The sequence below is a fragment of the Mucilaginibacter sp. P25 genome, from assembly GCF_050859465.1.
GTDB lineage: Bacteria > Bacteroidota > Bacteroidia > Sphingobacteriales > Sphingobacteriaceae > Mucilaginibacter > Mucilaginibacter gossypii.
The window spans coordinates 4,998,006-5,055,676 of record NZ_CP193937.1 but is presented as its reverse complement, the minus strand read 5'-3'; the positions used below and the strand labels follow the sequence as shown (position 1 = coordinate 5,055,676).

Below are 57,671 nucleotides of genomic sequence, written 5' to 3'. Positions count from 1 at the left end.
ACCGCGGTTTATGCCGAGCAAACCCAAATGCAGATCTCCCATAACAATGCACAGCAAAACACCATCAGCAAGCTAAATACTATGGCCGATGTGGAGAATGCATATAAAGAGGCTGAAAGGATTTATAAGTTAGACAAACATTTATATGATCAGAAAGCCATCGGCCTGCAGGAATATCAATCAGCCAAAAATACTTATGATTACCAGGTGAACCGTTACAAATTGGCTAAACAGATTCTTAGGCAGGATACAGCGTTGGTTAAGCAACAGGCTTCACAATCACAGGAACAATACGCCCACATGAAAACTACGCTTGAACTGATGCGAAAAAAGTGGCCGGTTTAGTATTGGTGGCGCCTACCGATGGCCAGTTAACCTCAATGGATGCCGAAGTAGGTCAGAGCAAAAATAAGGGCGAGCATTTGGGGCAGATAGACGTACAATCGGGCTTTAAAGTTAGGGTTGATATTGATGAGCACTATCTGTCGCGTATTTACACAGGCCTGAAAGGTGATTTTCAGTTTGCCGATCAAACATATAATCTGGTTATAAAAAAGGTATATACCCAGGTTAAAACAACAGGTAGTTTCCAGGTGGATATGCAATTTGTTGGTAAAGTACCTACAGGGATCCGTAAAGGCCAAACACTGCAGGTGAGGTTGGCACTGAGCGATCAGATGCAGGCGGTATTGGTGCCTAAAGGCGGTTTCTTCCAGCAAACAGGCGGCAATTGGATCTTTAAGGTAAGTGAAGATGGTTCAAAAGCATACAGGGTAAACATCCAGCTTGGACGCCAGAGCCCTGATTATTTCGTGGTAACAGAAGGCTTAAATCCTGGCGATAAGGTTATTACCTCAAGTTATGAAACCTATGGTGATATTCAGGAGCTTGTGCTAAAAAAATAACGTAACCAAGCTGCAACGCCTGGCACTGTTTAAGCGTCATTATAATATATAACAGAGATAATTAATAAATTTAAATAAACAAAAAATCAAATCATATCGCCATAAAGGCGGGATGAACAACGGAGGCACCAATGATAAAAATTTCTAATCTTGAGAAATTCTACCGTACCGAAGAGGTAGAGACCATCGCATTAAACAAGCTGTCGATGGAAGTGGCTACAGGCGAGTTTGTAGCCATTATGGGCCCATCGGGCTGCGGTAAATCAACCCTGCTTAATATTTTAGGAATGCTTGATGACCCGGATGCCGGCAGCTATGTTTTTAATGAAATTGAAGTAGCGCATTTTAATGAGCGTAAACGCGCCGATCTGCGTAAACACAACATTGGCTTCGTTTTCCAGAGCTTTAACCTTATTGATGAGCTTACCGTATTTGAAAACGTTGAATTGCCATTGATCTACACCGGCGTAGCTGCTTCAGAGCGTGTTAAAAGGGTGGAAGAGGTGTTAGACAAAATGCAGATCATGCACCGTCGTAACCACTATCCGCAGCAGTTATCAGGTGGTCAGCAACAGCGTGTAGCTATTGCACGCGCAGTTGTTAATAAACCAAAACTGATCCTTGCGGATGAGCCTACCGGTAACCTGGATAGCAGCAATGGTAATGATGTGATGGAACTACTTACCGACTTAAATGAACAGGGAACTACCATTATCATGGTTACCCACTCTGAACATGACGCCCGGTACAGTCACCGTATTATACGTCTGCTTGACGGACAAACGGTTATGGAAAATATCATGGTATAGTTTGTTGAGTTCATAGTTGATAGTTTTATAGCTCGTGGTAAGAAAAGAACTTCCGGCTTAAACCTAACGACTTTTGACTTAGACCAACGCTCCCGAAATCAGTTTATAGATAAGTTAATAATTGCCTCTGCTGCTCTTCTCCCGCATTTGCGGAGAAGGGCATGTTAGAGAATTTTTGTTGTTTAGAGCTATTCCTATGTTTAAAAAACTACCTGAAAATCGCACGGCGAAACTGAGTTAACACCAAGGTTTAACGCCTTAGATATCATCGGCCTTACCGTTATTATAGCTTTTTTTATCATCAGTTGCCAGGCAGTAAAGGCTACGTTGACTAATCCGGTGAAGAGTTTACGATCTGAATAATTATCATTAAGCCATAGGTTGCGCTTCATTAGGTCATTTTGAATGGCTAATTGTGCAAGCGACAGGCAATGACTTAATGACCCAATGACTTTAACGAACTAAAGATATGTTTAAGAACTATTTAAAAATCGCATGGCGGAGTTTGATTAAAAACAAACTTTATTCGGCCATTAACATTGGAGGTTTGGGTGTAGGTATGGCAGTGAGCTTTATGTTGCTGTTATATGTTTATAATGAATTTACTTATGACGGATTTCATGAAAATAAGGATAGGCTGTATAAGGTAATGCGTAACCAGCCTTCAAATGGCGAAATAAACACAGGGGATGCCACGCCCGTACAGATTGCTGCCGCGCTGCAAAAAGACTATCCAGAGGTTGAGTATGCAGCCCGTGCAAACTGGTCATATGATCAACTGTTTAATTACAACAACAAACCGTTAAAAGTTAATACCATTGCTGCCGACGAGTCATTTCTGAATATGTTTACACTTGATTTTGTGAAGGGTAACAAAAAAGATGCTTTCAGGGATATGTCGTCAGTTATCATGTCCGAATCGGCAGTACAGGCCGTTTTTGGCGATATCGATCCTATAGGTAAAACTGTTAAGTTAAATGGTTCGCGGCTGGTAAAAGTGAGTGGTGTTTACAAAGATCTGCCCCGGAATTCTACGTTCAGGTTTAATGCACTAATTCCATGGAAACTTTATGAAGCTGATAATGGTTGGGTGAAAACATCCGGCTGGGGTAATTATTCGTTCAAAACTTATGTTATGCTTAAGCCCGGCGTTAATGTAGATAAGCTTAATCTGGAAATCAAAAACTTAATTGGTCGCTATGACGATCATAATAAAGAAAATCAGCTGTTTTTGTTTCCATTTGCTAAATGGCACCTGCACAGCGAGTTCAAAAATGGAGTGAATACAGGTGGCGCAATCGAATACGTGCGTTTATTCCTGTTTCTGGCAATAGGTATTTTGCTTATTGCCTGTATCAACTTTATGAACCTTTCTACTGCGCGGTCTGAGCGCCGCTCCCGTGAAGTTGGGATCCGTAAAGTTGTGGGTGCGCGGAGAATAGCCATTGTCCAGCAGTTTTTAGGCGAATCAATCCTCACCGCTATAATTTCGCTTGTTGTTGCACTGGTAATAATAGCATCAACGCTAGGTTATTTTAACGAAATCATACATAAGCAACTGACAATTCCTTATAACAATGCGTGGGCATGGGGTGCCGCTATATTAGTAACGCTGATAACTGGTTTATTGTCAGGTAGTTACCCGGCTTTGTTTTTATCGTCGTTTAAACCGGTAAAAGTTTTAAAGGGCGCTAACAAAACGGGTAGAAAAACGCTGCACTCAAGACAGGTATTGGTTATTGTACAATTTGTATTTGCTACGTGTCTTATACTTTCAAGTATCCTGATTTATAAACAGATCAACTACATTAAAGAACGCCCGGTAGGTTATTCACAAAACGGACTTATCGAGATCTCATTAGATGGCAATTTATATAAAGAATATGAAAACTTCAGAACGGATGTAATTAACGCGGGAGCCGCTGTTGATGCTGCAGAAACATCGGGCAGTATAGCCAGTAACGGCAGCAGCAGTTGGGGCATCAACTGGCCCGGACAGCTACCTGGCGAGGATAAAATACCTATCGACCAGATTGTTACTTCATTTCATTTTATTTCAACTTATAAGCTTGAATTGATAAAAGGGCGCGATTATATACCAGGTCGCATGGCCGACTCATTGTCGCTCATTATGAACGAATCGGCTGTTAAACTAATGCGCTTAAAAGACCCACTTGGGCAGATAGTGAAATGGCAGGGCCGTAATTGCACCGTGGTTGGTATTGTTAAAGATTTTGTTTGGGGATCGCCATATGAACCTGTGAAGCCTGCCATTATTGGTTTTGATAAAGGTTGGGCAGGTCAGCTTGGTATTCGTTTAAATCCGAATGCTCCTGTATCAAAAAGCCTTGCTACAATTGGCGACATTTACAAAAAATATAACCCCGAATATCCATTTGAATACAAGTTTGTTGACGAAAACTTCAGCGGCAAATTTGAGAATGAAAAGCTGTTGGGTACGTTGTCGAGTTCGTTTACGGTGTTGGCTATTATCATATCTTGCCTCGGCTTGTTTGGCTTAGCTTCGTTTTCGGCAGAGCAGCGTAAAAAAGAGATCAGTATCCGTAAAGTATTAGGCGCAAGCATCAGTAGTTTGTGGTTCAACCTGTCGAAAGAGTTTTTAATACTCGTGGTTATTTCATTTATTATTGGTTCGGCCCTTAGCTGGTACAACATGAGTAAATGGTTGCAGCATTATACCTACCGTACAGATATGAGCGCCTGGGTATTTATTGTCACTATAGGGATTAGTATGGTAGTTTGCCTGCTCACGGTAAGCTGGCAGGCTATCAAAGCGGCGTTGAGCAATCCGGTTAAGAGCCTAAAAAATGAATAAATCTGCATTGGGTCACTGAGTCATTAAGCATTGAATGCTGACTAATGACTTAATAATATAAAGTCTAAAGTAAAGAATAACTTTTGATTCTCTACTTTAGACTTCTGACTTAAGCAAACGTTCACATTCGCACTGTAAGTGTTCCATTACCGAACGGTTTTATATTGATTGTATTTTGTTAATTGATTGATATTTAATTAATTGTGTAATTGGTATAGGTTTTAATATTATAGTGGTATAAACCATTTGCCATGTTACGTAATTACATCAAAATAGCCTGGAGAAACCTCATCAAACACAAGGTTTTTTCGTTTATCAATATCTTCGGTTTAGCTGCGGGTATTGCTGCTTTTTGGCTCATTAGCCTTTATGTGGTTGATGAATGGAGTTACGATCGTTATAACCTTAAAGCTGACCGGATTTTTCGTGTTGTTCAACATGGTACATGGAATGGCGGTAAATTCAATCTCGCAGTTACTTCGCCGCCGTATGCCCCCGCTTTAAAAAACGACTATGCCGAAGTAGAGGACGCTATTCGCATTGATGCCGAAGGCGGTGGCAGGATCACTTATGGCGAAAAGCAGATTAACGAGGGCGCGATGTTGTTTACAGATAAAGGCTTCTTTAATCTTTTTACCCATCACTTTTTATCCGGTGATCCCAACACTGCTTTAACCAAGCCGCAAAGCATTGTACTTACTAAAATCCTTGCCGAAAAACTATTCGGTAACGCTGCGGATGCCCTGGATAAAACAATACTCATCGAAAATAACCCAAGTACAGTTACCGGTGTAATTGATGATGTACCCGCAAATTCACATTTCGGTTTCAGTGCCCTTCGCTCATTACCTGAGGGATATACCGATGGCTGGGCTAATTCGCATATCTACACTTATGTATTGCTGAAAAGTCATGATGATTTTAAAAAGGTACAGGCTGGCTCTGATGCATTTTTTAATAAATATTTGAAGGGAGCGCTTGGTGCTATGCAATACAGTATGGAACTGCAGCCACTTACATCTATCCATCTTAACTCCAATCTTGATTATGAGTTGGGCAGCAACGGTAATATCACTTACGTATACGTATTTAGTATTGTTGCATTGCTGGTATTGGCTATAGCCGTTATTAATTATGTAAACCTTACCACAGCACGTTCCTCAATCAGGATCAGGGAGATAGGGGTACGTAAAGTAATCGGCTCCAGTAAAAAACAACTGATCATCATGTTTTTTGCCGAATCTGTTTTGTTTACTTTGATTGCAGCTGTAATAGCATCTGTAATGGTGCAGTTCTTATTACCTTATTTCAATCAGCTTTCGGGAAAAAACCTTGTAGTAATGCAGTTTGGTTTAAGCAAAACCGTTGCTATATTCAGTTTATTTGCGCTTGCTACCGGTATTTTAAGCGGTTTATATCCTGCATTGTTTCTGTCTGGCTTCCGTACCATTGCTGCTATGAAGGGGCAAATGGGCAGCCAGGCTGCTACTATCATGTTCAGGAAATCATTGGTAGTATTTCAGTTTGTTATCACCATTGTTATGATAGCCGGTTCATGCATCATTTACAGGCAACTGCATTATGTAATGAACAAAGACCTTGGCTTTAATAAAGCCCAAACGCTTACTTTCCATATCAACGATAAATCTGCCCGTGCAAAAATAGCCGCTATTAAAAGTCAGCTGTTGCAAAATCCGGCTGTTGAGGCCGTAGGTATTGCAGGCAATCCTATTGGTAATAATGATATTGGTTCAAGCAATTTCAATATCGGCGCCGACGGAAAGGCCAATTCTGAATCAAAAATGGTGGAGAACCTTATAATTGATGATGACTTTATACCAACCTTGCAGGTGAAGCTGGCTAAAGGGCGCAATTTTTCATCGGAGATGAGTACCGACAGACTTGAATCCATTATTGTAAACCAAACGCTTGTTAATGAAATGGGCTGGAAGGATGCCATCGGCCGCTCTGTAAGGGTTGGAGTAGATGATAAGGGTAATGTGATCAGCCGAAAAATAATTGGAGTAGTTAAAGATTTTAACACCTATTCGTTACAGCATAAAGTTGTACCTATGATGTTGTACCTGCCCTTTACTGCCAACGACGAGGATAATATGTATATCCGAATTGGCAAAAATAATATCCCTGCTACACTCGACTATATAAGTAAAGTTTACAACCGGTTTGATATCGAAAACAAGGTTGAGTTCCATTTCCTTGATCAGAATTTCGCTAAACAATACCAATCCGAACAAAAGCAGGGCAACATCCTGCTCATATTCACCATATTGGCTATCAGTATAGCTTGCCTTGGCTTGTTTGGCCTTGTCACTTTTACTGCCGAGCAACGCGTAAAAGAAATTGGCATCAGGAAAGTTTTGGGAGCAAGTGTAACCTCTATAGTTACACTGTTGTCAAAAGATTTAATGAAGCTGGTGCTAATAGCCACGCTAATAGCATCGCCGCTGGCCTGGTATGGCATGAGCAAATGGCTACAAAGTTTCGCTTACCGGGTTGATATTAACTGGTGGATCTTCGCGGTAGCGGGTATTCTGGCTGTGATCATCGCTTTCATAACAGTAAGTGTACAATCGGTAAGGGCAGCAAATGCTAATCCAGCTAAAAGCCTTAAAAACGAATAAACCTCACCCAGCCCTCTCCAAAGGAGAGGGCTTAAAGTGTGGATTATGATATAAAATAATTAATTAAAATTCCTCCCCTTGGGGAGGTTAGGAGGGGTTTATGTTTAAAAATTACTTAAAAACAGCTTTCCGTACCCTGCGTAAAAACGTGGGGTTTACGGTTATTAATATATTGGGGCTGGCCCTTGGGCTGGCCACCTGTCTTATGATTGTGCTATACGTGGCTGATGAGTTGAGTTATGATCGGTTTAACGAGAAAGCCAGCCGTACGTATCGGGTTAATGAAGATCTTAAATTTGGCAACAATAATGTACTTTATGCCGTTGCAATGCCGCCGTTAGCTCAGGCATTAAAAACAGATCTCCCTGAAGTGGATGAAGCAACCAGGCTTAAAGCAGCGGGAGGGTTTCATGTTAAAAAAGGTAATGAAAGCATCCTTGAGTACGGTACCGTTTTTGCCGACCCATCGGTTTTTAACGTGTTTACGTTGCCCATGATCAATGGTAACCCGGCTACGGCTTTGAAGGAGCCAAATACAGTAGTAATCACCGAAACTACAGCTAAAAAATACTTTAACAGCACCAATGTTGTTGGTAAAACGCTCGCCATTGATAACAACCAATTATTGAAAATTACCGGGGTTATCAAAGATTTGCCAAAGCAATCGCATTTTCATTTTGATTTTTTTATGTCGATGGCGAGTTGGCCTGACAGCCGCTCTCCGGAATGGTTGAGGAGTGATTATAACACTTACGTGGTGTTGAAACCTGGTACAGATTACAAGTTTTTTGAGAAAAAATTGACTGCTCTTCTGAAAAAATACAGCGAAAGCCAAATGCAAACAGCGCTGCACGTAAATATTGCCGATTTTGAAAAAAGCGGCAGTTATTTCAGGCTTAACCTAACTCCGGTAACCGATATACATTTGCACTCAAACCGTACCGGTGAGTTGGGCAGCAACAGTTCGGCGCAATATGTTTATATATTTTCGGCCATCGCCATATTTATATTACTCATAGCGGGCATCAACTTTATGAACCTTTCAACAGCACGTTCAGCCAGCAGGGCAAGGGAGGTTGGTGTACGCAAGGTTTTAGGTTCCCCGCGTAAATATTTAATAGCCCAGTTTTTAACTGAATCTGTGTTGGTGACTTTGGCAGCGGCAGTTATAGCTTTTTTACTGTGTTACTTTTATTGCCGTTGTTTAATCAGGTATCGGGCAAAGAGTTGGTTGTTGGTGCGCAAACCTTAGCCTGGTTGCTTCCTGCTTTACTATTAATTGTACTGGTTGTAGGTTTCGCTGCCGGATCGTATCCCGCTTTTTTCCTTTCGGCATTTCAGCCCATTAATGTGCTAAGCGGTAAACTGGCCGGCGGTTTTAAAGGTAGCATGCTTAGGAGTGTATTGGTGGTATTCCAGTTTTCTATTTCGATATTCCTCATCATTGGTACCATCGTTATTTATAATCAACTCAATTATATTCAAACCAAAAACCTGGGATATAATCGTAATCAGGTGCTTGTTATCAATAATGCATTTGAGTTAGGCAGTCATGCCAAAACCTTCAAAAATGAGGTGAAGCAGTTACAAGATGTGGTTAACGCAACGTTGACAGGTTATTTGCCAACAGGTAAAAACAGGGGAACGTCTATCTTTTATAAAGAGGCTGCGGGCGATCAGAAAACAGCCTTGTTTCCGCAAAGCTGGCGGGTTGATGCCGATTACATTAGCACCCTGGGCATGAAGATCTCTGCCGGGCGAGATTTTTCTACAAGTATGCCAACTGATTCTACCGGATTGGTTATCAACGAAACCGCGGCCAAATTTTTAGGCTTTAGCAATCCTGTTAATAAAACCCTGTACCGCAATATGGATGGCACCCGTGATCATGTAAAAGCTTATCACATCATAGGCGTGGTTAAGGATTTTAATTTCAATTCGCTGAGAGAAAATATCAGTCCTATGATTTTTTTAATGGACGAAGACAGTGGAAATCTGAGTATCAGGGTAAACACAACCAATTTGCCTGCGCTTATCGACCAGATAAAAACCAAGTGGCAGGGCATGACCCAAAGCCAGTTCAGCTACTCGTTTATGGATCAGGATTTTGATGCCAATTATCGCGCCGAGCAACGTACGGGCACCATATCTATCATATTTACCGTGCTGGCTATTTCTATTGCCAGCCTTGGTTTGTTTGGCTTAGCTGCGTATGCCGCCGAGCAACGTACCAAAGAAATCGGGATCCGTAAAGTACTTGGTGCAAGTGTATCCGCCATAGTGAATACCTTATCCAGAGATTTTATAAAGCTGGTATTGATCTCCATAGCCATTACAACCCCTTTAGCCTGGTATTTAATGAACAAATGGCTGCAGGATTTCGCTTACCGCATCAGTATACAATGGTGGGTGCTGGTGCTGGCAGGTGCAGGCGCCATGTTAATAGCTATTGTAACAGTAAGTTTCCAATCTATAAAAGCAGCATTGGCAAACCCGGTTAACAGCCTTAAAAATGAGTAGGCAGTAGGCCGTTTGCAGTGGCAGTTAGCAGTTACGTAACAGGAGGATACCAATGAACTAATGAACAATTGAACCAATGAACCATGTTTAGAAATTACCTTAAAACTGCATTTCGCACATTGAAAAAAATGTGGGATTCACCGCGATTAATGTATTTGGTTTGGCCCTTGGGCTGGCCACATGTTTACTCATTATATTTTATGTGGTTGATGAGCTGAGCTATGACAAGTTCAATGTTAAGGCCGACAGGATCTATCGCGCCAATATGCAGATTAAATTTGGCGGTATCGATCAAAGCTATGCTTCGTCGCCGTCGCCGTTGGCTGCTGTATTTCAAAACGATTATCCCGAGGTTGAACGTGCCTGCCGTTTGTTGCAACGCGGCGGTTATAACGTAAAAAAAGGCAACCAAACCATTCACGAAAACAGTATGGTGTTGGCCGATTCAACGCTATTTGATGTATTTACCCTGCCTATGATAGCCGGCGATCCCAAAAAGGCGCTGGTTGAACCAAATACCGTGGTTATCACTGAAAGTACGGCCAAACGTTATTTTAACAATACGCAGGTAATGGGTAAAACCTTTACGTTTGATGAAAAGCTGCTTTATAAGGTTACCGGCGTAATAAAAGACCTGCCCAGGCAATCGCATTTTCGGTATGATTTTTTCCTGTCGATGGCATCAAATGCCGAAAGCAAAGATGCGGCATGGTTCAGCAATAATTTCAATACCTATGTGCTGCTAAAACCAGGTGTGGATGCCAAAAAGTTTGAAGCCAAGTTTCCTGCGTTAATGCACAAATATGCGGGTCCGCAATTGCAAAGTATCTTACATCTCACTTTTGATTCGTTTGAAGGTTCAGGCAACAAATACCAATTGAGCCTTATGCCATTGAAGGATATCCATCTTAAATCAAACTTGGTGTCGGAGCTTGACCATAACGGGAATATCCAGTATGTGTACATTTTTGGCGCGGTGGCGATTTTTATCTTACTGATAGCCTGTGTAAACTTCATGAACCTTTCAACCGCCCGTTCTGCAAACCGGGCCCGGGAGGTAGGGGTACGCAAGGTACTTGGTTCAAGGCGTCAGTCGCTCATTGCCCAGTTCCTTTCAGAGTCTATCATGGTAACGTTTATCGCTACGGTGATAGCCATGCTGACGGCCTATTTTCTGTTGCCGGTATTCAATAATATTGCGAGTAAAACCATGGAGCTTAATATGGGTTCATTGATTTGGCTGATTCCCGCTTTGCTGGTTATGGTTTTGGCGATCGGCTTCCTGGCTGGTTCGTATCCTGCATTTTTTCTTTCCGCATTTCAGCCAATTGATGTTTTAAAAGGAAAGCTTTCCTCTGGCTTTAAGGGTGGCATGTTAAGGAGTTCATTGGTGGTGTTCCAGTTTTTTATATCGATAGTGCTCATCATTGGTACGCTGGTGATCTATAATCAGCTTAAATATATTCAGAATAAAGACCTTGGTTATAACCGCAGCCAGGTATTGGTGATTCATGGCGTGTATGACCTTGGCGACAAGAGCAAGGTGTTAAGAGATGAGGTAAAGCAATTGCCCGGCGTAATGGGGGTAACCATGACAGGCTTTTTGCCAACTTCTGATTACCGGAACAGCAGCAGTGTTTTCCAGGAACGCGGGCTCGACCCCAAAAAGCAGTGCTTGCACAAACCTGGGTAGTTGACGACAACTACTTGCCAACTCTGGGTATCAAATTGACCAAAGGGCGTAATTTCTCAAGCCAGATGCCAACCGATTCGGCAGCTATGATTGTTAACGAAACTGCTGCCAAACTCATGGGCGTACGCGATCCGCTTAATAAGCCTATGTATTTGCCTATGGATAATATGGCCAAAACTTTTAAAGAATACCATATAGTAGGTGTTATTAAGGATTTTAATTTCGCTTCGCTACGTAATAATGTAAGCCCGGTGATATTGATGTATGGGCAGGATACCGGCGCCTTGAGTGTAAAAGTAAATACCGCTAATATCACCACACTTATGGCCATGATCAGCGACAAATGGAAATCTATAAAACCGGGTAAGGAGTTTGAATATTCGTTTATGGATGACGATTTTGATTCATCGTACCGTGCGGAACAGCGGATGGGCACCATATTCATCATATTTACAAGTTTAACAATTGTGATAGCCTGTTTAGGTTTGTTTGGCCTTGCGGCATATGCTGCCGAACAGCGCACTAAGGAGATAGGCATCCGTAAAGTACTTGGCGCTAATGTAGGCGCTATAGTAGGTATGCTGTCAAAAGATTTTATCAAACTGGTAATGATAGCAATAGTAATAGCCATTCCGGTTGCCTGGGTCACCATGCAGCAATGGTTGCAGGGCTTTGCCTACCGGCAAAACATACAATGGTGGGTGGTAGTATTGGCTGCTGTTTTGGCCGTGTTGATCGCTTTTGTAACCATCAGCTTTCAATCAATCAAGGCGGCACTGGCCAACCCGGTTAGGAGTTTGAAAAATGAATAAAATTAGTTGGCAGATAGCAGCAGGTTACAGTAGCAGATACAGTCCAGCAGGCAGATAAAAGTAAGCGATAAGTACCAATGAACTAATGAACAAGTGAACTAATGATACGAAACTATTTAAAAACAGCGTGGCGGAACCTTTATCGTAATAAAGCATTTTCGCTGATCCATATCCTGGGGTTAACCATGGGGATAACCGTTTGCCTGATGATATTCTTGTATATCATGAATGAGTTTAGTGTGGATAATTTTCATAAGCAGGGCAAAAACATTTACAGGGTGATGCGTGGTTTTGATAAAGCGAAAGCACCTACCTCATACTTGTCAGGACCTTATGCGCCTGCTATGCTGAATGATTTTCCGCAGGATGTAAAAATGGCTGTACGCGTTTCGCCGCAAAATAATTTGATCTCTTTTGGTGAAAAATCATTCAACGAGAAGAAAGTTTATGCAGTTGATTCCAATTTTTTCAGCCTGTTTACCTTCCCGTTGCTTAGGGGGATGCGGCTTCGGCACTGAATAATCCGGGTAGCGTAGTACTCACTGAAACCACAGCAAAAAAATATTTTGGCAGCGTTGAAAATGCGATGGGTAAAGTGGTGAAGATGGATAAACGTTTGCAGTTAAAAGTAACGGGTGTTGCAAAAGACGTACCTTCAAACTCTCACCTTGATTTTGATTTAGTAGTACCGATTGCCAACTATACCCGCGATCCCGGTTTTAATGTTTGGATTAACAATGGCTTGTTTGTTTACCTGCTGCTGAATGAACATAGTAGCCCAGCTGCATTGGAAAGCCATTTTCCGCAGTTTATGGAAAAGTACATGGGCGAAGATATGAAGCGCTTCGGTACTAAATTTAACCTAAGCCTGAGACCCTTCAAAGATATTTATTTTGAAAATGCGTCATCGTTTGATAACGTAAAGCATGGCGATAAAACCGTGGTATTTATCTTTATTTCGATAGCTGTGCTCATCATGATCATTGCCTGTATCAATTTTATGAATCTGGCCACCATCCGTGCGGTTGAACGCTCAAGAGAGGTTGGCATGCGCAAGGTTTTAGGCGCATTACGGAACCATTTGGTATGGCAGTTTATTGGCGAGTCGTTGTTGCTGGCGCTTATTTCTTGTATGCTTTCCATTGGGTTATTGTTACTATTAATGCCTGCATACAACAGTCTGCTGGGTTATCAGCTTACCGTTTCCTGGAACAGTGCACCGATTTACCTTTTCCTTCTGGGTGTTATCTTATTTGTGGGTTTCCTTGCTGGGAGTTATCCAGCGATATTTATGTCGGCCTTTTCGCCTATCGAAGCTTTGAAGGGCAAGCTGAAGCTTGGGAAGGGTGGTGCATTCTTTAGGCAATCACTAGTGGTGTTCCAGTTCAGTATTTCGGTATTGCTCATTATTGGCACTATCGTGATCGTTAACCAGATGCGGTATGTGAAAAACAAATCATTAGGTTATGACAAAGAGCAAACGGTTATTGTGAAGATTGATAATAATGACATCTATGATCACAGGCAAACATTTAAACACCAGCTGCAAAATTCGGACTATGTGAAGTCGGTATCCCTGATGTCGGGCGAGCCGGGCGGCTTTTTCGATATGCAGGGTTTTGAGGTTGAAGGTCAGCATCAAACATTTAAATCACGAACTGAATATGCCGATTTTGAATATGTAAAAACATTTGGGCTTAAGATTATTGCCGGCAGGGATTTCTCACCACAGTTTGCTACTGATACCACTAACTCGGTACTGATTAACCGTACAGCTGCAAAGGATCTCGGCTTTACCCCGCAGCAAGCTATCGGCAAATGGGTTAAGAATACTGTGCGGGACAACAACCGCCGTATTATCATCGGTGTGGTGGAGGATTTTAACTTCCTTTCGCTCAAAGAAAATATGGATGCCCTCATTATATCGCCAAGTGAAGACAGGCGTGTAGCTGTCATCAAACTGAAACCCGGAAATATCCAGGCTGGTTTAACAGCTATCAAAAATACTTATGCCGAGGTGGCGCCCGTTTATCCGTTTGAGTACAGTTTCCTTGATCAGCAGTTTGATACTACCTATCGCAACGATATCAGGCAGCAGACCATGTTAAGTATATTTTCAGGGTTGGCAATCTTTATAGCCTGTTTGGGCTTGTTCGGTTTAGCCTCATTTACCGCGGCGAAACGTACTAAGGAGATCGGGGTCCGTAAAGTATTGGGTTCATCGGTACAAAATATCCTTATCCTGATATCAAAAGATCTGCTGAAACCGGTGTTATTAGCTACAGTGATTGCTATCCCGCTGGGTTATTACAGCATGGATAAATGGCTGCAAAGTTTCGCTTACAAAACACCTTTGCATTGGTGGATCTTTGCTTTGGCGGCTTTGCTTACATTTGTTATAGCAGTGGCTACCATTAGCTTTCAATCGTTAAAGGCGGCACTTGCAAATCCTATCCGGAGTTTGAGAAGCGAATGAGATCAGTTTGCAGATAGCAGTGTCAATTTGCAGTAGCAGTTGAAGAAATAGAATATACCCTGAGCCCGTGTCCCCACGGGCTTTTTTATGATGTTCTGAATTATTAGGTAGCCTGAATTTATTTTCAGCACCATGCAACGTATTTGCTAAACTCCTGGTCTTATTATATATAAACCAAAGATCATTATTATGAAAAAGTATTTACTTGTGTTATTTGTTGCCTGTTCAGGTAGCGCTTTTGCACAAAATAATCAGAAAACACCATACCTCACCAAATCATTATCAGGACAGGCCGTGAAAAATGTATTTGTTAATACTTCGGGAGGCAGTATTACCGTTAGTGGCGCATCGGGCGAAGAACCGAGAGTTGAGGTTTTTATACAAGGTAATAATGGTAATAATGACCTTCCTAAAGAAGAGATCAAAAAGCGTCTTGACGAAAATTATGACCTGAGCATTGATGTTAACGGCGGGGAGCTGCATGCCAAAGCTAAAAGCAAGCACGATGGCAACTGGGATTGGAAGAAATCATTAAGTATTTCGTTCCGTGTGTATGTACCCGGTAGTGTGGAAACTAATCTAAATACCAGCGGAGGCAGTATTCACCTTGATAACCTAACAGGTACACAACAGTTTGAAACCAGTGGTGGCAGCTTGCACCTGGATAAAATTACCGGCACTATCAAAGGCCGTACATCAGGCGGCAGTATCCACGTGAGCGATTCAAAAGAAGACATTGACCTACAAACATCAGGTGGCAGTATTGAAGCCCGCAATTGTATGGGCCATATCAGGCTGGAAACATCTGGCGGTTCGTTGCATCTCGATGGTTTAAAGGGAGATATCAAAGCTACCACCAGCGGCGGCAGTATCAGCGGCAATAAAATTGATGGCGATTTCATTACAGGCACATCAGGCGGCAGTATTAACCTTACTGATCTTTCTTGCAGCCTTGATGCATCCACAAGTGCCGGCAGCTTTCATGCGCAATTTGTAAGCGTTGGTAAATCTGTTAAAATTGATGTAAGCTCGGGCCATATCGATCTGCAGTTACCATCAAAACAAGGCCTTAACCTCGATTTGCGCGCCAACAAAATAGAAAGTAACCTTGCAGATAACTTCTCTGGTAACAAGGATAAAGAAAGGGTAGAAGGCAAACTTAACGGCGGCGGATCCCTCGTTGAAGTACGTGGCAATGGGCGAGTTAATCTTACCGTCAATTAATATCAGTGTAAGGAATATTACAAAGGCCTGTTGCTCAAATAGTGACAGGCCTTTTGTGTTGCCTGGGGTGTATCATAACCGAACACATGGTGTTACGTCTTCGTACAGTTTTTATATGAAATAAATCGTAATTAATTGATATTTAGATATTTGATTTATTGGTATGGCTTTTAAACCTATATTAAGGTTAATCGTACGCCCATGTTCAAAAACTACATCAAAACCGCCTGGCGAAACTTAAGGCGGAACAAAATATTCTCCTTTATTAATGTGTTTGGCCTTTCTGTGGGCTTAGCTTGCTGTATGCTTATTTGTGCTTATGTATATAGTGAATTAAATTATGATCAATATCCGGCTCAAGCCAAACAAATGTACCGCGTTGGTTTACGCTCCATTGAAAATAACGGTGTGAGCGAATACCCGATGGTTGATATAGCGGTAGGACAGGGAATTAAAAATATGTTTCCCGAGGTGCTTGAAACCACAAGACTTACCGGTCGTGGTCCGGTTTTTATAAAATATAATGACAGGCAATTTAAAGAAGAGCATGTACAAATGATAGATGCCAATTTCCTGCAGCTCTTTTCGATACCTTTGATTGATGGTGATGATAAAGCCTGTTTTACAGAGCCTAACAGTATGGTGGTTACCAGGGCCATGGCTAACAAATATTTTGGTAATCAGGAAGCCGTTGGTAAATCAGTTGCCATTGATGGTAAACCTTACAAGGTAACAGGTGTAATTGACAAAGTACCTGATGATTCGCACTTTCATGGTGATGCGTTTTTGAACCTGGCACCCTTTGTTGAAAATGCAAAGCAAACATGGAGCAATATTGGCTTTTTTACCTACGTTGTTTTGGATAAAAACGCCAATCCTAAAAAGCTGGAAGCTTCTTTTCCCGAAATGGTAAGGAAATTTGTTGTACCCGAAATTGCACATGATATGGGTACCAGCGTAGTCGCAGCAAGCAAATCGGTTAACACCTTCCTGTTTTACCTGCAGCCATTAAGCGACATTCACCTGCACTCGGCAACCAAATATGAACTTGAGCCCAATGGCGATATTCACTATGTATATATATTCGGCGCATTAGCTGTTTTTATATTGATATTGGCCTGCATCAATTTTACTAACCTATCAACGGCAAGTTCGGCCAAACGCTCAAAAGAAGTGGGGATCCGTAAGGTGCTTGGCTCTGAAAAAAGCGGACTGGTTTCCCAGTTCCTCACCGAATCGGTTATGCTAACCTTTGGGGCTTTATTATTGGCATTAGGTATTGTATATCTGCTGTTACCGCTGTTCAATAATTTGGCAGGAAAACATATCGAACTTAGGTTTTTCCTGAGCCCTATGGCTTTGCTTATCGAACTGTTTACAGCTTTTGGGGTTGGAATTCTTGCAGGTATTTATCCGGCATTCTTCTTGTCCTCGTTCCAGATCATCGCTGTGTTAAAAGGCAACAGCGCTACCACAGCAGAAGGAAAAGGGATTTTACGCAGCGGATTAATCATTTTCCAGTTTGCGGTATCTACAGCACTTATTATATCAACTTTTGTAGTGTACCAGCAATTACACTATATGCAGAACAAAAAGTTGGGTTATGATAAAGACCAGGTATTGGTAATTAATGATGCCTATACCTTAGGCCATAATGTAGATGCTTTCAAAAATCAACTTCTGCGCAACCCGCAGGTGTTGAATGCTACTATATCCAGCAGTGTGCCAGGTATGTTAGCCGGTGTTGATGGTACCCAAATTGCTGCTAAAGAATTTGATGACAAGGGTGGTCAGGCCGAGATCCATACCAATATTTACCATGTGGATGAAAGTTATGTGCCTACTTTAGGTTTACAGGTTATCAACGGGCGCAATTTTTATCAATCCTTCCCCGCCGATTCGATGTCGGTTGTGGTTAACGAAGCTTTAGTAAAAGGTTTGGGATGGGGTAATACTAATCCGATAGGTAAAACTATAGTACGTTCAGCCCGTACCCAATACAAAGTTGTAGGTGTGGTTAAAGATTTTCACTATGCTTCGGCCAGGCAAAAAATAGCGCCATTGATGCTGTTATCGGGGCATAGTACAGGGACATTAATTTTAAAGGTTAAAACTGCCGATGTAAAATCGGTTATTGCCGGCATCAAAACCGAATGGGATAGTTTCAGGCCGGAAGCGCCTTTCAGCTACTCGTTTCTTGACGAACAATACGCTTCGCTTTATGCTTCCGAGCAGCAAACAGGTAAAATATTCACCGTGTTTTCATGCATCGCCCTCATTATAGCAAGTCTGGGCTTGTTCGGTTTAGCCGCGTTTATGATCAGGTTAAGGGTTAAAGAAATTGGCATCCGCAAGGTATTAGGCGCATCAACCAGTAGTATTACAGTGATGTTATCAAAGGAGTTTTTGAGATTGATTGTCATAGCGTCCGTCATATCGTTCCCGGTAACATGGTTTGCCATGAACAAGTGGCTGCAGGATTTTGCGTATCGCATCAGCATCCAATGGTGGGTATTTTTATTGGCAGGAACTATAGCGCTGGTAGTCGCCGCCATAACTATAAGCTTTCAATCGGTTAAAGCGGCTTTGGCTAACCCGGTTAAAAGTTTACGCTCTGAATAAAGCGTGTCATTGGGTTATTTGCTTCGCGTCATTAGGTCATTGAAACGCGGGCAAAAAAATGACTTAATGACCAATGATTCGATGACCGAAAGAAAAATGATTTAGTGACCTAATGAAATAATGATATAAACCATGATAAAGAATTATTTACGAAGTGCCTTTCGCAATATAGCCAGGCACAAATTTATTTCGTTCATCAACATATTTGGTTTAACCATAGGGTTAACCTGTTGCCTGCTCATTTTAACTTATATAGTTAAAGAGCTTAGTTATGATAAGTTTAATCATAACGCCTCCAATATTTACAGAGTAAGCCGAAGTTTCAATACCGGCGATGGTATTGTTAACCTGCATTTGGGTGCAGTAGCGCCGCCATTTGGCCCATTGCTTAAAAATGAGTTTCCAGATATCAAAATGGTTACGCGCTTGTTTCCTAATGGTGATGTGGTTTTGCGCTATAAGGAAAAATTGTTCACCGAAATGGGATCATATTTTGCCGACGAAAACTTTTTTAAATTCTTTGATCTGAAAACTGTGGCCGGTGATCCTAAAACCGGCCTTAGCGAGCCTTATACAGTAATGATGACCGAAGAGATGGCACACAAGTACTTCGGAAACGAAGACCCGATAAACAAGGAGATCAGGCTTGATAATACGGCCAATTTTAAGGTTACAGGTATTTTTAAGCCATTTCCTACCAACTCGCAAATGCACCCGCAAATGTTGCTGTCCTTCAGTACCCTGAATGACGATAAAGTTTATGGCCGAAACGCCTTGCAAACCAATTGGGGAAATAACTCATTTTTTACCTACCTGCTGATGCCCGATCATTATAATATGGATCACATCGTTTCGCAGTTTCCGGCATTTATTGATAAATACATGCGTTTCCCGGGGCAGCCGGCTAACTTTCGCCAATCGAAATTTACGCAGTTACATATTCAAAAATTCCTGGATATCCACCTGCATTCGCACCTTGATGATGAGGTAGAACAGAACGGAGATATCACAAGGGTTTACATTTTTTCGGCCATTGCCCTGTTTATTTTGCTGATAGCCTGTATCAATTATATGAACCTTTCAACTGCCCGATCAACCCTGAGAGCCAAAGAGATCGGCATTCGCAAGGTGATAGGTGCGCAGCAGAAAGAGATCATTACCCAGTTTTTAAGCGAGTCGGTATTGGTGACTTATTTTTCGCTGGTACTGGCACTGATCATTACCTGGGCTTTGCTGCCGCTCATCAACAGCTTTTCTGAATTGGGATTATCGATCAATAGTTTGTATCAACCAATAATTTTAGCGTTGGTATTATTGCTGCCGCTTGTTATCGGGCTTATTAGTGGTATTTATCCGGCTATCTTTATGTCGTCATTTAAACCAATAAAAGTTTTAAAGGGCATTCTTAAAGTTGGGTCGGGCAATATCTCGTTCCGTAAAGTATTAGTGGTTGTTCAGTTTTCAATTTCTATTATTCTTATTGTTGCTACTACCATAGTTTTTCAGCAGTTAAGGTATATCCAAACTAAATCACTGGGCTTTAATAAAGATCATTTATTAACGATAGGCGGTATCCCCGCTAACCAGTTTGAAGTTTTTAAAGCTGATGTGCTACGAAACCCCGTTATAAAAGATATTGCCCGCTCGTCGCGTATTCCGTCAGGACGATTGTTAGACGACCAGGGAGCTTCTGTTTTTGATGGCGATAAATCGATACCGGTTAAGGCCGATATCAAAAGTATCAACACCGATTACGGTTTTATCCCAACCTATGGTATAAAAATGGCTGCAGGTAGGAATTTTAGTCGCGATTTTGCTACCGATAGTAATAATTACATAATCAACACATCGGCTGTGCGGGTGTTGGGTTGGAAAACCCCCGAAAACGCGATAGGGCGAGATATGAGCTATGGCGGTGTAAAAGGGAAGGTAATTGGGGTGGTTAATGATTTTCATTTCGAATCGTTGCATCAAAATATCGTTCCGCTATTGATGGAAATGCCGTCATTCGCGAATAATAATTACAGCAGGGTTTCGGTTAAAATTGATGGGAATAATACCAATTCGGCATTGGCGGTACTTCAGGAAACCTGGAAAAAGTATCAGCCAGAAACACCCTTTCGATATACTTTTTTAGACGAACGCTTTCAACGATTATATAACAGTGAGCAGCAGCAGAGCCATTTGTTTACTATATTCTCGTGCCTGGCTATATTCATTGCCTGTTTAGGCTTATTCGGGCTTTCGGCCTTCACCATATCACAAAGGGTAAAAGAAATAGGCGTACGCAAGGTACTCGGCGCCAGCATCCCGCAAATTGTTACCGAACTATCGAAAGACTTTTTGAAGCTGGTAATAGTGGCATCGGTTATTGCCTTACCAATTGCCTGGTACGCGATGAGCAAATGGCTGCTTGATTTTGCCTTTAGGGTAAGCATTCAATGGTGGGTATTTGTAATGGCCGGAGTTATAGCGTTGATCATTGCTTTTGCAACTATTAGCTATCAATCAATAAAAGCGGCAATGGCAAACCCGGTTAAAAGCCTTAGATCTGAATAATCATTGAGTCATTTGCTTCGCGTCATTAGTCATTGATTGATGCAAAGCAAAAATGACTTAACGACTTTGCAAAAAAATGACGTAATGATTCAGTGACCTAATGACCAATAACAATGATAAAAAACTATGTTAAAATAGCATGGCGTAGCCTTAACAGGAACCGTGCGTTCTCCATCACAAACCTGTTGGGGCTTACTATTGGTATTACCTGCACTATTTTTATTTTTTTATGGGTGCAAAATGAGCTTGCTTACGACAAGATCCATAGAAGTTATAAAAACATACACCAGGTTTACGCCAACCGCGATTTTAAGAACAACATCTTTACCGATCCTAACATGGTATTTCCGCTGGCTAAAGCGCTTGAAAGTGGCTACCCGCAAATCAAAAACGCGGTAATGACATCCCACCTTGAGCAACACCAGTTTAACGTTGGCGATGTTAAAATAAAAAAACAAGGCTATCAAGTTAGCGGGAAGTATTTCGATATGTTTTCCTGGCATTTTATCAAGGGTGATGCTGCTACCGCGATAATTGATCCAACATCGGTGGTGCTTACGGCTTCAACAGCGAAGGCTTTATTTGGAGATGCCGATCCGATTAACAAAGTGGTAAAAGTTGATAACGCCTTATCGTATAAAGTAACTGCTGTAGTGGCTGATCCGCCTAATAATACCACGCAACAATTTGACTTCATCGCACCTTATAATCTTAATGATCCGGGTGTAAAGGATGCGCTTAACCGTTGGCAGGGATCATCATGGGAGGTTTATGTTCAAACCACCGATAACGCGGATATAGCCCAGGTTGATAAATATATTACCGACGTAATGTTTCAGCACAATACGGATAAAATAAGCAAATACTTTACTTTTCCGATGAGTAAGTGGCATTTGTACAGCGATTTTAAAGATGGTAAAAACGTTGGCGGCATGATAGAATATGTGCGCTTCTTTATCATCATTGCCATTATTATCCTACTGATAGCTTGTGTCAATTTCATGAACCTATCTACCGCACGGTCAGAGAAAAAGGCCAGAGAGGTAGGCGTTCGAAAAACGCTGGGTTCAAGTAAGGGGCAGTTAGTACTGCAATTCTTTTTCGAATCGATGACCCTGGTTGTTACTGCTTTTCTTTGCGCTGTGTTTTGCGTTTATCTGTTATTACCTCAATTTAATTTGTTGATAGAAAAGCAGTTGCAGTTAAACCTTAACCAGCCTGTATTTTGGCTGGGGGCGTTAGTTATAATTTTATTTACAGGATTAGTTTCCGGTAGTTATCCTGCCTTGTATCTATCATCATTTAACCCTGTAAAAGTATTAAAGGGTACATTTGTGGCTGGTAAGGGCGCTATTACTCCTCGCCGTATTTTAGTGGTATTCCAGTTTATAGGTTCGATATTGCTGATCTCGGCTACCGTTATTGTTTACCGGCAAATTGAGCATGTGAAAAACCGTAACATGGGTTATAATTCCGATAACCTGATCATGGTTCCCTCTACAGCCAATACCGATAAAAGCTTCAACGCGATAAAAAACGATCTGCTTAAATCGGGTATTATTAACAGTGTTACTCGTACATCGGCCATGGTTACCCAAATTTCATGGCGTTCGGGCCCGCCAAACTGGGCGGGTAAACCAGCCAATGCCGATATCATATTCTCCAATATGACCGCGGATATTGATTACATCAAAACCATGGGCATTAAAGTATTGCAGGGGACTGATTTTACCGGTATGCCTTCGGATACATCAGCCGTGTTACTGAACAAGGCCGCGGTTGAGGCTATGCAGGTTAAAAGGCCGCTTGGCATGCAGTTGCAATATGGCTCGAAGAAGTTTACGGTGATTGGCATTACAGATAATGTAGTAATGTCATCGCCCTATGTTCCGGTTGATCCGATGATGGTTTTTGCTGATCATAACAGCTCGGGTTACATGGATATAAGGTTAAATGCGGGGGTGAAACCGCAGGATGGGATCCGGTTACTTCAAAATATTTATGCCAAATACAGTCCCGCCGACATTTTCGAATATCACTTTGTTGACCAGGAGTTTGGTAAAAAGTTTTTCACAGAAGAGCTGATCAGCCGTATCACCAACATATTTGCGGGTCTGGCTATTTTTCTTTGCTGCATGGGACTGGCAGGTCTGGCCTCATTTACCATCGAAAAACGCTTTAAAGAGATCGGCATCCGCAAGGTTTTGGGGGCCAGCGTGCAACAGTTACTGGTGCTTATCTCTACAGAGTTTTTAAAGTTGGTGGCCATAGCATTTGTCATAGCCGTGCCTTTAACCTGGTGGATTATGCACAACTGGCTCCAAAAATACACCTACCACATCAATATTAACATTTGGCTGTTTAGCGCGGTTGGCTTGTTGATATTATTGCTAACGCTGATTGTGGTAAGTTTAAATACAATAAAAGCAGCATTGGCCAACCCGGTTAAAAGTTTACGTTCTGAATAAATTGTCATCAGGTCATTTTGCTTCGCGTCATTAAGTCATTTTTTGATTAGCGCGAGTCAAAAATGACTTAATGGCCTAATGATATAATGACCTGACAATATGTTTAAAAGCTATTTTAAAATCGCACTACGTAACTTTTGGAGGCATAAGTTTTTTACATTCATAAATGTAATCGGTTTGTCTATAGGGATCAGTTCGGCGCTGGTGATTTACCTGATAGTCCATTTTGATTTTACGTTTAATCAAAACTTTGATAACGGCGACCGGATTTACAGGGTAGTTTCAAACTATACCTTTTCCGGCGAAGAAGCGCATAACCGCGGCGTATCAGGCCCGGTGCCCGAAGCTGTAAGAAATGGTGTGAGTGGGGTGGAACTTACCGTGCCATTTTTCCTGTTGGATCAGCCTAATGTATTTATCCCCGGAAAAGCGGGCGTTCCTGTTAAGTTTAAACTACAGGATAATGTGATCCTTGCGGATGGCAGGTATTTCAGCATGTTTAAATACAACTGGCTTGCAGGATCGGCCAGTACTGCCTTGAATGCGCCAAACCAAACCGTGCTCACTTCAGATCAGGCAAAAAAATATTTCCCTCAACTGTCATATAGCCAGATGATGGGCAGGGTAATTACTTATGATACGATTAGTGTGGCCGTGAGCGGTATTGTTGAACCATTAAAGGGCAACAACGATTTTACGTTTCACGATTTTATTTCCTACTCAACCGCAAAAACTAATAAAGCACTCTCTGACGAACTAAGCCTTACCAACTGGGGGGGACTACATCTTCATCTATTCTTTTTGTTAAGCTGGCACCTAATACAACTGCAGCTAATTTTGAAAAGCAACTAAACGTTATTCTTAAAAAGAACAACCCGCCAAAACCCGAAAATAAAGGCAACACACGTAATTTTACATTGCAGCCTTTGAGCGATCTGCATTTTAATAGTATATACGGAACATTTGATTCCGGTAATCCGGCTAACAAAACAACGCTTTACGGTTTACTGGTTATAGCTGCTTTCCTGTTATTATTAGGTTGTATTAATTTTGTTAATTTAACTACCGCACAGGCCACTCAAAGGGCCAAGGAAATTGGCGTGCGTAAAACAATGGGAAGCAGCCGCGCCCAGCTTATAACACAGTTTCTGAGTGAAACGTTTATTATAACTCTTTTGGCTGTAATCATTTCGGTGACGCTGGCGCCTGTAATATTAAAACTGTTTAAAGATTTTATAGCGGAAGGTGTTAAACTTGACCTGCTGCACCAGCCCCATCTTTTTGTGTTCCTTTTTTATTGATAATAGTGGTAAGCTTATTGTCGGGCTTTTACCCCGCAGCTTTGCTATCAGGCTATAAACCTGTTTTGGTTCTTAAAAACCAGGCATCATCAAACAGTAGTAAAGCCCGTAATGCGTGGTTACGTAAATCATTAACCGTAACTCAATTTGTTATCGCCCAGTTTTTTATAATGGCTACTGTGCTGGTAGGCAAACAGATTCATTATGCACTTACAAAAGATCTGGGTTTTAAAAAGGACGCCATCCTAATCATTAATTCACCCTGGAAAAATCGAACGCTTAGTAAGAACCAGGTATTTATGAACAAATTAAAGGCGATACCTCAGGTTGAGCTGGTAAGCGCGGGTAAGGCCGCTCCGTCATCAACCAGCACCAATTCAACGGAAGCTACGTACATAGATGGCAAAAAGGAAATAAAGATTGAATTGTACGAAAAGTACGGCGACCCTAATTATATTAATGTATACAAGCTTAAACTTTTGGCCGGACGTAATATACAATATGGCGACAGTACCAGGGCATTTTTAATTAATAATACTTACGCAAAACTAATAGGGTTTAAAAATCCTGCTGATGCTGTAGGTAAATATATTGATAAGTTTAATGGCGATAAAAGAATGCAGATCATAGGTGTAGTGGCCGACTTTTATTCTGAATCATTGCATTCGGCAATTAAACCTACCTGCATTCATATCAGTAACAGTTATTACAACAACGGTACCTTTCATATAGCGCTTAAGCCGCAAACTGCCGGAGGCAACGAATGGAAAAAAGCTATCGTATCAATGGAAAAGGCGTGGAAAGAGATTTATCCTGAAGACGATTTTGAATATAGCTTTTTTGATGAAAGCATCGCCAAATTTTACGATGCTGAGCAACATACATCAACTTTGCTAACCTGGGCAACCGGTTTATCGATCTTTATCAGCTGCCTTGGTTTATTAGGTTTGGCCATTTATAATACCAATCAACGCACCAAAGAAATAGGTGTACGGAAAGTACTTGGCGCTACGGTAGCACAGATAGTCACCCTGCTTTCAACCGAGTTGGTGATGCTCATTGTGCTGGCATTTGTTTTGGTAACTCCACTGGCCTGGTACGCCATGAACAAATGGATGGAAAGCTTTGCAGACCGCACAACCATCAGTTGGTGGATCTTTGCAGCAAGCGGCGCGGGAATGTTGCTAACTGCATTGATCACTTCAAGTTTTCAAACAATCAAAGCGGCATTGGCTAATCCAACAAAGAGTTTACGTTCTGAATAATTGGTCATTGAGTCAGTTGCTTCGCGTCATTAAGTCATTTTGATTGATGATTTAGAAAAGCAAAATGACTTAATGACTATGCAATAATGACTAATTAATATGCTCAGAAATTATTTTAAAGTAGCATTCCGTAATTTAGCTAAGCACCGCACTATTAGTTTGATTAATATTGCGGGGCTAACCATCGGCATCACCGCGGCGGTGTTTATTATGCTATGGGTACAAAACGAGTTTAGTTTTGACAATTATCACCCGGACGTTGATAATATCTACCGGGTAAAAACGAAACTAAGCCTGACGAAAGACGAAGTGTGGGATTGGGAGTCGTCTCCTTATATGTTAGGCCCCGTTGCTAAGCAGGAAATACCCGGTTTAAAGAATTATACGTTTTTGTGGCCGGGTTATATGATGACGGTACATCATAATAACCAACTGATATCGGAAAAAAGTATGCATATATAGATGCTAATTGGTTCAAAGTATTCCATTACGATTTTATCGCTGGAAGCGCCGATAGCTTTTCGAAAAATCCATTTAGTTTAATCCTGACAGAATCAACAGCAAAGAAATATTTTGGTAATGGCGAAGCCGTTGGCAAAATGCTGAAAGTTGACTCCATGAACTACCAGGTACAGGCAGTAGTTAAGGATAATCCTGCAAATTCAAGCTTTCAGTACGATATATTGATGCCGGTAGAGGCTAAACTAAGCAATGCACATGAAAAAGAACAGGCGAGCAATTGGGGTAATTACAGCGGCCTCACATTTTTAAAGCTGCAGCCGGGCGTAAATATTAAAGAGGTAGGCAAAAAGCTAACCCAAATTATCAGGAAAAATAACAAGGGCAGCGAAAATACAACCATGAGTGTAATTGGCCTAAAAGATATCCATTTTGAAAGTGGTTTGCTAAGCACCTCATTTGAAAGCGGCAACCGCAAATTGGTTAACATTTTCCTGATCCTGGCTTTTTTACTTTTGGCAACAGCATGCATTAATTATGTAAACCTAACTACCGCAAGGGCAAGTGTGCGTTCAAAAGAGGTGAGCGTACGTAAAATTGTAGGAGCGGGCAGGAGGCAGCTTTTTGCCCAGTTTATGTCCGAATCATTGGTTGTTAGTTTCTTATCGTTATTATTTGCTATTTTATTTATCCAGATTTGCCTGCCCTGGTTTAACCAGGTTACCGAAAAGCATTTTGTACAACCACTAACATCCAGTATTACATGGTTGATATTGTTGGGTACACTGATAGTTTGCTTTGTTTTCAATGGCCTATATCCGGCTGTATTATTATCGTCATTTAAGCCATTAAGTGTGTTTAAGGGTAGGGCGTTATTGAAGTTTAAAGATGGTGGCATCCGTAAAACGCTGGTTGTTTTGCAGTTTGGTATCTCTGTGATGCTTATCATCAGCACAATGATCATTTATCGCCAGCTTAATTTTATGAAAAATGCTGATTTAGGTTATAAGCGCGAACATGTTTTTGTAATGACTATACCATGGCAGGTGCTTGGGTTGGACGATAAAACAAGGGAGTCGAAATTAAAAAGCATCGCCAGCGAATTAACACAGCAAAGCGCGATAGCTGAGGTCTCTCAATCGGCCAACGATGCCTTTTTTAATAATAGCAACAAGGTTTCAGGATCAATGGATTGGGAAGGCAGGCCACTTGATTATAAACCCTCGGTTTCCACCATATCGGCCGATGAAAAATTTCAACATATACTAAGCCTTAAAATGGCCGATGGGCATTGGTTTGATAAAAATGGCTCGGATCAGCATAATGTAATTTTGAATGAAACCGCAGTGAAACAGCTCGGGATTCATAAACCCGTTATCGGGCAGCGGTTTAAGTTTAACGGCGACTCTGGCATAGTAGCCGGCGTGGTGAAAGATTTTAACTTCAGGAGTCTTCATGAAAAGATAGGCCCTATGGTTATTAATAATCATACCGATTGGGCAAGGAGCTTTTATATTAAAACAACTCCAGGTAATACGGCGGTAGCTATAAAGATAGCCCAAAATGTATGGAATGAATTTGTTCCCGACCAGCCGTTTGATTATAGTTTTATTGATGACGGGTACAATAAACTTTACCATGCTGAACAGCGTTCGTCAACATTGATAGCCGCTTTCGCCATTATAGCCATTGCAATATCGGCCATGGGTTTACTCGGCCTGGCAGCCTTTGCCGCCGAACAGCGGGTAAAAGAAATAGGTATTCGTAAAGTGCTTGGCGCCAGTGTTCAAAATATAATAGGACTGCTATCTGCCGAGTTTTTAAAAACAGTTGTCATAGCCAACATCGTTGCTTTCCCGGTGGCCTGGTACATGATGAACAAATGGCTGCAGGATTTCGCATACCGCACAAATATCACATGGTGGATCTTTGCCGTTGCCGCGTGCATAGCACTTTTAATAGCGTTAATAACTGTAAGCATCCAATCTATCAAAGCTGCACTGGCCAACCCGGTAAATAGCTTAAGGAGCGAGTGATTTTTTGAGGTAAAAGGTTAAAGACGAAAGATAAAAGGTAGCAACCAATTTATGAAAACGTCAGATGTTTTTCGAACATCTGACGTTTTTACTTTCCACCCGTTGAGGTTGCCCAGGAAATAAATCTCCAAATCCTAAATCGAACATCCCAAATCTGAAATCAAACCACTGTATCAATACCGTACACAAAGTGTTACACTTACGAACAGTTGATGTTTTTTATCTGACTTAAATATCTGATATTCAATTGTTTTTGGTTTTGGTATAGCTTTTACATCAATTTCGAAAATTGCTGTACGATATGCTTAAAAATTACTTCAAAATAGCCTGGCGCAATATCGTGCGTCATAAAGGCTATTCTGCTATAAATGTTGCGGGTTTAACAGTTGGCCTGGCTGCCTGCCTGCTCATTTTTGTGATTATTCAGTTTGAGCTTAGTTTTGATACTTTCAATCCTAATTATAAAAGCATTTATCGTATAGTTACCCAGGAAAAGCACGAGTCGGAAACTACCACCAATCCCGGAGTTGCTGTTCCTGCTACAGATGCCCTTCGTTTGGATATACCACAGGCTAAAGTGGCAGCTTTGAACAGCAGTTATGGCAGCCAGATTACAGTGCCGCAAGCCGCTGGAAGTAACAGCAGCGATAAGAAATTTACTGAAAATATTGGCGTGCTATTTATTCAGCCTCAATTCTTCGACATTTTTAGCTACAAATGGCTCGCTGGTAGTCCCGCTGTACTGGCCAGTCCGGATATGGTTGTGTTGGATAAAAGTTCGGCCATTAAGTATTTTGGCGACTGGACAAATGCTGTAGGCAAAATTCTTAAAATGGATAATGTTTTAACGCTGAAAGTATCTGGCATTGTAGAAGACGCTCCGGTTAACAGCGATTTTCCGTTTAAAGTAATGGTATCATTCGATACCTGGAAACAGCATCCTAAAGATTACAACTACAGCGCCGAATGGGGATCAACCAGCAGCAGCCATGAGGTATTTATGTTGTTCCCGGCAAGCATGTCAAAAAGCAGTATCGACGCACAGTTAAAAGCATTTTCGACCAAGCATTTTAAAAAGGGATCGGCACAAACTACGCTGTTACCACAGCCGCTTGCCGATATGCATTTTGATACCCGGATAGGTAACCCGCTTGGTGATCATAGTACCAGCAAGGCTACCTTGCGTACCCTGTCATTCATAGCTTTGCTCATCATTATTATGGCTTCTATCAATTTTATCAACCTTTCAACAGCACAATCTGTTGGCCGGTCAAAAGAAGTTGGCATCCGTAAGGTGCTGGGCAGTACCCGTCCGCAATTGATTTTTCAGGTAATTGGCGAAACAACAATCATTGTTATTACTTCGGCCCTGATTGCTTTGGCAGTAGCGAGGCTGGCCATGCCGCAATTGAAAAATATAGCCAATGTGCCCGATAGTATCAGCTTATTTACTACGGGTAGCTTGCTATTTTTAGCGGGCAGTACAATTACTATTGTATTATTATCGGGCATTTACCCAGCATTGGTAGTATCAGGCTTTAAGCCGGTGCTTGCACTTAAAAATAAAATAACGGCAGCTTCTATCGGTGGGATCCCGCTTCGCCGGGGATTGGTGATTGCACAGTTTGCCATATCACAATTGCTCATTATTGGTACCATCGTAGCGGTAAACCAGATGGACTTTGTAAATAAAGCCGATCTCGGTTTTAACAAAAATGCTTTGCTCATCATTCCTGGTTATACCGATAGTTTAAGCCTCCGTAAAATGGAATCGTTTAAACAACAGGTGTTGCAGGATCCTAATGTTAAAGCAATCAGTTTCTCTTCGGATGTACCATCATCAGAAAATAACTGGGGTACAAATTTCGATTTCAATAACTCAACCAAGGACGTAGGCTTTAATACCTACCTTAAATTTGGCGACGTAGATTACTTCAAAACTTATGGTTTGACATTTGTTGCCGGCAAAGGCTACGATGTAAGTGATACGGTCAGGCAGTACGTGGTTAACGAAACCTTTATCCATAAATTGGGTATCCAAAATGCTAATGATGCCATTGGCAAAACATTACGCTTGGGCGGCGGCAAATGGCTGCCAATAGTAGGGGTAGTTAAGGACTTTAAAACCAACTCGCTTCGCGAGGCTATAAAACCAATAGTAATATCACCTGCTAAGAAATTCGAGGGGCAAATAGGTATCAAGATCCAAACTGCTGATTTGAGCAAAACTGTATCGCAGCTGCAAAAACTGTGGGAGAATACTTATCCCGAATATACTTATAACGGTTATTTCCTGGATGATAATATTGCCAAATTTTACGAGCAGGAGAACAAAATGGCCTTGGTGTACAAAATTTTTGCCGGGATAGCCATTTTTATATCATGCCTTGGTTTGTACGGGTTGGTTTCGTTCATGGCAGTTCAGCGCACAAAAGAGGTTGGCATCCGTAAGGTTTTAGGAGCATCTGTAAGTAGTATAGTATTGCTGTTTTCAAAAGAGTTTATGGTGCTTATAGGTATCTCGTTCCTGATAGCCATGCCCGCCGCATGGTATATTATGAACGGCTGGCTGCAAAACTTTGTATACCGCATTTCGATGAGTGCCTGGATCTTTTTACTGGCAATAATATCATCGCTGATAATAGCCTGGTTGACAGTAGGGTATAAGGCTGTTAAAGCCGCACTTGTTAACCCGGTTAAAAGCCTGAGAAGTGAGTAGCAGTTGGCAGTGGCAGTTTGCAGTTAACGGACTATACAATTACCAATGAACTAATGAACCAATGAACAACTACCATGATAGGAAATTACATTAAAACCACTGTACGAGGCCTGATGAAAAACCGGGCTTACAGCTTTTTGAATATTGCCGGTTTGGCTATAGGTGTTGCTTGCGCATCCGTGATATTCTTGTGGGTGCAGGATGAGCTTACCTTTAATCACAACTTTGTAAAGCGCGATAATCTGTACACTGTTCGTGAAAATCAAACCTATGATGGTAAAACCTCCACATTTCGTGCTACACCGGGGCCAATGGCCGCTGCACTAAAAGCAGATATCCCTGGTGTGAAAAATGCTGCCCGCATGGGTGGAGACCATGACATGGTATTTGCCCTGGGAGAGAAAGTGATTAACGAAAATGGCACTTACGCTGATGCAGAGATTTTTCCGATGCTAAAATTATCTTTCGTTAAGGGTGAAGAAGCTAATGCTTTTCAGGAGCTGCATTCGGTAGTGATCAGTACAACAATGGCTAAAAAGTTTTTTGGCAGTGCCAACCCGATTGGCAAAGCTTTAAAAATGGATAATGAACATGATTTTACCATTACCGGCGTATTTACCGACCTGCCTAAAAACTCAACTTTTCAGATACATTGGTTGGCCCCTTTAAAAAACATCGACCATGTGCAACCCTGGCAACAGGATTGGGGCGCCAACTGGACTCGTACTTATGTAGAGTTGGAACCAACAGCTGATGTTAATGCCGTTAATAAAAAGCTGGCCAACTACATCGGTACCAAAAAAGAGGGCAATAAAACTGTCTGCTTTCTTTTCGGAATGAACGACTGGAACCTTCGTGATAAATTTATTGATGGTAAAATGAGTGGCGGTCGTATTGAGTATGTTCGTCTGTTTTCGGTAATTGCCTGTATTATACTTATCATAGCTTGCATAAATTTCATGAACTTGTCAACTGCAAGATCTGAGAAAAGGGCTAAGGAGGTTGGGGTACGCAAAGTGATGGGAGCCGCGAAAGGTAAACTTGTAGCTCAGTTTATAGTTGAGGCGGTGGTCATGGCGTTTATAGCGGTAATAGTCGCTGTGTTTTTAGTTTACACAGTTCTGCCATCGTTCAATACTATGGTTCAAAAAGAGCTTTTTATCGATCTTTTAAAACCAATCCATTTGTTTTATTTACTGTCGATAGGTTTGGTTACCGGTTTGCTGGCTGGCAGCTATCCCGCGTTTTACTTGTCATCATTTAATCCTATTACCGTATTAAAAAATATCAAGTTACCATCTGCAGCAGGCGCAGGTTTTATTAGGCAAAGTTTGGTGGTGATCCAGTTTTCAGTATCCATCATATTAATTATCGGAACAGTAATTATATACCAACAAATTCAGCACGTTAAAAACAGACAACTGGGTTATCAAAAAGATAACCTTGTTTATATCGATACAAAAGGCAAACTTACTGATCATTTTGCTGCAGTAAATAATGAATTAAAGCAAACCGGGGTTGTAGCCGACGCTTCATTGAGTGAATATCCAATTTTACAAATTTGGAGTAACACTGATAATTTTTCATGGGACGGAAAAGATGTTTCAAAAAATCCACTGATCACTATCGAAAGCGTAAGCCCTCAGTTTGTATCAACCATGAATATGAAACTGCTTACCGGGAGGGATTTTTATGCCAATGCAAAGCTCGATAGCAGTAACGTGATCATTAATGAAGCCTTTGCCAAACAAATGGGTAAGGCCGGTCACGTAGGTGGCATTATCAGGGATGGCGGTAGTAAACCCTACCAAATCGCGGGAATCATTAAAGATTTCCTTTATAATGACATGTATGTTTCTGGTGCGCCGCTGATGCTGTTTAGCCGTCCGCAAAACAATAACATTTTAACTATCCGCTTTAAACAGGGCGTTAATTTAACCGAGGCGCTGGCAAAAGCAGGCGAAGTTTATAAACGCGCCAACCCCGGTTATCCATTCGAATACAAGTTTGTTGATGCTGATTTTGATGAGCTGTTTAAAACGGAGGCCCTTACCGGTAAGCTGTCGGGCATATTTGCATCGCTGGCTATCGTGATCTCGTGTCTTGGTTTGTTTGGGTTAGCAGCCTATACTGCCGAAAGAAGGATCAAAGAAATAGGCATCCGAAAGGTACTTGGTGCTTCGGTAGCCGGTTTAACCGGATTATTATCCCTTGATTTTTTAAAGCTGGTTGCAGTTTCGTGCCTGATTGCCTTTCCGGTTGCCTGGTATGCAATCAATAACTGGCTGCAAAGTTATCAGTACCGGGTAACTGTACAATGGTGGGTTTTCGCCGCCGCCGGCATTGCCGCTATTGTTATAGCGCTGGCAACAGTGAGTTTTCAGGCTGTTAAGGCTGCATTGAGCAACCCGGTGAAGAGTATGAGGTCGGAATAATTTCATTGTGTCATTTTGCTTCGCGTCATTATTCATTTGAACGCGGGTAAAAATGACATAATGACCCAATGACTTAATGAATTGAATCATGATAAAGAGCTATTTAAAAATCGCCTGGCGCAATATCCTTAACAACAAGGTTTATAGTGCAATTAATATATTGGGGCTTGCCGCAGGCATGGCGGTTGCGCTGATGATTGGTCTTTGGGTAGTCAATGAATATTCATACGACAGGTTTTTGCCCAATTATGAGCAGCTTTACCAGGTTGAACAACATTTCACTACCCAGCATGATGGTGAGCATACACAGACCGCGGTTTCGTTGCCGCTGGCTGAAGTATTGCGCAAAGAGATTCCCGGAATCAAACGCGTTGCCGAAGCCGATTGGGTAGGCATGCAATGGCACGACCTTTTGGTAGGGGATAAGAAGCTCTATGTATCGGGTGGCTCCGCTCATTCCGATTTTCTACAGATCTTTAAATATCCTTTTATAGAAGGGAATGCTAAGGACGTTTTTGCACAGCCAAATTCTATTATTATTAATCAATCGACAGCTAAAGCACTTTTTGGAGATGCAGACCCGATAAATAAAGTAATACGTTACGATAACAGCCACAATTTGAAGGTGACCGGTGTTATAAAGGATATCCCGAAAAATGCTACCATTCAGTTTAGCTTTTTAATACCCTTTGCTTTTAAAGAAGCCACTGAAGATTGGATGAAAGGTTCCCGCACCATGTGGACTAATAACTCATTCAATATGTTTTTGGAGTTGCAACCCGGTGTAACAATGGAGCAAATCGCACCGAAAATTAAAAATATAGTGTACGATCACAGCGAGCAGATGCGCCCGGCAAAGCCAGAGGTAATTATTCATCCGCTTAAAAAATGGCACTTGTATAATGACTTCAAAAACGGAAAAGCTGTTGGTGGTTTCATTGACTATGTGCGCATGTTTAGCGTGATAGGTTTTTTGGTGCTGCTTATTGCTTGTATTAATTTCATGAACCTTTCTACAGCCCGGTCTGAAAAACGCGCCCGTGAAGTAGGTGTTCGCAAAGCCATCGGCTCGCAACGCAGCGATCTGATAGCCCAGTTCCTCGCGGAGTCGGTAATGATCACTTTCATTTCATTTTTGCTGTCAATTGTGATAGTGGAGGTGGCTATTCCGTCTTTCAATGCTATCGTAGGCAGTGCCATTAATATTCCTTATACCAATGTTTGGTTTTGGGTGATGATGATAGGGTATGTGTTATTTACCGGTTTATTGGCAGGTAGTCGCCCCGCATTTTACTTGTCGTCATTTAATCCCGTACAGGTATTAAAAGGTACCATTAAGGTTGGCAGCTCGGCATCATTGCCGCGCAAGGTGTTGGTAGTAATGCAGTTTAGCTGTTCTGTTGCTTTGATTATCAGTACTGTTATTGTTTACCAGCAAATACAATACGCCAAAAACAGGCCTACCGGTTATAGTTCAACCCGTTTAATGATGACCGATATGAGCGGTGATCTTGAAAAAAACTACAGCGCATTAAAAAACGATCTGATAGCAAGCGGAATGGTAGAGAGTGTGGCGTCGGCATCAAGCCCGGTTACCAATATCTATAGCCATACCGGGATCGATAACTGGCCCGGAAAAGCAGGTGGCGAAACAGGAATAAACGTTGGCGCTATCTCCGTATCGCCTAATTACTTCAAAACAATGGGCATGACCATGAAGGAAGGGCGTGACTTTTCGGCCGAATGGGCAGCTGATACAACAAATGTGATCATCAATGAGGCTGCCGTAAAACGCATGGGCTTAAAAGATCCTATTAACAAAGTGATAAATTATAGCTTTTTGGGGCGGGTTCACATTATAGGGGTGGTTAAAGATGCTCTGATGGAATCGCCATTTACACCTGTGCAGCCTGCTGTATTTAATCATGGCAGAGGAGGTAACGACATCATGTATCGCCTGGCACCTAACGTAAATATGCAGGATGCCATTAAGAAGATAGGGAAGATCTTTGATACTTATAACCCGGCGTATCCTTATATCTATCAGTATGTTGATGAGGAATACAATCGCAAATTTAGCCTCGAGGCATTAGTTGGCAAGCTGGCAGGTGTTTTTGCAGGATTGGCTATTTTTATTTCATGCCTTGGTTTGTTTGGGTTAGCTGCTTATGTAGCCGAACAACGTACCAAAGAGATCGGCATTCGCAAAGTATTGGGTGCCTCAATAGCACAGGTATGGCTGCTGCTATCAAAAGAATTTATTTTGCTGGTGATGTTAAGTTGCATAATAGCAACACCTGTAGCTTTTTACTTTTTGAAGGATTGGCTGCAAAAATATGATTACAGGATAACAATAGGGCCCGGGGTATTTGTGCTTTCGGCTGTTGCCGCTATAATTATAACGTTGGTGACTATAAGTTTCCAGGCTATAAAAGCTGCATTGAGCAATCCGGTGAAGAGTTTGAGAAGTGAGTAACCTCACCCAAACCCTCTCCAAAGGAGAGGGCTTTAAGAAGATTAAAATACATAAATAATAACTAAATATATCACAAGTACAATTCCTCCCCTTTGGGGAGGTTAGGAGGGGTTTATGATCAAAAACTACATAAAAATTGCATGGCGAAATTTGGTGCGTAACAAGGCTTACGCAACCATCAGTGTTATTGGTTTGGCTTTGGGTATAGCCTGTGGGGTATTAATATTTACGCTGATCACTTACCACCTGAGTTTTGATACCTTTCATAAGGATAAAGACAGGATCTACCGTTTTTATACCGAGTTTCACGATCAGGGTGTAGACCGGGTAGGCGCTATTCCGCAACCGATGGCCAAGGGTTATCGAAATGACTTTGCCTTTAGCGAAAAAACGGCGAGATATATCAGCTTTAATAAAACGCTGATCACTATTACCAAGGGAAATGAAGTGAAAAAATTTGGTGAGGATGACGGTGTTGCCTTTGTTGAGCCCGAGTATTTCGATATCCTGAATTTTCCATTGCTTAAAGGCGATAAGAAAACGATGCTTGTTAACCCGAATGAAGCGTTGGTTACCGAAAAAATGGCCCAAAAATATTTTGGTAATGATAACCCAATAGGCAAAACCTTTAAGCTGGATAATAATATAACTGTTACTATAACCGGTGTGCTGCAGGATTTGCCAAATAACACCGACCAAAAGCAACAGATCTTTATTTCGTATGCAAGTATGGAGGTGTACGCAGGTAAGGGCCGTGAAAATAACTGGGGCGGTGTTTACAGCGGCTGTCAGGGTTTTACCAAGTTGAAACCGGGTGTAACCAAAGCACAGGTTGAAACAGCCATGCTGCAATTGGTTAAAAAGAATTACACCGGCAGGGATTTGCAGGTTTGGCGCTTTAAATTACAACCTATTGCTGAAATGCACTTTGACCGTGAACTTGGCGGTTATGCCGATAAAAGCTATTTATGGGCGCTGTTCTTTATCGGCGTGTTCCTGATCATTACGGCCTCGGTAAACTTTATAAACCTGGCTACGGCCCAGGCGCTAAACCGCTCAAAAGAGGTAGGCATCCGTAAAGTATTGGGTAGTCAGCCTTTTCAATTATTTTGGCAGTTTATTGCCGAAACAGCTATCATCAGCATTATTGCTGTGGGAGTTGCTATTGGTTTATCCGAGATTGCTTTGACGCCATTAAACAATCTCTTCCATGCAAGGATGACCTTTAACTGGGCCGAATTAAGCGCTTTTATAGTTGTTATTACTTTTGTTGTTGTATTTCTTTCGGGTTCATACCCTGGTTTGGTACTGGCGAGGTTCCAGCCAATTAAAGCGCTTAAAAGTAAACTGTCACAAAAGGATGTCGGTGGTTTTTCGTTACGCAGGGTACTGGTAGTTACCCAGTTCACTATATCGCAGGTACTTATCATCGGTACTATCATCGTAGTATCGCAATTACATTATTCACAAACTGCCGATCTGGGCTTTAATAAAAATGCCGTAGTGCTTGTGCCGCTTCCTCAAAACGATAAGATGAAAATGAGCACGATGCGTAATCGCCTCAGCGAAATTAAGGGTGTTGAAAATGTATCTTACTGTTATAACCCGCCGGCGTCGCGTTCAAATAGTAATACCGGTATTCAATATGATAATCGTGCCGAAGACGAGCATTGGAGCATCAACACCAAACAGGCCGACGAAAATTACATTTCAACCTTCGGCATTAAACTTATTGCCGGCAGAAACTTCTTCAAAGGCGATTCGGTTAAAGAGTTTTTGGTGAACGAAACCTTCGTTAATAAACTGCACCTTAAACCGCAGGATGTAATAGGGAAACAAATGGCAATTAATGGCCGCGACTATAAAGGTACCATTGTAGGCGTAATGAAAGATTTTTACAATTACTCTTTCCATGCGGAGATTTCACCATTATGTGTGATGCCTAACTATCAATCACTATCTACCGTTGCTGTGAAGATAGATATGCGTAATGCCAAAGCTACACTGGCGGATATTGATAAGATCTGGAACCAAACTTTCCCTGAAGAATTGTATTCTTACCAGTTTTTGGATGATACCATTGCCCGTTTCTATCAGATGGATAATATATTACTAATCCTGGTTGAAGCGTTTGCCGGTATCGCAATCATTATAGGTTGTCTCGGCCTGTATGGCCTGGTGTCATTTATGGCTGTACGTAAAACCAAGGAGATCGGGGTTCGTAAGGTATTGGGTGCAAATATCAGCAGCATCTTATGGTTGTTTGGCAAGGAGTTCAGCATATTGCTGCTTATAGCATTTGTAATAGCCTCTCCGCTGGCCTGGTGGGCAATGCATAATTACTTAAAGGATTTTCAATACAGGATTAGTATCGGTCCACAAATATTTGTGATGTCCATACTATCCACATTTATTATAGCGTGGATTACGGTAGGTTATCGTGCTGCAATGGCTGCGCTTGCCAATCCGGTTAAAAGTTTGCGTTCGGAGTAGGGTTCATTTGTTCACTTGTTCATTAGTTCATTAGCGAACGCGGGCAAGGTTGTGCAAATAATTTTTACTCGCGAATAAAACCAATGAACTAATGAACAATTGAACTAATGAACCAACAGTATGCTTAGAAATTATATCAAAATAGCCTGGCGAAACATCGCTAACAATAAGGCTTATACAGCTATAAACGTTTTGGGATTGGCAGCCGGGATGGCTGTTGCCTTAATGATAGCACTTTGGGTTGCTAATGAGTACTCATACGACAGGTTTTTGCCTGATGCCAATAGGGCATACCAGGTTCGCCGTAATTTTAACAGTAATGGCGAAAAATTAACGTTTAGTTCAACCTCGCTAAAACTGGCAGATGTGTTGAAAACTATGCCCGAAATAGAATATGTAGCACCCACAGATTGGGGTGGCACACATGGGTTAATGGTAGGCGATAAAAAGTTATCTATTGATGGCGTGCAGGCAGGTAGCGATTTCCTGAAAATTTTTCAATACAATTTTTTACAGGGGAGCCGTACAACCGCTTTGAATGATCCATATTCAATTGTATTGACCAAAGCTACTGCTCTCGCTTTATTTGGCACCGGGAATGTGATTAATAAGGTTGTTAAGGTTGATAATAACTACAATTTAAAGGTTACCGGCGTGATTCAGGATGTACCATTGAATTCGTCGCTTCAATTTAAATATGTTATTCCATTCAGTTTGATGGAGCAACAGCCTTACATGAAAGACGCCCACGATAGCTTTGGTAACAATAGCTTCGAGCTATTTGCAAAGCTAAAACCAGGTGTAACTTACGCACAACTGGCCCCAAAGATCCTTCACATCGAAAAAGGCGAAAAAAATATTAACGCCGAAAACTCGGATGTAATTATGCAGCCCATGACCGATTGGCACCTTTTTGCCGATTATAAAAATGGAGTTGCAGTAAGTGGGTTTATTGATTATGTACGCACCTTTAGTATTGTTGGTTTACTGGTGCTGCTGATAGCTTGCGTGAATTTCATCAATCTCACAACTGCCCGGTCTGAAAAACGCGCGCGCGAGGTCGGTATCCGTAAAGCTATCGGATCACAACGTCAGCATCTGATATTCCAGTTCTTGACAGAATCTACATTGATCACACTGATCTCCTTTATATGCTCAATACTTTTTGTTCAAATAGCGCTCGGGCCGTTTAACTCGCTTACCGGGACTACTATTTCCATTCCCTTTAACAGCGCAATCTTTTGGCTGATTGTCATAGGGTGTGTATTGCTTACAGCCCTGGTGGCCGGTAGCCGCCCTGCGTTTTATCTTTCGTCATTTAATCCGGTTAAGGTATTAAAAGGTACAATTCAGGTTGGCCGCTCAGCGTCGTATTCGCGTAAAGTTTTAGTAGTAATGCAGTTTAGCTGCTCAATAGCGTTGATCATAAGTACAGCTGTTATTTACAGGCAAATTCAGTATGCAAAAAACCGCCCGGCGGGATACGATATTACTAGGTTAATAGCCACTAATGCCAACGAAGATTTGGGTAAGCACTATTCCGCTTTTAAAAATGAATTATTGCAAAGCGGCGTGATTGAAAGTATCTCCACAGCGTCAAGCACCATTACAGATATTAACATGCACAACAACCTTGACCAATGGCCCGGTAAATTTACCGGCGAAACCGTTGAAATGGGCGTAATAGCTGTAGCTAATGATTATTTCAAGACTGTAGGCATGAAAATGCTTGCCGGGAGAGATTATAATAATGTGGTGTCCGATTCATTGAATATTATTTTCAATGAAGCAGCGGTTAAGCGCCTGCGCCTTAAAGGCGACCCGATAAGCCAGGTAATAACTTATGGGGGCAAGCAACGCAAGATAATTGGGGTAGTTAAAAACGCGCTGATGTTATCTCCATTTGCACAAGCCGACCCAACCATGTTTTTGTATAATAACGATCCGCATCAAAACATGATCTACCGCCTCTCGCCTGAAGTAAACCCGCACGATGCCATTGATAAAATAGGGCAGGTGTTTTCAAAATATAGTCCTGCTTATCCATTTACATATCGCTTTGTAGATGATGATTATAACCGCAAGTTTGGCCAGGAAGTATTGGTGGGGAAATTGTCGGGCATTTTTGCGGGCCTGGCCATATTTATTTCATGCCTCGGCCTGTTTGGATTAGCCGCATACATCGCCGAGCAGCGAACTAAAGAAATTGGCGTACGCAAGGTATTAGGTGCAACTGTAAGCCAGTTATGGTTTTTACTGTCGAAGGATTTTGTGTTGCTGGTGCTTATTAGTTGTGTAATAGCCTCGCCGGTAGCCTTTTACTTTTTGCAGGGGTGGTTGCAGAAATACGATTACCGGGTAACCGTTGGCCCTGGTGTGTTTATTATATCGGCGACAGCAGCAATTGTCATCACACTAACGACAATCAGTTTTCAGGCTATTAAGGCCGCGATTGCCAACCCGGTTAAAAGTTTACGTTCTGAATAATGGGTAATTGTATCAGTTTGCTTTGTGTTGTTATAACGGGTAAGATAAATGACCATATGACCATGACATTAAAAAATAAAAAATATGATCAGAAATTACATTAAAATAGCCCTCCGGAACCTTTGGCGCCACCGGGGCTTTTCGTTTATTAATATTACGGGCTTATCAATAGGGATAACAGCCTGTTTTTTCATTTTTATATACGTGGCCTTTGAGCTGAGTTACGATAACTTTCACACAAAGGCCGATAGGATCTATCGTTTGGTAACTGATATCAAAACCCCGAGCGAAACTATTAATACCAGTAGCACATCATGGGCGTTTGCACCCAATATTAGGGCAGACTTGCCCGAAGTAGAAGCATTTGTACGCACCAGCGGCGGCAGTTTTTGGTGCGCAGGGGAGATGTAAAATTCCAGGAGGAAAACTCCATGTTCGCGGATTCGACATTTTTTAAGGTCTTTGATTTTAAATTAGTTAAAGGCGATCCCAGGACTGTACTCACCGCGCCCGCTACAATAGTATTTACCGAATCTACCGCGAAAAAATATTTTGGCAGTGCCGACCCAATTGGCAAAACCGTATTAATTACCGGCGATGCCGTACCTGCCACGGTTACCGGTGTTATGAAGGATTTTCCTGGCAACTCACAAATCAAGGCCGATATGATCATCTCAATGACATCGTTAACCCAAAAGTTTAATAAAGGAATTGACGGGCAGTGGGGCAATTTCGGCGCTACGACTTATCTTTTGTTAAAACCGGGTACAAGTCCAAAGGCTGTTGAAGCTAAAATGCCTGCCTTTTTGCAAAATCGTGACGGGGACGGAATGAAGAAAAGCCAGATGTTCTATAGGCTCATGCTTGAGCCTTTAAAATATACCTACCTCTACTCAAAAAGAGGCGGACAGGAAGTTGGAAGCATTAGCAATGTGTATATATTCAGTATTGTCGCGATTTTTATTTTGCTGATAGCTTGCATCAACTTCGTTAACCTTACTACTGCCCGCTCGGTTGAACGCGCCAAAGAAGTAGGGATTCGTAAAGTTGTGGGCGCCGAAAAGAGCCAGCTTGCAGGCCAGTTCATCGGTGAATCGGTGGTACTTTGTATCATAGCTTTTTTACTTACGCTTGGTATCGCTGCTTTATTGTTGCCTGCATTTAATCAATTGGCTGGTAAAACTGTTAGTTCCGGCATCTTTTCAAACTGGTACTATGTAGTTATTCTGTTTGTAACGTCTATTTGCATCGGCCTGCTTGCCGGTTTATATCCTGCGTTGGTACTATCGTCCTTTAAACCGGTGATGGTTTTGAAAGGCCGTTTTTCCGGAAGCCGGAAGGGCGGAATTTTACGCAAAACGCTTGTTGTTGCTCAGTTTAGTATTTCCATAGCGCTTATTATTGGAACTATAGTAGTTTATAACCAAATGAGCTTTATGCAAAACCGCGATCTTGGTTTTAATAAAGAACAAATGCTTGTACTCAACACCAACAGCGATCCTGCTAAAGAATCCCTGAAAAATGCTATCAGTTCAATTCCCGGCGTAGTATCAACGGCATCTGCTTCAAGTATCCCTGGAGGTGGAAATAACGGGGCTTACTCCGAGATAGAAAATAAAATGGGCGATTTGCAGATAGCTAACCTTGATCTGTATTTTGTTGATTATGACTATGTAAACCAATTTAAGATAAAGATGGTTGCGGGTCGTTCGTTTTCACGTGAATTTGGTACTGATACGGCCCAGGCGATGCTTATCAATGAAGCCGCTGTTAAATTGTTTGGCTATAGCTCTCCTAAAGATGCTATCGGCCGACGGTTTAAACAATGGGGGCGCGAAGGTAAAATAGTAGGTGTAATGAAAGATTTTCATTTCCGTTCGTTACAGGAGGTAATCAAGCCGCTTACCATGCGAATCGAGCTTCATAGTCTTGATCTGATAACTGTAAAAGTCTCCCCGAAAAATCTGAATAGCACATTGGCGCAGATAGAAGGTAAGTGGAAACAATTTATCCCTAACAGGCCATACTCATTTTATTTTTTAGATGAGTTTTTTGACAGGCAGTACCGCTCTGAACAGCGTTTCGGTAAGCTATTTTTCAACTTCGCCGTTCTCGCCATATTCATTTCGTGTTTGGGCTTGCTTGGTTTGGCTTCGTACAGCACGCTGCAACGTACCCGCGAAATAGGGATCCGCAAAGTGCTTGGCGCGTCGGTACCCGGTATTGTTAACCTGCTATCCTTTGATTTTTTAAAGCTGATATTGATATCCTGCATAATAGCCATGCCGGTAGGTTGGTATTTTATGCATCAATGGCTCAAAGATTTTGCCTATCGTATAGATGTTCAATGGTGGGTATTTGTGCTGGCTGGTGTATTAGCCGTTTTGGTGGCAGTAGCTACCATTAGCTTTCAGGCAATAAAAGCAGCATTGAGCAACCCGGTTAAAAGTTTACGTTCCGAATAATTGTCATTAAGCCATGCTTTCATCTTATTAATGGAATGCGGGGCAAAATGACCTAAACGAGATAAACTAATGATAAAAAATTATTTCAAAACCGCCTGGCGCAATATCTGGAAAAACAAGGTTTTTTCGGCTATTAACATTTTTGGGTTGGCCGTTGGTATGGCGGCCTGCATTGTGATCACGCTTTTTGTTTATTATGAAAAAAGCTTTGATAATCTGCATACTAAAAACATCTACCGCTTAAACGAGGTGCAAAAGTTTGAGGGAATGGGCGCCTCACAAAAGGTTGCGTTATCCATGTTTCCGATGGGGCCAACTCTGAAAACCGATTTCCCGGAAATAAAAAATTTTACGCGTGTTCGTTGGCAGCAAAAGTTTCCGCTCAATAACGGACTTAAACGAGTGTACATGCCACAGGTATTCTTTGTGGATTCGGTTTTTTTGAAAATGTTTGATTTTAAACTGCTGAGGGGCGATCGGGCAACCGCTTTGTTAAAACCCCGCAGCGTTTTATTAACAGAAGATGCAGCCAAACGAATGTTTGGTAATGATGACCCGATAGGTAAAACTGTAACCAATTACGGGCAGGATACTATAACCTATTCGGTTACCGGTATATTAGCTAATGTGCCCAAAAACTCACAATTGCAGTTTGATTGCCTGTTTTCATTCAGTAGTATTTATAAGAAATGGATGTTTACCAACTGGGGCGGCAACTGGTTAAATACCTATCTTGAACTGGCCCCTGGTACCAATATAGCGGCGCTTGAAAAAAGTTTCCAGCCTATCTTCAAAAATATAAAGGTAAAGATGGCCCTAAAAATTACGAGCTATTCTTATTATCCCTGAAAGATGTTCACGCTAACTCGGCTGATATAGGGCTGGATTATATCAATTATCAAAAATTTGATAAACATATCACCAACCTGTTTACAGTTATAGGGATCATTGTTTTGGTGATAGCCTGTATTAATTTCATTAACCTTTCAACCGCGCGGTCATCAGAGCGGGCTAAGGAGGTTGGCGTACGTAAATCTATCGGGGCCGGACGTTTTCAACTGGCCATGCAGTTTTTGGGCGAAACCGTGTTATTATCCTTGATAGCCCTGGCTTTTGCCTGCATTTTTGTAAGCCTTGCCATTCCTTTTATAAACAGTTTAAGCCAGCGTGATATTAGTTTACCGCTGCATGACAATAACATGCTTATAGGAGTGGTTCTTATTAGCACCGTGCTTGTTGGTATTATTTCAGGTATATACCCTGCGCTTTTTTTGTCGTCGTTTCAACCGATTAAAGTATTAAAGGGGGCTTTAGCAACGGCGGGGGGCAATAAAGTGCCATTGCGTAATATTTTGGTTGTTGGCCAGTTTACGAGTGCTGTAATCTTAATGATAGCTACAGTTTTGGTTATCAGGCAACTTAAGTTTATGCAGAAAAAAGATCCCGGCTTTAACCGCGATCAGATTGTTAATGTTCCTTTAGGTTTGATCCCACAAAACAAATATGATTTGTTTAAACAGGAGTTGCTTTCCAACTCGATAATACAGGGAGTTACCGCGTCGCAGGATATTTTAGGCAGTCACCTTGACCAAACCGGCATTTCATTTAAACTTGGTGATTCACCATTGCGGCAGCTTACCTCAACCTTGCTGGTGGTTGATAATAATTACCTCGATCTGTATAAGATCAAGCTGCTGATGGGCAAAAACTTTTCTACCGATACTTCGGCCGTTTGGAAGCAATACATCATCAATGAAGCCCTGGCTAAGGAATTGCTGAAAGATCATAAAGGAAAAAATATGGAATCATTACTGGGACAAAGGTTTGGTTTTGATTCGTTGGGTGTGATTACCGGAATAGCCAAAGATTTCAATTTCAATTCCCTGCATTATAAAATTGAAACGCTGTTCCTGGTAAACGGTAAAGGGTTCAACCAAATGTCGGTTAAGATCAACGGCGGCAGGGCTAAAGATGCTGTTGCATTTATCCAATCAACCTGGCAAAAGGAGTTTCCCGGGATACCCTTTGAATACCAGTTTCTTGACGATCATTTTAAAGAAGTTTACAGTGTAGACAATCAGGTAAGCACTGTAGTAAGTATTTTAGCTGGACTGATCATCATTATATCCTGTTTGGGGTTATTCGGCCTCGCTTCATACTCAGCCGAAAAACGGATCAAGGAAATAGGGGTGCGCAAGGTGCTTGGGGCATCTGTGCAGAATATAGTGATGCTGCTTTCGGGGCATTTTGTAAAACTGGTGCTCATTGCCAACGTCATCGCCTGGCCGATAGCGTTTTATGCCATGAGTAAATGGCTGCAGGATTTTGCTTATCGCATTGATATTAGCTGGTGGGTATTCGGTATAGCTGGTTTTACATCACTGGTTATAGCCTTTGCTACTGTAAGCTTCCAGGCCATTAAGGCGGCTGTAGCTAATCCGGTTAAAAGTTTGAGGAGCGAATAACCTCACCCAAACCCTCTACAAAGGAGAGGGCTTTAAGAGTCGAAGAGCAAACAACAATTCCTCCCCTTTGGGGAGGTTAGGAGGAGTAAATGATTAAAAATTATATAAAAACAGCATGGCGTAACCTGGTTATAAACAAGGTTACTTCATTAATAAGTGTTGCGGGTTTAGCAGTTGGAATAGGTTGCTTTATATTATTAGCTACCTATTTATTAAATGAGCTGCGGTATGATAGGTTTCACGTTAATGCCAATCGTATTATGCGCGTGGCTTATAACTACAAATCCTCTGATGATGCGGAGGCAAAATCTGTGGCAGTAACGCCAACCGCACCAGTACCCGTATTTAAACAGCAATTGCAGGAAATTGAGGATGGTGTGCGCATTTCCTGGTATAATAACCCGGTGCAATACCAGGATAAACTATTCAATGAAAAACGGTTCTTTTTAGCCGATGAACCATTTTTCAGGATCTTCAGCTTTAAGTTTTTGAGGGGGAACGCAGCTACCGCACTTAAAGATCCCTCGGCTTTGGTGATCACCGCGTCTACCGCAAAAAAATATTTTGGTACTGAGGATGCTATAGGTAAGGTTTTGAAGGTTAATAACAAACTAAACATGATGGTTACAGGGGTGGTGGAAGATGTACCCGAGTATTCGCAGATCAAGTTTGACATTATTGGTTCGTCCGCAGGTTCGGAACATGCTAAAACGCGCAAATGGGATTCGGCTAACGATTATTCTTACCTGCTTTTAAGGCCGGGCGTTAATATAAACTCGGTTGAGCAGAAAATGAACAACTATGTAGCAGAGATGTTTAAGGATGATTTCAGGCAAGGGCATAAAATGTGGTTCAAACTCGAACCTTTGACCGATGTCCACCTGAAATCGCAGGCTACATATCCGCTAACGCCATCCGGCAATATCAGATACATTTACGTTTTAGGGGCAGTTGCCATTATCTTATTGTTGCTGGCTTGTGTCAACTTCCTGAACCTTGTAACAGCCAAAGCTATAGAACGAGGCCACGAAATAGGGGTAAGAAAGGTAATGGGTGCTGCACGTTCGCAGCTTTTTACACAATTTATCATCGAATCTGCCATGATCACCCTCGTATCGCTGTTGGCGGGCCTGTTTTTGGCGGATGTGAGCTTTAAATGGTTCAGCGATTTTTCGGGGCAGCAGTTGGGCTTTCAAACCTGGAATACATCATGGCTGATTATGGCCATGGTTGCCTTATTTGTAACGGTAACTTTTTTGGCCGGAACTTATCCGTCATTATATCTGTCAGCATTTAATCCTATTGTTACCTTAAAGGGGAAACTCACAAATACCTCCGGCGGTCGGGCTTTACGCAAATCGTTAGTTATATTTCAATTTGTGGTATCCGTATTCTTCATGATCTGTACGGTTATCGCGGGTAGCCAACTGCGGTATATCCAACACCTCAATATAGGTATCAACAGGTCGCAGGTGATGGTGATTGATGTTGGCGGCAAATCATTAAAAGATATTAAATCATTTAACAACGAGGTAACTCAATTACCGGGGGTGCTTTATGCAACTGCTTCGTACGATTCGCCGGTTGATGTTCACGGCGGATATAGCATTAACCACGCTGACGGCAAAAACAGCGACTATAATCTTTCGGTAACCGCTTTGCCGGTAGAAAAGAATTTTTTAAATACGCTTGGTCTTAAACTGGTGCAGGGCATTAATTTTACAGATGCGGATGAGAAACATTCTACGGATGCTGATGAAAATAAGCGCTATTACGGTTTTATAATCAACGAAAAAGCCGCCAAAGCACTGGGTTGGACAGCCGAAGAAGCAATAGGTAAACATATTGGCCTTAACGGACGTACCGGTGAAGTAAGAGGTGTTGTACAAAACTTTAATTTCGCATCCCTTCACCAGGAAATTACACCAATTGTAATGTTTACTGAAGATTATTTTGGTAAAGTGCTTATCAAAACCTCAGGAAATAATATTGCCAAAACCATATCTGCAGTAAAAGAAAAATGGAGCGCTTTTAATCCTGCCACACCTTTTGAATATCACTTTCTTGATCAGGAATTTGATGATATGTATAAGGCCGAGCAACGTACCGGTTCAATATTAACTGCGTTTACTTTGGTCACTATCTTCATCTCCTGTCTGGGTTTATTCGGATTGGCAGTGTTTTCAACCAGGCAAAGAGTGAAAGAAGTTGGAGTACGTAAAGTTTTGGGCGCAAGCGTTTTCAGTATAGTAAAGCTTGTTTCAGGCGATTTCCTGAAACTGGTTATCATATCGGTTATCATTGCTTCGCCGATAGCCTGGTATGCCATGCATCGTTGGCTGCTGGATTTTGCGTATAAGATCAGCATACAAATATGGGTATTCATAGCCGCGGGTGCAGTAGCTATACTTATCGCCTTTATTACCGTGAGCGTTCAATCCCTTAAAGCAGCGCTTACTAATCCGGTTAAAAGTTTGCGGTCTGGAGATTGATTATTTAGCTGAAAGGTAAAAGGCAAAAGCTGAAAGGTTTATAACACATTAAATACAGTGTTAAATAATTCTTTCAGCTTTCGCCGTTTAATTAAGCTATAGCATGTTACAGGAATCAAAAGTAATTATACTCTACCTGCCGGTACATATCTGGGCAATGGAAAAAAGCTTTAACCTTTCGCCTTTTACCTTTTACCTCAAAAAACACTGTATCATAACCGTACGCAATCTGTTACATAAGCGTACAGTGAAGTTTTGGTATGATGGTGTAATTTATTGATAGTTAATAAGATAGAACTTTGGTATGTTATTGATATGTTAATCGCAAAATGATAAGTATTATTGTTTAACTCATTTATTTACTAACAAACTAATTCAATAATTAAAAATGTTATCACTGCAACATATTTCAAAGTATTTCCAGGTAGGGGGCAACAAAAATATCATTCTGAATGATCTGAGCCTTGACATTGACGAAGGCGAATTTATTTCTATCATGGGACCTTCAGGTTCGGGCAAATCAACGTTGCTGAATATCATCGGTATGCTTGATGAACCATCAGACGGTTATCATTATTTTGAAGGCCATGCAGTACATCAGCTTAAAGAAAAACAACGTTCGGCTTTGTACAAGCAATACATCGGTTTCGTTTTTCAGGCTTATCACTTGATTGATGAGCTAACCGTTTATGAAAACATTGAAACCCCGCTTATTTACCAGGATTTTAAAAGTGCGGAGCGTAAAGCCATGGTTGCAGATATGCTTGACCGCTTTAACATTGTTGGCAAAAAAGATCTTTTCCCGGCACAGTTATCGGGCGGACAGCAGCAGTTAGTGGGTATCGCCCGCGCGCTTATTGCTAAACCCAAGTTGTTATTAGCCGACGAGACCTACCGGTAACCTCAACTCAAAACAAGGGGAGGAGATTATGGAGCTGTTCCGCAAGCTGAATAAGGAAGATGGTGTAACCATTATTCAGGTTACCCACTCCGAAAAAAATGCCGAATACGGTTCGCGCATTATCGATCTGCTGGACGGCAAGATCGATTCATCAAGAAAACTCTGAACTCAATAATAAAATGCGATACTATAAATTACTATTTCTCGGTCTTGTTGTATTTGGAAACTTAAAGGCTTACAGCCAGGCCCCGGTAGATTCTGTGCTTACTTTACAGCAATGTATCGATCTTGCAATCAAAAACAACCTCGATGTAAAAAAGAGTGAATTGCAAATGCAGACACAGGAAATTGCCTATAACCAGGCCCGCGAAAACCTGCTGCCATCAATTAACGGTAATGTGACCGTAGCCAGGATCCTACAAATTATAACTACGTAACACAGCAAATTACTTACGCCCAGTATAATTTAAACAGTAACCTGACATTGTTTAATGGCATGAGCCTCATTAATAATATCAAACGCTACTCGCTGGCATACCAGGCAGGTAAAATGGATTTTCAACAGGCTAAGGACCTTGTTACCCTGAACGTTATTACTGCTTATTTGCAGGTACTTGATAATGAGGATTTGCTAAAGGCAACCGATATACAGGTTGAGCAGGCACAGAAACAGGTTGACAGATTGACAATATTGAATAAAGACGGCGCTACACCGCCTGCAACGTTATACGATTTGAAGGGCACATTGGCTACCAGTAAGATAGGCGCGGTTAATACCAAAGCAGCGATGGGGATCTCAAAGATTAACCTTTTGCAGATCATGAATGTGCCATTGGATAAGAGCGTTAAACTTGTGCGTTTATCTGCCGATCAATTGCCTGGAAATTATGATAAAAATGCAGATGAGATCTACACCAAGGCACTTAACGACCTTGCCTTGGTTAAAGCCTATGATTTGCGTTTAAAAAGTGCCGAAAAAGGTGTAAAATCAGCCAAAGGAGCTTTATGGCCTACTATCACTGCGTTTGGATCGCTTGCATCCAATTACTCAAGTACAGGTAATACCGGTTATTATTCGCAAATAAAAAATAATTACAGTTCGGGTTTTGGAGTTGGTTTAAGCATACCTATCCTTAATTATTTCCAAAATCGTAATAAAGTGGCACTGGCCCGTATCGACCTGCAAACTGCAAAGTATAACAATGACTTTACCCGGATCCAGTTGAAGCAAAATATTGATCAGGCTTATATCAATATGACATCGGCCCTTGAGCGCTATCACTTGCTGCGCGACCAGGTTGATGCCTATGGCGAATCGTACAGGATTGCTGAAGTTAAATTTAATTCGGGTGCTATTACTTCGGTAGATTTTGTGATAGCAAAATCAAACTTCGATCAGGCTAATACCAACCTGATCAACGCCCGGTATGACTATTTTATCCGTACCAAAATCCTTGATTATTACCAGGGAAACTTGGCGCTTTAATTAATAAACTCTTTAAGATTTTTAAAACCTATACTTTTATTCCCAATTTTTAGTTAAATATCTGGTTAACTTTTACCGAACTTATCGGTTGGGTTTAACCAGATATTTCTATTTTAGCGGTAGTTGTTGCAAACAATATCGTTTTCATAAACTTAATACATCATCGAACACCTAATAAATATGAAAAAAGCAATTTTACTTTCCTTATCTATTTTTTTGCTGTCAATAGGCATATCAAAAGCCCAGGTAATCCCCAGCTTTTCTTTCGGCCTTAAGGGCGGTTTAAATTATTCAACTTTTCCGTCAAACGGCGTTTTTAACAACGATAATAAAGCTGGTTATCAGGCTGGCGCTTGGGCAAGGATCGGCGGCTTAGGCTTAATTTTTCAACCCGAGCTTTATTATACTGATAAAAGCGTTACTGTAAATAATGGAGGTGTTTCAAATAAACAAAGCTTTAAAAGTTTTGATGTTCCATTACTTGTAGGTGCTAAAGTTGGTGCTTTAGGTTTAGGTGGAAGGTTTTATGGTGGGCCGGTGCTTTCATTTACAACCGGAAGAGATAGGGATGCATTTAATGATGCAACAGCGTTAAGGTATAAAGATGCGAACTACGCAATACAGGTGGGTGCAGGTGTTGATATCAGTAGCCTGTCTATCGATCTTCGTTACGAAGGTGGTTTAAATAAAATAGCTTATGGCAACGATAATTCACACACGCGTGTTAGCCTGTTCAGCCTTGCTGTTGCTTATAAATTGTTCTCATTATAATCTCCCAGTCCCTCAAAAATACTGAAAGACCTGCCGGTAACGGCGGGTCTTTTTTGCGTTAGATCGGAGTGTGAACTTTCCTATTATTCAAGTTACGCAATCGATTGTATATTTAGTATTATATTTTAGCTTTTATTTGATAGAATAGTATTATGCTTATTTTACAATGTACACCTATATTTAGGTGCCATTTATGCGTCGGTTATCTGTTTAAACGCGGGTTTCAGACATATCCTAAAATTTAGGGCAGATGAAAAAATACCTTTCAATCTCATTTTACAAAATTTTGTTTGCACTATCGCTGATAGGGAGCAATGCTTCTGCTCAAACGGATACAACTTCGAGGCTTATCCGACTTAATCAAATAGGCTTTTACCCTGGTGCCATAAAAAAGGCCATTGTTTTAAGTGACAGAGGAAGCGACTTTTTTATCCAAACCCTTCAAAAGCAAACAGTATTTACCGGTAAGCTTAAACCATCACTTAAACCAAACTTTGCCGGTCATATTGTTCAATTGGCCGACTTTAGTACATTCGGCAAGCCCGGCAGATATATACTTTATGTCCCCTTTGCAGGTTATTCCTATCCCTTTGAGGTTAAGGCCTCGGTTCATAAAGCTGTGGCCGCCGCTGCTATCAAAGCCTATTATTTTATGCGCTCAGGTACACCTTTACCCGAAAAGTATGCCGGCAAATGGCACCGGGCCTCAGGTCATCCTGATACGGTTGTACTGATCCATCCATCTGCCGAAAGTGAAGGGCGGAAGGCTGGCTCAATAATCTCATCACCGCGCGGTTGGTATGATGCCGGCGACTATAACAAGTATATTGTGAACAGTGGTATTACAACAAGTACGCTGCTTTCTTTATTTGAGGATTTCCCCGCTTACATGAAAACAGTTAAGCTTAATATCCCCGAAAGCAGCAATAAAATTCCGGATGTTTTGGATGAGGTGCTTTGGAACCTGCGTTGGATGCTGACTATGCAAGATCCCGCCGATGGCGGCGTATATCATAAGCTTACTAATGCTGCTTTTGATAAGTTTGAAATGCCCGATAAAGACACATCGCCACGTTATGTGGTACAAAAAGTTACTGCGGCTACGCTTGATTTTGCGGCTGTTATGGCGCAAGCTTCCCGCATTTTTAAACAATATCCTAACGAGCTACCAGGCTTAGCCGATTCATGTATCAATGCTGCTCAAAAAGCCTGGGGTTGGGCTGGTAAAAATCCGATGGTGACCTACCGGCAGGATGAGATGAACAAAAAGTTTGAACCGAAGATCACTACAGGGGGTATGGCGATAATAACTTTACCGACGAGTTTATCTGGGCGGCATCCGAGCTGGCAGTCAGCACCGGTGAGGTTGACTATCTTAAAAATATTGATCTTTTGCCTGATGGCCGGATGCCGGTACCTACATGGTCGCAGGTTAGGCTGTTGGGGTATTATACGCTGATCAAAAATGATATAACAGCGAAAACTGTGCCCGCGTTACCGGAAATCAGGAAGCGACTTATCAACACTGCCGATGATATGGTAAATGGGGTTGACTCAAACGCTTATCAAACAGTGATGACTAAATCCGCCAGGCATTTTGGCTGGGGCAGTACATCCGAGGCCGCAAACGAAGGAGTTCTGCTTATCCAGGCTTACAAGTTATCGAACGATAAAAAATACCTGGATTATGCTTTAGCAAATCTTGACTACTTGCTTGGTCGTAACGGCACTGGTTATTCCTTTGTAACAGGGTATGGTACTAAAACACCAATGCATCCGCACCATAGGCCTTCTGCAACTGACGCTATAGTTGACCCAATACCAGGCCTGCTTGTTGGCGGCTCTAATCCTGGCATGCAGGATGGTGTCAAAGTGCCATCAAAAGTGCCCGATGAAGCCTACATTGATGATGAGCACGCTTACGCCGCCAATGAAATAGCCATAAACTGGAATGCCCCGCTGGCTTATCTGGCTAATGCGTTAGAGGCTTTGCAACACAAGTTAGCGAGTCAGACCACAAGATAATAAAGTATTAGGCATATATCTGCGACAGGTCAACCTTCAAGACCCTGCAGGTTGTAATACTTTATTATCGCAGTAAAAAGAAAGCGCTTCCCCAATTAATTAAAAGCGCTTTTTGTTTTTTAAGAACTTACGAGGTCTCTAAAACTTCGTAAGTTTGAATTTATCGTTACTTCACCACCTCAACCCATTGTCCTTTCAATAAGCTGCTGATTTGGTTATTATACATCGCCTCGCAATAAACAGCCGGTAAATAATATTTACCGGTGTATGCTGCATTAAGCATTACATAATAGGTTGATTCCTGCCCTTCGTATAAACTGAAATATGTGTTCACCCTATCATCACGGATGTCGCGGTAATCAGATGGTGATGATTTAAACGCTTCGTCGCCAAGTAGCCGGGTATTCAGGATCTCCCAGCCCGACGGAAAAATCTGGGTGAGGGCCAGGTTATCGTACCTACCGCGTTTACCCGGGTTTTTGATGTTTACCTGTGCTACAAAATCGGTCCCTTGTTTTAATGATGATGGGTCAATAGGCTTACCTTTAAGCGAGAAATAACCGACACGCATCTGTAATACATCCGGGTTAAGGATTGATTTGGTATCCTGCCCTGATGATGGCTGTCCTTTTTGTATCAGCCTAATGTACAATTTATTATTGCTGTTATTCTTAAGGTATACTTTACCTCCATTGCCAGCCAGCGCCCCTTGCCATAAATATGAACTTGTACTAATGGTGGCTTTGGCGCTTCCTGCTGCATAGTTAAATTCAAGTTTGCCTGCAGGTTTGTTTTGCCCGTAAAACTGGGCCAATGCTATCAGCGAATATGCTGTAGTCTGGGTGCTGTACCAATCATCCTGTGACAAACGCGCAGCAACGGTGTGCACCAATCCGGCCGCTTTTTGTTTTTGGCCTAACAGGGTAAGGGTTTCCAGTATCATTGCCTCATCCCTTAAATCGGATCCATAAGTGCCATAAAGACTATTGTATGGTTTAACGGTAGTTGATAATCTCGCAATCATTCTTAAACCAACTTCGGGCTGTCCCGCAAGCTTATAAGCCGCTGCAAGTCGCCAGGCCGCTGCGTCACTCAGCAACGCAAACTCACGCAGCCGGTTCATTGCACCCATTTCGGGCGAGCGGGCCAGTGCCAGCAGATATAAGCGGTAGGCTTGGGTAAGGTCATCATCGTAATAATATGGTTGCTTGCGTGGCGCCCAGCTAAGGGCCTTTTCTTTCTGGTATTTCTTCCAGCGGTCAATAAAGCCTATCGGCATGCTGAAGCCTTTTGCCTGTGCCGCTAACATGAAATGCCCCGCATAATTGGTTCCCCACTCATCGGCTTCGCCGCCGTAAGGCCAGTAGCTTAAACCACCGCCCTGTACCTGGAAGCCATTGAGCCTGTTAATGGTGGCTTTAATATTCCGGTCGGTTTCGGCCCTTTGTTTTGGTGAAAGGTCAAGCAACTGGTTCAGGTATAACTGGGGGAATGCCGATGATGTGGTTTGTTCCACACAGCCATGCGGATATTCAATCAGGTAATCCAAACGTTTTGAAAGGTTCAATGGCGGGATGTAAGCTACTTCAAGCATGGCTTTATTAGTACCGTTGATGCCAACCGGCTGATAATCGGTATTCCATACTTCGCCCGGCGCAAGCTCTTTCTGAATAATGCGGGTAACCGGCGGATTAGGGTTGCGAACGTTAAGATCAACATCATAAGCAGCTGTTTCCGAAGCGCTTTTGGCAATTATTTTTACTTTACCTACGCCAACAAAATCCTTAACATTTAAATCAAAAGTTACCATTTGGTCACCGGGCTTGTCAAAAGTGAGAGTCTTTTGATTATTACCGCCCAAATTGCTGAAGGCATTACTTTGCACCTGTATGTTAACGGTTTTGATATTGTTCTCCATAGCAAATACTGTTACCGGCAATTGAATGCTTTCTGAAGGGCCAAGCACACGCGGCAGGGTAGCCAGGATCATTAATGGTTTTTTAACCGCTACGGCTTTTTCGGCAATGCCGTAAGCACCATTGTGACCGGCTACTATCATAGCCTTAACAGAACCCACGTATTGCGGCAATATAAAGCGCTGTGTTTGCTTTTCGCCTGCACCGAGGTGGAAAGGGCCAAGGAATTTTACAACAGGTTTAAAACGGTTTACAGACACGTTTTTGTTATTGCCGAGGTTCCCGTCACCACCAATACTTAAAATTCGCTCTAAGCCGCCGCCAAATGCACCTATCACATAGTCGAACAGGTCCCAGGTTTTTACCCCTAAGGCTTCGTGCGCATAAAAGGTATCATGCGGATCGGGCAGTTTGTAATTGGTGATATCTAATAAACCTTCATCAACAATAGCGATAGTATAGGTCATTTCCTTGCCCGATGCTTCCGATACGGTAATGGCCGATTGTGTTTCGGGCCTGATCTTATCGGGCATGCTGATGATTGGTTTCAGGATGGTTTCCGGGTTTTCAACCTGCAGCGGGATAGCACCATACATGCGGATAGGCAAGTCATTAACCGTTTGCGAATGTTTTTGCAGTAGCGTAACATTTACAAAAATGTTTGGCGCCATTGTTTCATCAACCGTAAAGGTATAACGGGTTTGTCCTTTCTTAGTATCTATCCAGGCTGTTTTTAAAACTTTGCTGCCGTTTTCAAAACTAATCAGTGCTCGACCAGCTTCTCCTGTTGGAATAGTCAAAGTTGCCTCATCGCCAACTTTATAGGCAGGTTTATCTGAAGTGAAAGATAACATCGCTGCTTCGGTAGGATTGGTGGATTGTAACCTTTCCGACCAGTTTGGCCAATCCACATAAATGATCTTACCTGTTGAATGGCCTGTTTGTTCGTCTTTAATTTTAATGAGGTAGCGGCCCCAGTCGGCTTTGTTGATATGCAGCTTCCATTTGCCTGCGCCATTGGTCAGATTTACGATTTCGGTTTTAATGAGCTTATTATATTTATCCTGGGTAAAGTTGCTCATTTCATTACCGGTTTGGTCCCACCACCAGCGCCATTGCACTTTGTACAATTCAACCTGCACATCACGGCTGCCCGGCAGGGCGTTTCCATTTACATCAACATCGGCTATGTCAACTAAATGGTCCTTATCAGTAACCAACATGCCCGAAAGGTCACTGCCTTCAGGTGTCTTGATCCCTACGTAGCCTGGGTAAACGTTATAAGGCATGCTCACCTGGTTGATGCTGAAATTGCCGCCCGGCTCAAATACCTTAACCAGGAAATTTGCGCGAAGCTGACCAGGGGCCTGTTTCTCCACATTTACATTTGCGTCAACATCGGCCGTACCTGTTTCGCTTAGTTTGCCATCGAAAACAGTTTGAACCTGCGTATTAAAGGCCAGTGTAGGATCGTCAAAAACATAGTCTTTATACTTTTTAAAGCTGGTGTTTTGTGCCGACAGATAGGCATCAACTTTAGCTTTTAAGTTTTGCGCCGCGCCACCAAACAACCATTGGGCACTTAGCTTGCCATTGGCATTGTTTCCCTTGGTTAATTCGGATGCCCCGCCGAACGACAGACTAAGCTTAAGCCGGTTAGGCATGATGGTTTCAACCTTGATTTTTTCTCAAACCTGGCGCCGCCAACTTTAACTTTAGCCGTCCAGTTGCCGGTAGGGGACGAAGTTTCTGTTGCGGTATGGAAACTGTAAAAGCCATCTAAGCTTTTGGTTTGGGTGATGCGCCTGTAAAGCTTATCGCTTGGGTCATATAATTCAAATTCGACAGGATGATCAGCCGGAAGGGTTTTTAATTTATCCTCCAGAATAAAAGATGTATAAATGGAGTCTCCC

The 57,671-nt window shown here is 41.9% G+C and carries 39 protein-coding genes and 1 pseudogene (2 of these 40 cut by a window edge); 37 read left to right on the top strand and 3 right to left on the bottom strand.

What is annotated here, in order from left to right:
• The 3 genes from ACRQ5D_RS25465 to ACRQ5D_RS25455 all read left to right on the top strand — a co-directional run.
• Positions 1-345, top strand: partial view of a hypothetical protein gene (locus tag ACRQ5D_RS25465; protein WP_431200716.1) — the 3' end only. The gene continues 351 nt to the left of window position 1, outside the view; the window shows 345 of its 696 coding nt (coding positions 352-696); the start codon falls outside the window, past its left edge; its stop codon occupies positions 343-345.
• On the top strand, positions 333-905 hold the full coding sequence (locus ACRQ5D_RS25460; protein ID WP_431200715.1) for an efflux RND transporter periplasmic adaptor subunit: 573 nt from the start codon (positions 333-335) through the stop codon (positions 903-905). The genes ACRQ5D_RS25465 and ACRQ5D_RS25460 overlap by 13 nt, the downstream gene beginning before the upstream one ends.
• A gap of 131 nt (positions 906-1,036) precedes the next feature.
• A complete protein-coding gene (locus tag ACRQ5D_RS25455) occupies positions 1,037-1,714 on the top strand; it encodes an ABC transporter ATP-binding protein (protein ID WP_090525339.1) in 678 nt (225 codons plus the stop codon).
• Positions 1,715-1,914: 200 nt separating this feature from the next.
• Here ACRQ5D_RS25455 and ACRQ5D_RS25450 read toward each other — a convergent pair whose 3' ends face one another.
• Complete coding sequence (locus ACRQ5D_RS25450; RefSeq protein ID WP_091163817.1) at positions 1,915-2,106, bottom strand: hypothetical protein; 192 nt, start codon at positions 2,104-2,106, stop codon at positions 1,915-1,917.
• A 77-nt stretch (positions 2,107-2,183) separates the two neighbouring features.
• On the opposite strand from ACRQ5D_RS25450, the gene ACRQ5D_RS25445 reads away from it, so the two are divergent.
• The 34 genes and pseudogenes from ACRQ5D_RS25445 to ACRQ5D_RS25280 all read left to right on the top strand — a co-directional run bounded on the left by ACRQ5D_RS25445 (position 2,184) and on the right by ACRQ5D_RS25280 (position 53,842).
• Positions 2,184-4,550, top strand: a complete 2,367-nt coding sequence (locus tag ACRQ5D_RS25445) for an ABC transporter permease (RefSeq protein WP_091163818.1) — start codon at positions 2,184-2,186, stop codon at positions 4,548-4,550.
• Between the two features lie 251 nt (positions 4,551-4,801).
• Complete coding sequence (locus ACRQ5D_RS25440) at positions 4,802-7,192, top strand: ABC transporter permease (RefSeq protein WP_091163819.1); 2,391 nt, start codon at positions 4,802-4,804, stop codon at positions 7,190-7,192.
• Between the two features lie 100 nt (positions 7,193-7,292).
• The gene (locus ACRQ5D_RS25435; protein WP_432327003.1) at positions 7,293-8,444 is read left to right on the top strand and encodes an ABC transporter permease; all 1,152 of its coding nucleotides are present in this window, start codon (positions 7,293-7,295) and stop codon (positions 8,442-8,444) included.
• Positions 8,375-9,712, top strand: a complete 1,338-nt coding sequence (locus ACRQ5D_RS25430) for an ABC transporter permease (protein WP_432327001.1) — start codon at positions 8,375-8,377, stop codon at positions 9,710-9,712. Before ACRQ5D_RS25435 ends, ACRQ5D_RS25430 begins: the two co-directional genes overlap by 70 nt.
• A gap of 130 nt (positions 9,713-9,842) precedes the next feature.
• Positions 9,843-11,405, top strand: a complete 1,563-nt coding sequence (locus ACRQ5D_RS25425; protein WP_432326999.1) for an ABC transporter permease — start codon at positions 9,843-9,845, stop codon at positions 11,403-11,405.
• Entirely contained in the window at positions 11,384-12,217 is an 834-nt protein-coding gene (locus ACRQ5D_RS25420; RefSeq protein ID WP_432326997.1) for an ABC transporter permease, read from the top strand. Before ACRQ5D_RS25425 ends, ACRQ5D_RS25420 begins: the two co-directional genes overlap by 22 nt.
• Before the next feature lie 101 nt (positions 12,218-12,318).
• Positions 12,319-12,735 (top strand): ABC transporter permease, encoded by a 417-nt coding sequence (locus tag ACRQ5D_RS25415; protein WP_431200713.1) that lies wholly within the window; start codon positions 12,319-12,321, stop codon positions 12,733-12,735.
• On the top strand, positions 12,732-14,693 hold the full coding sequence (locus ACRQ5D_RS25410; protein WP_431200868.1) for an FtsX-like permease family protein: 1,962 nt from the start codon (positions 12,732-12,734) through the stop codon (positions 14,691-14,693). The genes ACRQ5D_RS25415 and ACRQ5D_RS25410 overlap by 4 nt, the downstream gene beginning before the upstream one ends.
• Positions 14,694-14,882: 189 nt before the next feature.
• Positions 14,883-15,917, top strand: coding sequence for a DUF4097 family beta strand repeat-containing protein (locus tag ACRQ5D_RS25405; RefSeq protein WP_091163830.1), 1,035 nt, complete (start codon positions 14,883-14,885; stop codon positions 15,915-15,917).
• A gap of 201 nt (positions 15,918-16,118) precedes the next feature.
• Complete coding sequence (locus ACRQ5D_RS25400) at positions 16,119-18,539, top strand: ABC transporter permease (RefSeq protein ID WP_091163832.1); 2,421 nt, start codon at positions 16,119-16,121, stop codon at positions 18,537-18,539.
• A 132-nt stretch (positions 18,540-18,671) separates the two neighbouring features.
• Positions 18,672-21,098, top strand: a complete 2,427-nt coding sequence (locus ACRQ5D_RS25395; RefSeq protein ID WP_091163834.1) for an ABC transporter permease — start codon at positions 18,672-18,674, stop codon at positions 21,096-21,098.
• Positions 21,099-21,211: 113 nt separating this feature from the next.
• A complete protein-coding gene (locus ACRQ5D_RS25390; RefSeq protein WP_091163836.1) occupies positions 21,212-23,566 on the top strand; it encodes an ABC transporter permease in 2,355 nt (784 codons plus the stop codon).
• Between the two features lie 99 nt (positions 23,567-23,665).
• Positions 23,666-24,418 carry an ABC transporter permease gene (locus ACRQ5D_RS25385; protein ID WP_432326993.1) on the top strand — a complete coding sequence of 251 codons (753 nt, stop codon included), beginning with the start codon at positions 23,666-23,668 and terminating at the stop codon, positions 24,416-24,418.
• Between the two features lie 74 nt (positions 24,419-24,492).
• Positions 24,493-24,867: an ABC transporter permease gene (locus tag ACRQ5D_RS25380; RefSeq protein ID WP_432326991.1), complete on the top strand. Its 375-nt coding sequence runs from the start codon at positions 24,493-24,495 to the stop codon at positions 24,865-24,867.
• Between the two features lie 5 nt (positions 24,868-24,872).
• Positions 24,873-26,132 carry an ABC transporter permease gene (locus ACRQ5D_RS25375; protein WP_432326990.1) on the top strand — a complete coding sequence of 420 codons (1,260 nt, stop codon included), beginning with the start codon at positions 24,873-24,875 and terminating at the stop codon, positions 26,130-26,132.
• Positions 26,133-26,231: 99 nt separating this feature from the next.
• Entirely contained in the window at positions 26,232-26,594 is a 363-nt protein-coding gene (locus ACRQ5D_RS25370; RefSeq protein WP_432326988.1) for an ABC transporter permease, read from the top strand.
• Positions 26,570-28,627, top strand: a complete 2,058-nt coding sequence (locus ACRQ5D_RS25365; protein WP_432329863.1) for an ABC transporter permease — start codon at positions 26,570-26,572, stop codon at positions 28,625-28,627. The genes ACRQ5D_RS25370 and ACRQ5D_RS25365 overlap by 25 nt, the downstream gene beginning before the upstream one ends.
• A gap of 301 nt (positions 28,628-28,928) precedes the next feature.
• The gene (locus ACRQ5D_RS25360; protein WP_091163842.1) at positions 28,929-31,346 is read left to right on the top strand and encodes an ABC transporter permease; all 2,418 of its coding nucleotides are present in this window, start codon (positions 28,929-28,931) and stop codon (positions 31,344-31,346) included.
• Between the two features lie 74 nt (positions 31,347-31,420).
• Positions 31,421-33,781 (top strand): ABC transporter permease, encoded by a 2,361-nt coding sequence (locus ACRQ5D_RS25355; protein WP_091163844.1) that lies wholly within the window; start codon positions 31,421-31,423, stop codon positions 33,779-33,781.
• An 88-nt stretch (positions 33,782-33,869) separates the two neighbouring features.
• Entirely contained in the window at positions 33,870-36,257 is a 2,388-nt protein-coding gene (locus ACRQ5D_RS25350) for an ABC transporter permease (RefSeq protein WP_091163846.1), read from the top strand.
• 114 nt (positions 36,258-36,371) lie between these two features.
• A complete protein-coding gene (locus ACRQ5D_RS25345; RefSeq protein ID WP_091163848.1) occupies positions 36,372-38,750 on the top strand; it encodes an ABC transporter permease in 2,379 nt (792 codons plus the stop codon).
• A 120-nt stretch (positions 38,751-38,870) separates the two neighbouring features.
• Positions 38,871-41,237, top strand: coding sequence for an ABC transporter permease (locus tag ACRQ5D_RS25340; RefSeq protein ID WP_091163853.1), 2,367 nt, complete (start codon positions 38,871-38,873; stop codon positions 41,235-41,237).
• 84 nt (positions 41,238-41,321) lie between these two features.
• Entirely contained in the window at positions 41,322-41,648 is a 327-nt protein-coding gene (locus ACRQ5D_RS25335) for an ABC transporter permease (RefSeq protein ID WP_431200706.1), read from the top strand.
• The gene (locus tag ACRQ5D_RS25330) at positions 41,630-43,702 is read left to right on the top strand and encodes an FtsX-like permease family protein (protein ID WP_431200867.1); all 2,073 of its coding nucleotides are present in this window, start codon (positions 41,630-41,632) and stop codon (positions 43,700-43,702) included. The genes ACRQ5D_RS25335 and ACRQ5D_RS25330 overlap by 19 nt, the downstream gene beginning before the upstream one ends.
• 69 nt (positions 43,703-43,771) lie before the next feature.
• On the top strand, positions 43,772-44,551 hold the full coding sequence (locus tag ACRQ5D_RS25325; RefSeq protein WP_431200705.1) for an ABC transporter permease: 780 nt from the start codon (positions 43,772-43,774) through the stop codon (positions 44,549-44,551).
• A gap of 107 nt (positions 44,552-44,658) precedes the next feature.
• Positions 44,659-46,167 carry an FtsX-like permease family protein gene (locus ACRQ5D_RS25320; protein WP_431200704.1) on the top strand — a complete coding sequence of 503 codons (1,509 nt, stop codon included), beginning with the start codon at positions 44,659-44,661 and terminating at the stop codon, positions 46,165-46,167.
• Between the two features lie 89 nt (positions 46,168-46,256).
• Positions 46,257-48,659, top strand: coding sequence for an ABC transporter permease (locus tag ACRQ5D_RS25315; protein WP_091163861.1), 2,403 nt, complete (start codon positions 46,257-46,259; stop codon positions 48,657-48,659).
• A 103-nt stretch (positions 48,660-48,762) separates the two neighbouring features.
• A complete protein-coding gene (locus ACRQ5D_RS25310) occupies positions 48,763-48,939 on the top strand; it encodes a hypothetical protein (protein ID WP_176844393.1) in 177 nt (58 codons plus the stop codon).
• Positions 48,940-49,047: 108 nt separating this feature from the next.
• Positions 49,048-49,726 (top strand): annotated as a pseudogene (locus ACRQ5D_RS25305) (ABC transporter ATP-binding protein).
• A gap of 13 nt (positions 49,727-49,739) precedes the next feature.
• A complete protein-coding gene (locus tag ACRQ5D_RS25300) occupies positions 49,740-49,997 on the top strand; it encodes a TolC family protein (RefSeq protein WP_432326985.1) in 258 nt (85 codons plus the stop codon).
• A gap of 8 nt (positions 49,998-50,005) precedes the next feature.
• Positions 50,006-51,046: a TolC family protein gene (locus ACRQ5D_RS25295; protein ID WP_432329860.1), complete on the top strand. Its 1,041-nt coding sequence runs from the start codon at positions 50,006-50,008 to the stop codon at positions 51,044-51,046.
• A gap of 180 nt (positions 51,047-51,226) precedes the next feature.
• Positions 51,227-51,817, top strand: coding sequence for a porin family protein (locus ACRQ5D_RS25290; RefSeq protein WP_091163868.1), 591 nt, complete (start codon positions 51,227-51,229; stop codon positions 51,815-51,817).
• Between the two features lie 250 nt (positions 51,818-52,067).
• The gene (locus ACRQ5D_RS25285; RefSeq protein WP_431200703.1) at positions 52,068-53,276 is read left to right on the top strand and encodes a glycoside hydrolase family 9 protein; all 1,209 of its coding nucleotides are present in this window, start codon (positions 52,068-52,070) and stop codon (positions 53,274-53,276) included.
• On the top strand, positions 53,162-53,842 hold the full coding sequence (locus tag ACRQ5D_RS25280; protein ID WP_431200866.1) for a glycoside hydrolase family 9 protein: 681 nt from the start codon (positions 53,162-53,164) through the stop codon (positions 53,840-53,842). Before ACRQ5D_RS25285 ends, ACRQ5D_RS25280 begins: the two co-directional genes overlap by 115 nt.
• A 166-nt stretch (positions 53,843-54,008) precedes the next feature.
• Here the strand turns inward: ACRQ5D_RS25280 and ACRQ5D_RS25275 are convergent, their stop codons facing one another.
• Complete coding sequence (locus tag ACRQ5D_RS25275) at positions 54,009-57,422, bottom strand: alpha-2-macroglobulin family protein (RefSeq protein ID WP_431200702.1); 3,414 nt, start codon at positions 57,420-57,422, stop codon at positions 54,009-54,011.
• Positions 57,371-57,671 carry the final stretch of an MG2 domain-containing protein gene (locus ACRQ5D_RS25270; RefSeq protein ID WP_432326982.1) on the bottom strand. Its footprint extends 1,736 nt past the window's final position, so only the last 301 of its 2,037 coding nucleotides appear in the window; its start codon lies beyond the right edge, outside the window; the stop codon is at positions 57,371-57,373. The genes ACRQ5D_RS25275 and ACRQ5D_RS25270 overlap by 52 nt, the downstream gene beginning before the upstream one ends.

Excerpts from the sequence above, each read along its gene's own strand:
- ACRQ5D_RS25450 (WP_091163817.1), bottom strand. The coding sequence starts at position 2,106 with ATGAAGCGCAACCTATGGCTTAATGATAATTATTCAGATCGTAAACTC.
- ACRQ5D_RS25275 (WP_431200702.1), bottom strand. The coding sequence starts at position 57,422 with ATGCCTAACCGGCTTAAGCTTAGTCTGTCGTTCGGCGGGGCATCCGAA.
- ACRQ5D_RS25345 (WP_091163848.1), top strand. The coding sequence starts at position 36,372 with ATGATCAAAAACTACATAAAAATTGCATGGCGAAATTTGGTGCGTAAC.
- ACRQ5D_RS25445 (WP_091163818.1), top strand. The coding sequence starts at position 2,184 with ATGTTTAAGAACTATTTAAAAATCGCATGGCGGAGTTTGATTAAAAAC.
- ACRQ5D_RS25390 (WP_091163836.1), top strand. The coding sequence starts at position 21,212 with ATGATAAAAAACTATGTTAAAATAGCATGGCGTAGCCTTAACAGGAAC.
- ACRQ5D_RS25360 (WP_091163842.1), top strand. The coding sequence starts at position 28,929 with ATGCTTAAAAATTACTTCAAAATAGCCTGGCGCAATATCGTGCGTCAT.
- ACRQ5D_RS25435 (WP_432327003.1), top strand. The coding sequence starts at position 7,293 with ATGTTTAAAAATTACTTAAAAACAGCTTTCCGTACCCTGCGTAAAAAC.
- ACRQ5D_RS25400 (WP_091163832.1), top strand. The coding sequence starts at position 16,119 with ATGTTCAAAAACTACATCAAAACCGCCTGGCGAAACTTAAGGCGGAAC.
- ACRQ5D_RS25340 (WP_091163853.1), top strand. The coding sequence starts at position 38,871 with ATGCTTAGAAATTATATCAAAATAGCCTGGCGAAACATCGCTAACAAT.
- ACRQ5D_RS25395 (WP_091163834.1), top strand. The coding sequence starts at position 18,672 with ATGATAAAGAATTATTTACGAAGTGCCTTTCGCAATATAGCCAGGCAC.
- ACRQ5D_RS25310 (WP_176844393.1), top strand. The coding sequence starts at position 48,763 with ATGTTACAGGAATCAAAAGTAATTATACTCTACCTGCCGGTACATATC.
- ACRQ5D_RS25315 (WP_091163861.1), top strand. The coding sequence starts at position 46,257 with ATGATTAAAAATTATATAAAAACAGCATGGCGTAACCTGGTTATAAAC.
- ACRQ5D_RS25385 (WP_432326993.1), top strand. The coding sequence starts at position 23,666 with ATGTTTAAAAGCTATTTTAAAATCGCACTACGTAACTTTTGGAGGCAT.
- ACRQ5D_RS25440 (WP_091163819.1), top strand. The coding sequence starts at position 4,802 with ATGTTACGTAATTACATCAAAATAGCCTGGAGAAACCTCATCAAACAC.
- ACRQ5D_RS25415 (WP_431200713.1), top strand. The coding sequence starts at position 12,319 with ATGATACGAAACTATTTAAAAACAGCGTGGCGGAACCTTTATCGTAAT.
- ACRQ5D_RS25405 (WP_091163830.1), top strand. The coding sequence starts at position 14,883 with ATGAAAAAGTATTTACTTGTGTTATTTGTTGCCTGTTCAGGTAGCGCT.
- ACRQ5D_RS25285 (WP_431200703.1), top strand. The coding sequence starts at position 52,068 with ATGAAAAAATACCTTTCAATCTCATTTTACAAAATTTTGTTTGCACTA.
- ACRQ5D_RS25325 (WP_431200705.1), top strand. The coding sequence starts at position 43,772 with ATGATAAAAAATTATTTCAAAACCGCCTGGCGCAATATCTGGAAAAAC.
- ACRQ5D_RS25290 (WP_091163868.1), top strand. The coding sequence starts at position 51,227 with ATGAAAAAAGCAATTTTACTTTCCTTATCTATTTTTTTGCTGTCAATA.
- ACRQ5D_RS25355 (WP_091163844.1), top strand. The coding sequence starts at position 31,421 with ATGATAGGAAATTACATTAAAACCACTGTACGAGGCCTGATGAAAAAC.
- ACRQ5D_RS25335 (WP_431200706.1), top strand. The coding sequence starts at position 41,322 with ATGATCAGAAATTACATTAAAATAGCCCTCCGGAACCTTTGGCGCCAC.
- ACRQ5D_RS25455 (WP_090525339.1), top strand. The coding sequence starts at position 1,037 with ATGATAAAAATTTCTAATCTTGAGAAATTCTACCGTACCGAAGAGGTA.
- ACRQ5D_RS25300 (WP_432326985.1), top strand. The coding sequence starts at position 49,740 with ATGCGATACTATAAATTACTATTTCTCGGTCTTGTTGTATTTGGAAAC.
- ACRQ5D_RS25370 (WP_432326988.1), top strand. The coding sequence starts at position 26,232 with ATGCTCAGAAATTATTTTAAAGTAGCATTCCGTAATTTAGCTAAGCAC.
- ACRQ5D_RS25350 (WP_091163846.1), top strand. The coding sequence starts at position 33,870 with ATGATAAAGAGCTATTTAAAAATCGCCTGGCGCAATATCCTTAACAAC.